The organism is Buttiauxella sp. A111 (assembly GCF_014189855.1).
In the GTDB taxonomy this organism is placed as follows: Bacteria; Pseudomonadota; Gammaproteobacteria; order Enterobacterales; family Enterobacteriaceae; genus Buttiauxella; species Buttiauxella selenatireducens.
The window spans coordinates 343,123-400,793 of the sequence record NZ_BJFN01000001.1 but is presented as its reverse complement, the minus strand read 5'-3'; the positions used below and the strand labels follow the sequence as shown (position 1 = coordinate 400,793).

47 protein-coding genes and 2 pseudogenes (2 of these 49 only partly in view) are annotated in these 57,671 nt (G+C 50.3%); 27 read left to right on the top strand and 22 right to left on the bottom strand.

What is annotated here, in order from left to right; translation table 11 throughout:
• Nucleotides 1-143 carry the 3' portion of an SGNH/GDSL hydrolase family protein gene (locus BSPA111_RS22565; RefSeq protein ID WP_255459204.1) on the top strand. The gene continues 805 nt to the left of window position 1, outside the view, so the window shows 143 of its 948 coding nt (coding positions 806-948); its start codon lies off the left edge, out of view; it ends in the stop codon at nucleotides 141-143.
• 43 nt (nucleotides 144-186) lie between these two features.
• On the opposite strand, the gene BSPA111_RS01795 is transcribed toward BSPA111_RS22565, so the two are convergent.
• Nucleotides 187-1,272, bottom strand: coding sequence for an acyltransferase (locus BSPA111_RS01795; protein ID WP_183269509.1), 1,086 nt, complete (start codon nucleotides 1,270-1,272; stop codon nucleotides 187-189).
• A 203-nt stretch (nucleotides 1,273-1,475) separates the two neighbouring features.
• On the opposite strand from BSPA111_RS01795, the gene BSPA111_RS22780 reads away from it, so the two are divergent.
• On the top strand, nucleotides 1,476-1,628 hold the full coding sequence (locus BSPA111_RS22780; RefSeq protein WP_183270260.1) for an IS1 family transposase: 153 nt from the start codon (nucleotides 1,476-1,478) through the stop codon (nucleotides 1,626-1,628).
• 204 nt (nucleotides 1,629-1,832) lie between these two features.
• Here BSPA111_RS22780 and BSPA111_RS01785 read toward each other — a convergent pair.
• Nucleotides 1,833-2,516 (bottom strand): annotated as a pseudogene (locus BSPA111_RS01785) (SOS response-associated peptidase family protein).
• A gap of 568 nt (nucleotides 2,517-3,084) precedes the next feature.
• On the opposite strand from BSPA111_RS01785, the gene BSPA111_RS01780 reads away from it, so the two are divergent.
• Entirely contained in the window at nucleotides 3,085-3,321 is a 237-nt protein-coding gene (locus BSPA111_RS01780; protein ID WP_183269508.1) for a DUF333 domain-containing protein, read from the top strand.
• Nucleotides 3,322-3,369: 48 nt separating this feature from the next.
• Here BSPA111_RS01780 and dsbB read toward each other — a convergent pair whose 3' ends face one another.
• Nucleotides 3,370-3,900: a disulfide bond formation protein DsbB gene (dsbB, locus tag BSPA111_RS01775; RefSeq protein ID WP_183269507.1), complete on the bottom strand. Its 531-nt coding sequence runs from the start codon at nucleotides 3,898-3,900 to the stop codon at nucleotides 3,370-3,372.
• 268 nt (nucleotides 3,901-4,168) lie between these two features.
• Nucleotides 4,169-5,734, bottom strand: a complete 1,566-nt coding sequence (gene nhaB, locus BSPA111_RS01770; RefSeq protein WP_183269506.1) for a Na(+)/H(+) antiporter NhaB — start codon at nucleotides 5,732-5,734, stop codon at nucleotides 4,169-4,171.
• A 295-nt stretch (nucleotides 5,735-6,029) separates the two neighbouring features.
• Here nhaB and fadR point away from each other — a divergent pair, with 295 nt between their 5' ends.
• Complete coding sequence (fadR, locus tag BSPA111_RS01765; RefSeq protein WP_183269505.1) at nucleotides 6,030-6,749, top strand: fatty acid metabolism transcriptional regulator FadR; 720 nt, start codon at nucleotides 6,030-6,032, stop codon at nucleotides 6,747-6,749.
• Nucleotides 6,750-6,827: 78 nt separating this feature from the next.
• Here fadR and BSPA111_RS01760 read toward each other — a convergent pair whose 3' ends face one another.
• Nucleotides 6,828-8,363, bottom strand: coding sequence for a SpoVR family protein (locus BSPA111_RS01760; protein ID WP_183270259.1), 1,536 nt, complete (start codon nucleotides 8,361-8,363; stop codon nucleotides 6,828-6,830).
• A gap of 326 nt (nucleotides 8,364-8,689) precedes the next feature.
• Between BSPA111_RS01760 and BSPA111_RS01755 the strand changes: the two genes are divergently transcribed.
• Both BSPA111_RS01755 and dadX read left to right on the top strand, forming a co-directional pair.
• The gene (locus tag BSPA111_RS01755) at nucleotides 8,690-9,988 is read left to right on the top strand and encodes a D-amino acid dehydrogenase (RefSeq protein ID WP_183269504.1); all 1,299 of its coding nucleotides are present in this window, start codon (nucleotides 8,690-8,692) and stop codon (nucleotides 9,986-9,988) included.
• Nucleotides 9,989-10,008: 20 nt separating this feature from the next.
• Nucleotides 10,009-11,082, top strand: a complete 1,074-nt coding sequence (gene dadX, locus BSPA111_RS01750; RefSeq protein ID WP_183269503.1) for a catabolic alanine racemase DadX — start codon at nucleotides 10,009-10,011, stop codon at nucleotides 11,080-11,082.
• A 38-nt stretch (nucleotides 11,083-11,120) separates the two neighbouring features.
• Here the strand turns inward: dadX and BSPA111_RS01745 are convergent, their stop codons facing one another.
• The gene (locus BSPA111_RS01745) at nucleotides 11,121-12,851 is read right to left on the bottom strand and encodes a potassium/proton antiporter (RefSeq protein WP_183269502.1); all 1,731 of its coding nucleotides are present in this window, start codon (nucleotides 12,849-12,851) and stop codon (nucleotides 11,121-11,123) included.
• A 70-nt stretch (nucleotides 12,852-12,921) separates the two neighbouring features.
• Nucleotides 12,922-13,860, bottom strand: a complete 939-nt coding sequence (gene ldcA, locus BSPA111_RS01740; RefSeq protein WP_183269501.1) for a muramoyltetrapeptide carboxypeptidase — start codon at nucleotides 13,858-13,860, stop codon at nucleotides 12,922-12,924.
• Nucleotides 13,861-13,973: 113 nt separating this feature from the next.
• Between ldcA and emtA the strand changes: the two genes are divergently transcribed.
• Complete coding sequence (gene emtA, locus BSPA111_RS01735; RefSeq protein WP_183269500.1) at nucleotides 13,974-14,582, top strand: membrane-bound lytic murein transglycosylase EmtA; 609 nt, start codon at nucleotides 13,974-13,976, stop codon at nucleotides 14,580-14,582.
• Here emtA and BSPA111_RS01730 read toward each other — a convergent pair whose 3' ends face one another.
• On the bottom strand, nucleotides 14,583-15,314 hold the full coding sequence (locus BSPA111_RS01730; RefSeq protein ID WP_183269499.1) for a flagellar brake protein: 732 nt from the start codon (nucleotides 15,312-15,314) through the stop codon (nucleotides 14,583-14,585).
• A gap of 229 nt (nucleotides 15,315-15,543) precedes the next feature.
• Between BSPA111_RS01730 and BSPA111_RS01725 the strand changes: the two genes are divergently transcribed.
• Entirely contained in the window at nucleotides 15,544-15,795 is a 252-nt protein-coding gene (locus BSPA111_RS01725; RefSeq protein ID WP_183269498.1) for a GlsB/YeaQ/YmgE family stress response membrane protein, read from the top strand.
• A 78-nt stretch (nucleotides 15,796-15,873) separates the two neighbouring features.
• Here BSPA111_RS01725 and ygjK read toward each other — a convergent pair whose 3' ends face one another.
• Together ygjK and ygjJ are read right to left on the bottom strand one after the other, a co-directional pair.
• The gene (gene ygjK / locus BSPA111_RS01720; protein ID WP_183269497.1) at nucleotides 15,874-18,246 is read right to left on the bottom strand and encodes an alpha-glucosidase; all 2,373 of its coding nucleotides are present in this window, start codon (nucleotides 18,244-18,246) and stop codon (nucleotides 15,874-15,876) included.
• A 9-nt stretch (nucleotides 18,247-18,255) separates the two neighbouring features.
• On the bottom strand, nucleotides 18,256-19,305 hold the full coding sequence (gene ygjJ, locus BSPA111_RS01715) for a protein YgjJ (protein WP_183270258.1): 1,050 nt from the start codon (nucleotides 19,303-19,305) through the stop codon (nucleotides 18,256-18,258).
• A 292-nt stretch (nucleotides 19,306-19,597) separates the two neighbouring features.
• Between ygjJ and ebgR the strand changes: the two genes are divergently transcribed.
• The 4 genes from ebgR to BSPA111_RS01695 all read left to right on the top strand — a co-directional run bounded on the left by ebgR (nucleotide 19,598) and on the right by BSPA111_RS01695 (nucleotide 25,868).
• A complete protein-coding gene (gene ebgR, locus BSPA111_RS01710) occupies nucleotides 19,598-20,584 on the top strand; it encodes a transcriptional regulator EbgR (RefSeq protein WP_183269496.1) in 987 nt (328 codons plus the stop codon).
• 181 nt (nucleotides 20,585-20,765) lie between these two features.
• Complete coding sequence (gene ebgA / locus BSPA111_RS01705; RefSeq protein ID WP_183269495.1) at nucleotides 20,766-23,837, top strand: beta-galactosidase subunit alpha; 3,072 nt, start codon at nucleotides 20,766-20,768, stop codon at nucleotides 23,835-23,837.
• Nucleotides 23,838-23,847: 10 nt separating this feature from the next.
• Nucleotides 23,848-24,300, top strand: coding sequence for a beta-galactosidase subunit beta (locus BSPA111_RS01700; protein ID WP_183269494.1), 453 nt, complete (start codon nucleotides 23,848-23,850; stop codon nucleotides 24,298-24,300).
• Nucleotides 24,301-24,371: 71 nt separating this feature from the next.
• A complete protein-coding gene (locus BSPA111_RS01695; RefSeq protein ID WP_183269493.1) occupies nucleotides 24,372-25,868 on the top strand; it encodes an amino acid permease in 1,497 nt (498 codons plus the stop codon).
• A gap of 82 nt (nucleotides 25,869-25,950) precedes the next feature.
• Here BSPA111_RS01695 and BSPA111_RS01690 read toward each other — a convergent pair whose 3' ends face one another.
• Nucleotides 25,951-26,388, bottom strand: coding sequence for a hypothetical protein (locus BSPA111_RS01690; protein ID WP_183269492.1), 438 nt, complete (start codon nucleotides 26,386-26,388; stop codon nucleotides 25,951-25,953).
• Nucleotides 26,389-26,987: 599 nt separating this feature from the next.
• Here BSPA111_RS01690 and BSPA111_RS01685 point away from each other — a divergent pair.
• Nucleotides 26,988-27,665: a hypothetical protein gene (locus tag BSPA111_RS01685; RefSeq protein ID WP_183269491.1), complete on the top strand. Its 678-nt coding sequence runs from the start codon at nucleotides 26,988-26,990 to the stop codon at nucleotides 27,663-27,665.
• A 192-nt stretch (nucleotides 27,666-27,857) separates the two neighbouring features.
• Nucleotides 27,858-28,085: pseudogene (locus tag BSPA111_RS22555) on the top strand (5-methylcytosine-specific restriction endonuclease system specificity protein McrC); the annotation flags it as partial.
• A gap of 24 nt (nucleotides 28,086-28,109) precedes the next feature.
• Here BSPA111_RS22555 and patD read toward each other — a convergent pair.
• Both patD and BSPA111_RS01675 read right to left on the bottom strand, forming a co-directional pair.
• The gene (gene patD / locus BSPA111_RS01680; protein ID WP_183269490.1) at nucleotides 28,110-29,537 is read right to left on the bottom strand and encodes an aminobutyraldehyde dehydrogenase; all 1,428 of its coding nucleotides are present in this window, start codon (nucleotides 29,535-29,537) and stop codon (nucleotides 28,110-28,112) included.
• Nucleotides 29,538-29,576: 39 nt separating this feature from the next.
• Complete coding sequence (locus tag BSPA111_RS01675; RefSeq protein WP_183269489.1) at nucleotides 29,577-31,058, bottom strand: APC family permease; 1,482 nt, start codon at nucleotides 31,056-31,058, stop codon at nucleotides 29,577-29,579.
• A 353-nt stretch (nucleotides 31,059-31,411) separates the two neighbouring features.
• Between BSPA111_RS01675 and glaH the strand changes: the two genes are divergently transcribed.
• The 7 genes from glaH (at nucleotide 31,412) to BSPA111_RS01640 (ending at nucleotide 38,310) form a co-directional block, all read left to right on the top strand.
• Nucleotides 31,412-32,389, top strand: coding sequence for a glutarate dioxygenase GlaH (gene glaH / locus BSPA111_RS01670; RefSeq protein ID WP_183269488.1), 978 nt, complete (start codon nucleotides 31,412-31,414; stop codon nucleotides 32,387-32,389).
• 27 nt (nucleotides 32,390-32,416) lie between these two features.
• Complete coding sequence (gene lhgO, locus BSPA111_RS01665) at nucleotides 32,417-33,685, top strand: L-2-hydroxyglutarate oxidase (protein ID WP_183269487.1); 1,269 nt, start codon at nucleotides 32,417-32,419, stop codon at nucleotides 33,683-33,685.
• A 23-nt stretch (nucleotides 33,686-33,708) separates the two neighbouring features.
• Nucleotides 33,709-35,157 carry an NADP-dependent succinate-semialdehyde dehydrogenase gene (gene gabD, locus BSPA111_RS01660; RefSeq protein ID WP_183269486.1) on the top strand — a complete coding sequence of 483 codons (1,449 nt, stop codon included), beginning with the start codon at nucleotides 33,709-33,711 and terminating at the stop codon, nucleotides 35,155-35,157.
• Between the two features lie 98 nt (nucleotides 35,158-35,255).
• Nucleotides 35,256-35,942, top strand: coding sequence for a DNA-binding transcriptional regulator CsiR (gene csiR, locus BSPA111_RS01655; protein ID WP_183269485.1), 687 nt, complete (start codon nucleotides 35,256-35,258; stop codon nucleotides 35,940-35,942).
• 169 nt (nucleotides 35,943-36,111) lie between these two features.
• Nucleotides 36,112-37,050: a L,D-transpeptidase gene (ldtA, locus tag BSPA111_RS01650; RefSeq protein WP_183269484.1), complete on the top strand. Its 939-nt coding sequence runs from the start codon at nucleotides 36,112-36,114 to the stop codon at nucleotides 37,048-37,050.
• Between the two features lie 151 nt (nucleotides 37,051-37,201).
• The gene (locus BSPA111_RS01645) at nucleotides 37,202-37,678 is read left to right on the top strand and encodes a glutathione peroxidase (RefSeq protein ID WP_183269483.1); all 477 of its coding nucleotides are present in this window, start codon (nucleotides 37,202-37,204) and stop codon (nucleotides 37,676-37,678) included.
• A gap of 227 nt (nucleotides 37,679-37,905) precedes the next feature.
• Nucleotides 37,906-38,310, top strand: coding sequence for a hypothetical protein (locus tag BSPA111_RS01640; RefSeq protein ID WP_183269482.1), 405 nt, complete (start codon nucleotides 37,906-37,908; stop codon nucleotides 38,308-38,310).
• 183 nt (nucleotides 38,311-38,493) lie between these two features.
• Here the strand turns inward: BSPA111_RS01640 and BSPA111_RS01635 are convergent, their stop codons facing one another.
• The 7 genes from BSPA111_RS01635 to BSPA111_RS01605 all read right to left on the bottom strand — a co-directional run bounded on the left by BSPA111_RS01635 (nucleotide 38,494) and on the right by BSPA111_RS01605 (nucleotide 48,861).
• On the bottom strand, nucleotides 38,494-39,402 hold the full coding sequence (locus tag BSPA111_RS01635) for an HNH endonuclease signature motif containing protein (protein ID WP_183269481.1): 909 nt from the start codon (nucleotides 39,400-39,402) through the stop codon (nucleotides 38,494-38,496).
• Between the two features lie 377 nt (nucleotides 39,403-39,779).
• Complete coding sequence (locus BSPA111_RS01630; protein ID WP_183269480.1) at nucleotides 39,780-41,957, bottom strand: TonB-dependent siderophore receptor; 2,178 nt, start codon at nucleotides 41,955-41,957, stop codon at nucleotides 39,780-39,782.
• Nucleotides 41,958-42,234: 277 nt separating this feature from the next.
• Nucleotides 42,235-43,941, bottom strand: coding sequence for an alpha,alpha-trehalase TreA (gene treA / locus BSPA111_RS01625; protein ID WP_183269479.1), 1,707 nt, complete (start codon nucleotides 43,939-43,941; stop codon nucleotides 42,235-42,237).
• Between the two features lie 145 nt (nucleotides 43,942-44,086).
• Complete coding sequence (locus BSPA111_RS01620) at nucleotides 44,087-45,472, bottom strand: protein kinase (protein WP_183269478.1); 1,386 nt, start codon at nucleotides 45,470-45,472, stop codon at nucleotides 44,087-44,089.
• Between the two features lie 33 nt (nucleotides 45,473-45,505).
• On the bottom strand, nucleotides 45,506-46,459 hold the full coding sequence (locus tag BSPA111_RS01615) for a hypothetical protein (RefSeq protein ID WP_183269477.1): 954 nt from the start codon (nucleotides 46,457-46,459) through the stop codon (nucleotides 45,506-45,508).
• Between the two features lie 59 nt (nucleotides 46,460-46,518).
• Nucleotides 46,519-47,013, bottom strand: a complete 495-nt coding sequence (locus BSPA111_RS01610) for an SH3 domain-containing protein (RefSeq protein WP_183269476.1) — start codon at nucleotides 47,011-47,013, stop codon at nucleotides 46,519-46,521.
• 375 nt (nucleotides 47,014-47,388) lie between these two features.
• Nucleotides 47,389-48,861, bottom strand: a complete 1,473-nt coding sequence (locus BSPA111_RS01605) for a PLP-dependent aminotransferase family protein (RefSeq protein ID WP_183269475.1) — start codon at nucleotides 48,859-48,861, stop codon at nucleotides 47,389-47,391.
• Nucleotides 48,862-48,971: 110 nt separating this feature from the next.
• On the opposite strand from BSPA111_RS01605, the gene puuE reads away from it, so the two are divergent.
• From puuE to BSPA111_RS01590, 3 genes are all read left to right on the top strand, one after another.
• Entirely contained in the window at nucleotides 48,972-50,237 is a 1,266-nt protein-coding gene (puuE, locus tag BSPA111_RS01600; protein ID WP_183269474.1) for a 4-aminobutyrate transaminase, read from the top strand.
• A gap of 11 nt (nucleotides 50,238-50,248) precedes the next feature.
• Complete coding sequence (locus tag BSPA111_RS01595) at nucleotides 50,249-51,697, top strand: NAD-dependent succinate-semialdehyde dehydrogenase (RefSeq protein ID WP_255459239.1); 1,449 nt, start codon at nucleotides 50,249-50,251, stop codon at nucleotides 51,695-51,697.
• Nucleotides 51,698-51,986: 289 nt separating this feature from the next.
• Nucleotides 51,987-53,465 carry an APC family permease gene (locus BSPA111_RS01590; protein WP_183269472.1) on the top strand — a complete coding sequence of 493 codons (1,479 nt, stop codon included), beginning with the start codon at nucleotides 51,987-51,989 and terminating at the stop codon, nucleotides 53,463-53,465.
• A gap of 59 nt (nucleotides 53,466-53,524) precedes the next feature.
• Here BSPA111_RS01590 and BSPA111_RS01585 read toward each other — a convergent pair whose 3' ends face one another.
• Together BSPA111_RS01585 and BSPA111_RS01580 are read right to left on the bottom strand one after the other, a co-directional pair.
• A complete protein-coding gene (locus tag BSPA111_RS01585) occupies nucleotides 53,525-54,220 on the bottom strand; it encodes a cache domain-containing protein (protein ID WP_183269471.1) in 696 nt (231 codons plus the stop codon).
• Nucleotides 54,221-54,257: 37 nt separating this feature from the next.
• On the bottom strand, nucleotides 54,258-54,992 hold the full coding sequence (locus tag BSPA111_RS01580; RefSeq protein ID WP_183269470.1) for a FadR/GntR family transcriptional regulator: 735 nt from the start codon (nucleotides 54,990-54,992) through the stop codon (nucleotides 54,258-54,260).
• Nucleotides 54,993-55,298: 306 nt separating this feature from the next.
• Between BSPA111_RS01580 and BSPA111_RS01575 the strand changes: the two genes are divergently transcribed.
• The 3 genes in view from BSPA111_RS01575 to BSPA111_RS01565 are tightly spaced (at most 46 nt apart) and all read left to right on the top strand, a layout consistent with a single transcriptional unit that may run on beyond the window.
• A complete protein-coding gene (locus BSPA111_RS01575) occupies nucleotides 55,299-56,726 on the top strand; it encodes a gamma-aminobutyraldehyde dehydrogenase (protein WP_183269469.1) in 1,428 nt (475 codons plus the stop codon).
• A 46-nt stretch (nucleotides 56,727-56,772) separates the two neighbouring features.
• Nucleotides 56,773-57,249: an ester cyclase gene (locus BSPA111_RS01570; RefSeq protein WP_183269468.1), complete on the top strand. Its 477-nt coding sequence runs from the start codon at nucleotides 56,773-56,775 to the stop codon at nucleotides 57,247-57,249.
• A gap of 8 nt (nucleotides 57,250-57,257) precedes the next feature.
• Nucleotides 57,258-57,671, top strand: the 5' end (the start) of a protein-coding gene (locus tag BSPA111_RS01565; RefSeq protein WP_183269467.1) for an FAD/NAD(P)-binding protein. It continues 1,479 nt past the right edge of the window; only the first 414 of its 1,893 coding nucleotides appear in the window; its start codon is at nucleotides 57,258-57,260; the stop codon falls past the right edge of the window.

Genomic DNA, 57,671 nt, shown 5'->3' with positions numbered 1-57,671 from the left:
GTAAAATGGCGTTTTCAGTAACGAAATTAGATGCGAGCGGAAACCCTATTGGTCAAGGGAATGTGGTCATTGACACTACAGGGACAATTAAGATTTACGGATTCTCGACAGGAAACGTGTCGCTAGATGGCGTTTTATATTAGCAATAAAGGGTGGGTTACCACCCTTTGCTTTATATTCTATATTTCAAATAAATCGCCTAATTGCTATTGCTAGCTTCTTTTCAATAAATGAGTGAACCAAACACCCAGAAGTAATACTAAATGATATATAGAATGCAAGGTAAACTGATACATTAGTGTGTTGATGCAATCCCAGTTTCTCCCACCAGTGCGCCAGTAATGCCGTAAATAGACCATGCATAAGGTATATACAGTACGAAGCATTGCCAAAATAAACCAATATACCAGGAGCTTTTACTTTACCTTCAAGGCTAATTGCAGCCCATACTATGTAAAAAGAAAACGCACCCCATATAAGAGGTCGATGCCATAAATCACCAACATGTGTGGTTATTAAATTCTTTTCAAGAATATAAAATAAAGGCAATGCACAAACCAATATAACAGTGGCGGTTTTTGCATTAAGGAATATTTTTGATATGTACAGTCTGTACATAAACATGCCTAGAGCAAACTCAATCATTACTGGTTGAGAAATAACCTCAATTGGAGGAAAGTATGATTTTACAATATTTGCACTAAAGTCATTACTAACTATAACATTGCAAATGATAACTATTGTCGCAAAAGCGATTTCTATCTTCTCGATTTTTGAAACGCCAATGGCAATGAAAATTGAAAAAATAGCATAAAAGAAAAACTCAAACTGAAGAGTCCATCCAACTCCTAGTATTGGCCCCTTATCCCAGTGAGTGAATGTTATGCTTCTGAAAAAATATATTAGATCTATTTTTTCAGAAGGGAACCAAAAAAGTAATGGCCTCGCAGGAGCAGTTATTTGATAAGAAACCAAATAAGCAACATAAACAGCACATACTGTAAGTAGAATATACAAAGGAAGTATTCTGGCCACCCTCCTTAAAAAGAATTTTGTGGCTGTGATATTAAACGGTCCATCTGCTTTTTTTCCTCCGTAGGCAATAAAAGGCATTATGAATCCGCTAATTATAAAAAATATATCAACACCCACGCCACCAAGGGTAGACATCCTTATGCCATACATCACAATTTCAGAATGCGCAATAACCACTATCAATGCAGCAAAGAAGCGCAATACTTGTATATTATAAATAGTTTGTTTGTTGTTCATTTTGTTTTATAAATGAGAATTATTAGTGAGTAAGATTCTAAAAAATTCCAGTTATTCACTGAATTCTCCGGATTTTAACAGTAATGACCGAGAGTTTACATAGTGAATGCGATTAAATATTTTCAAATTATAGTGATGACTTCAATAGTTTGAACATCGTGTAAGATGGTGGCTTTTGAGACTCAGCATTCTCCACGGACACTATCCTGATTCATTGCCATCGCTGCCAAGCAAATAATGTATATCGCTACGGAAAAACTCCAGCAGGCCATGCCCGCCATAGCTGCCCTGCAAGTCTTCACGTTTTCCAGATCACCTATATCTACCAAGGTCGCAACCCCGACATCAAAGGCTAGGGCGTTCAAATGGCCCTCATGGCTCCGGTGTTCGAGATACTTCCCGCGCGCTTGAAATTGGCATATACATCGGTTTACTCACCCTAAAAAATCACCCTAAAACAAGTAACCCCTGATCTGTCCGCGCTGGATGATGTGGTGGTTATCGGCAAGGTAACAAAGACGATTTTATCGATGCTGCAAGACGACAAGCCTGTCATCTAGCTATGCCGCTGGATTGCTTATCGGTTCAATCAGCTCCGGGCTCTGGTTCTTCACATTCCCAACAGCTCTCGTTACCGGGTGCCAGTTAAATTCATCGGCTGGCACCGCAGCATCATGAGCCAGTTCGCTGGCTTTTGCCCCTGTAGTTTCCGGATCCATTCATTCCAGTGCCGCAGTTGGTGAGAAAACTAAAGGCCTGCGGTCGTGAATATCGACCAGGCCGTGATCGGCTGCTGCCGTCACTATCAAAAATCCCTCTGCCTCATCTCCCACATCAAAAGGCTGTTTGCCGATTGCAGCAAAGAACAGAGGCTTCCGGTCCTTCCGGTAGATGTAGTACGGTTGCTTTTTATCGCCTTCCTTCTTCCACTCATACCAACCATCAGCAAACACAATCGCCCGACCATGACTCCACAGGGGTTTAAACATCCGGCTGGTAGCCGCTGTTTCAGCCCTGGCATTTATGAGCGATGCTTTGTCCCACCAACCAGGTGCGTATGACCAGATAACAGGATCGAGATGAAGGACATCATCCCGATTATTCAGTAAGAGAACTTTCGTTCCCGGCGCGACGTTGTAACGGCCAATCGGTTCTGGGTCGTAAGCGATATCGTTCTCTGCTTCTTCCAGGAGAAACGCGAGATAGTCATCCCGTGATTTAACTTGAGTGAACCGTCCGCACATAGTCGCCTCCGTTAGATATGGAAGTATAGGACGGAAGATGAAAGGAAAGGGGATATGAATGGGGCATATAAGGGGCAAAAAATTAGCGCAAAACAACTTAAAACCACTTAAGGCGTCGATTCGTCTTGCGCTAATACATTGCTTTGTGACTACTTCCATCTCACTTCATCGCACATCCGTTTTAAACGGGACCATATCCTGAACAAGCCGGAGTGGGCAGACTAAATCACTGGCGTCATCGAAGAACACCAAAATAAATCGTACAAAGTAAATTCTTTGTGATACGGTGTTCTTTCAATAACAAGTAAAAGTAGGTTTTTATCCAATATTTAACATTTAAGTGTCCGTCATGTGGCGGTTCACAGTATCGCACTTCCCCCTACGATGTCCGAGAAACAAATCCCCATGGCGCTGTTTGTATCTTCTGTAAATCAGGGATGCACCTCCTTCATCGTCCGATGAGTGCGATTCATCAACATAACGTGTCTGCTCGATAAGAGCGTGTGCCGCTGATTTTGCTTTCCCCAGTTCTGCACTGTTACCATTCAGCCTCCATAACGGAGGAATAATGAAAAAAATAACACTACTGCTCGGGGCTCTCTTACTCAGTGGCTGTTCATCGCCCGAACCTGTTTCCCCCAAACCGCCTCAGGTTATCGGCATGCCGAACCCGGCGTCAGTCTACTGCATAGAAAAAGGCGGTGAACTGAGAACGGTGAAAACCGATTTGGGTGAACGTGGTGATTGCTTATTGCCGAGTGGTGAACGCATCGACCAGTGGACGCTTTATCGTCGCGACCACTAATAATAAAAAACCCGCCGAGGCGGGTTTTTGTTTTCCTGGATTCTGAACTTAACGACCGAACAGATCTCGACGTTTTGGCTTGAAGGGCTGAGCGATCAACACCAGCACTGCAATTACCAGGAAGACGGCAAAAATGCCTACCAACCATTGAACCATATCCAGCGACAGGAATACCCACTGACGTTCGGCACAGTCACCTGTCGCGACAAAGACTTGCGGCAACCATTTATCCAGTGGCAGCCAACTTGGGAAACGAGCCGCAAAATCACAGGTCACAAATGGTGAAGGATGAAGTTGCAGCATTGTGTGTTCCCACGCCAACTGCAGACCTTTCCCGGCACTGTAGATCCACAGTGCAATTCCGGCATAACGTAACGGTGATTTCGGCGCAATTGCCCCGACAATGCCTGCACCCATCACGCCAAACAATGCGCAACGCTCATAAATACACATTACACATGGCTTCAGCATCATGACGTGCTGGAACCACAACGCCACCATTTCCAGAGCGAAAGCAGTGAATGCCAGAAGAAGCCAGGCACTTCGCCCGCGGGAGCATTGGTTTAAATATCGCAACATAATTAGTATCCCTGCAATACCCGTCGCCCTACAAGATGAAGGGGGGTTGGCTGCTCTCCTGCATCCGAATCACCTACTTGAGTAAGCCCATTGGGATTCATTCGATTGCCATTTGGCTGCATCCTGAAGCAACTTGGGTATATATGTAATGAGTCGGCAGTGTAAACGAATTCGATTTCCGCGCCAGTAGGCACATCAAAATAACACGCTAATTGGATGTTTATCAGACAAAAAAGTAAACGGGCAGCAGGCTGCCCGTAAATTTAGATTACTGTGGTAAACCGTTCATGATGGGTGAAGAAATCCATCCGGCTTGCATCATCCAATCTGTTGCTGGCACCAGAGTAAACTGTACGCACAACAATCCGACCACTGTCAGTACCAGCGTATACGGCAACGCCATCAGCACCATACGGCCATAAGAGAGACGGATCAGCGGCGCCAGCGCCGAGGTGAGCAGGAATAAAAACGCAGCCTGACCGTTTGGAGTGGCAACGGATGGCAAGTTTGTCCCGGTATTAATCGCCACCGCAAGTAACTCAAACTGTTTGAGATCGATAATGCCATGGGTCAGCGCGGTTTTCGCTTCGTTGATGTAAACGGTTCCAACAAACACGTTATCGGAAATGGATGACAAGATACCGTTGAACAAATAGAACAGCGCCAGTTGCGAATGCGGTTCGGCCTGCAATACAAATTGAATGACCGGCGTGAACAGTTGCTGGTCGATGATCACCGCGACGACGGCAAAAAACACCGTTAACAGAGCAGTGAAGGGCAGTGCTTCGGTGAAGGCTTTGCCTATCTGGTGTTCATCGGTCACACCGCACAGTGAGGTGGCGAAGATAATCACCGATAAACCGATTAGCCCCACTTCGGCCAAATGCAGCGCCAGCGCAATCACCAGCCATATGCCAATCAATGCCTGAACGATAAGTTTCATGCTGTCCTGGCGAGTTCGTTTTTGCGCACTCTTCGTATCGTAGTCCTGCAAAATGCCACGGACTTTCTCCGGTAACTTTTCACCGTAACCCAGGATTTTAGTGGACTCCAGTAGCACACAGGTGAACAACCCGCAGATGAGAACCGGTATGGTGACTGGCGCCATGCGCAGTAAGAAATCGCCAAAATGCCAACCGGCATTTTTCGCAATGATCAGGTTTTGCGGCTCACCAACCATCGTCATCACACCACCCAGCGCGGTGCCCACACCGGCATGCATCATCAGGCTGCGTAAAAACGCCCGAAATTGCTCAAGCGTGCTGCGATGATCAGCATCAAGAAGGGTGTCATCCTGAATATCATTCTCTAAATCGCCCGTAGACGCGACGCGGTGATAGATATCGTAGAAACCCACTGCCACACTGATTACAACGGCAACCACCGTCAGAGCGTCAAGGAAGGCCGACAAAAAAGCGGCCGCGATGCAAAAGGCGAGAGAAAGTAAAATCTTCGAGCGAATGCCAAGCAGTAATTTAGTAAATACCAACAGCAGAAGCTGTTTCATGAAGTATATGCCCGCCACCATAAACACCAGCAGCAACAACACTTCAAGGTTGGACGCGATTTCTTCGCGCACATGATCGGCGCTTGTCATGCCGATGAACACCGCTTCAAAAGCCAACAAACCACCAGGCAGCAACGGATAGCATTTCAGTGCCATTGCAAGGGTAAAGATAAACTCTGCAACTAATAGCCAGCCCGCAGCAAATGGACTAACAAACCAAAAAATCAAAGGGTTAGCGACTAAAAAAGTCAGTAAAGCCAGCTTATACCAATTCGGAGATTGACCTAAAAAGTTGCGATAAAGCGCACGACCAGTAGACATTTCCATCGTGAATTTTTCATGCTCCTGTTACCCGTCATACATCAAAGAACAGAAGAGGTGATTCACATACCTCTAACAATATTGAATATATCGGATAAATATAAAGTTGCGATTAAATAAGTGGTTTCAGGTTACTCGTGAGCAAGATATCAATCAAGGCATAGGAAAATGCTTAGGGAGTGTGATTGCGTGCAAAATTAAACCATGATTCCGCTTTTGGCGGTTGTCGCTGCTACCTGCGCCGCATGGCATCTGGTATGATGAGTCTCTTTAGCAAAACCTGTGTAATGGAAAGCATACTATGGTCATTAAGGCGCAGAGCCCAGCGGGTTTCGCGGAAGAATATATCATCGAAAGTATCTGGAATAACCGCTTCGCTCCGGGAACCATTCTTCCGGCTGAACGAGAGTTATCCGAGCTCATTGGCGTCACCCGTACCACATTGCGCGAGGTGCTTCAGCGTCTGGCGCGTGATGGCTGGTTAACGATTCAGCATGGCAAGCCGACCAAAGTGAATAACTTCTGGGAAACCTCAGGATTAAACATTCTGGAAACGCTGGCCCGTCTCGATCACGACAGCGTGCCGCAGTTGATTGATAACCTGTTATCCGTTCGAACCAATATCGCGACTATCTTTATCCGCACGGCTGTTCGTCAACATCCAGATAAAGCGCAAGAAGTATTGGCGACGGCGAACAGTGTTGAAGACCACGCTGATGCGTTTGCGAAGCTGGACTACAACATTTTCCGCGGACTTGCTTTCGCTTCCGGGAACCCGATTTACGGATTGATCCTCAATGGAATGAAAGGATTGTATACCCGTATCGGGCGTCACTATTTCTCAAGCCCTGAAGCGCGTAGCCTGGCGTTAGGTTTCTATCACCGTTTGGCAGAAATTTGCCAACAAGGATTGCACGATCAGGTCTTTGATACCGTTCGTACCTACGGGCGTGAAAGTGGTGAAATCTGGCATCGGATGCAGAAAAATTTACCGGGCGACCTGGCGATGCACAGCCGTTAATCTGGTATTTTTTTCATCCCCTGTAATACGAAAAACGCTTCCCGAAGGAAGCGTTTTTTTATGGCTGTTAAATGCCGGTTACAGGCTATTAAGCCGAGGAGGGCAACGTTCAAGCAACTCAACGCTACCATCTTCATTTTGTTGCTCTAACGTCACGTCAAAGCCCCACAAACGGTGCACATGTTTGAGAACTTCTCGACGCCCTTTATCCAGCGGTGCGCGGTTATGCGGGATGTAACGCAGCGTCAGCGAACGATCGCCACGTAAATCGACATTCCATACCTGAATATTTGGCTCAAGGTTGCTCAGATTGTACTGCGCCGACAGCTCAGCTCGGATCTTCCGGTAACCTTCTTCGTTGTGAATAGCGGCAATTTCCAGGTAATTATTACGATCGTCATCCAGCACGGTAAACAAACGGAAATCCCGCATCAGTTTCGGCGACAGGAACTGGCTGATAAAACTTTCATCTTTAAAATCACGCATCGCGAAATGTAGAGTATCCAACCAATCTTTACCTGCAATATCCGGGAACCAGTAGCGATCTTCTTCCGTCGGGGACTGGCAAATCCTTTTGATATCCTGGAACATGGCAAAGCCGAGTGCATACGGGTTGATCCCGTTGTACCACGGGCTGTTGTACGGCGGCTGGAACACCACATTGGTGTGGCTGTGCAAGAACTCAAGCATAAAGCGGTCTGTCACTTTTCCTTCATCATACAGATGGTTAAGAATGGTGTAGTGCCAGAACGTTGCCCAACCTTCGTTCATCACCTGGGTCTGTTTCTGCGGATAAAAATACTGGCTCACCTTACGCACGATGCGTAAAATTTCGCGCTGCCAGGACTCCAGTAACGGAGCATTCTTCTCCATAAAGTAGAGTAGATTTTCTTGTGGCTCAGAGGGGTAACGACGCGCTTCTGCAATCGTTTTTTCCTCTTCACGGCGCGGTAGTGTGCGCCACAGTGTATTTACCTGGCTTTGCAGATACTCTTCGCGGCTTTTCTGCCGGGCTTTCTCTTCCTGCAGCGAAATTTTCTGCGGACGTTTATAGCGGTCAACGCCGTAATTCATCAACGCGTGGCAAGAGTCGAGCAGGCGTTCAACTTCGTCCACGCCGTAGCGTTCTTCGCACTCGGTAATGTATTTACGCGCGAAAATCAGGTAATCGATAATCGAGCTGGCATCCGTCCAGCTACGGAACAAATAGTTATTTTTGAAGAAAGAGTTATGCCCGTAACAGGCGTGAGCGATAACCAGCGCTTGCATTGTGATGGTGTTTTCTTCCATCAAGTACGCAATGCACGGGTTCGAGTTAATCACGATTTCATAGGCAAGTCCTTGCTGCCCATGTTTATAAAGCCGTTCCGTTTCGATGAATTTCTTACCAAACGACCAGTGTGGGTAGTTAATCGGCATCCCGACGCTCGAATAAGCATCCATCATTTGCTCGGAGGTAATCACTTCGATTTGATGAGGATAGGTGTCCAGCCGATAGAGTTTGGCTACCCGGTCAATCTCGGCGAGATAGACATCAAGCAGCTCGAACGTCCAGTCAGGTCCATCACTTAGACGTTTAGAATCCTTTGTGGCGGAATCAGTAACAATAGCCATCAGCGCGCCCTCATTGTTGGCGGCTCTCTCTGGATGGAAAGCCTCACCTTCAAGAATAGACAACTCCTGAAACTTATCCGCTGCAAGCAAAATTTTTTCCTCACGATTTACTCATCTGAACACCCCGCTATTTGCAATTCACGCAGAGTAATATGCTGCGTAAAATATATTCGTTCGCAGGAGATTCTAATTATCACCACCCAGCTATATCAGCTTGGGATGTGAGGAAAGTCACTATAATAATGCCATATGTTGAATAACATTTTCATCTGGGTTATCAATTTGTAATCAGAAGATTATTCTTTTAGCTAAATGGTGGAATGGTTATGCATGTTGTGGTGCTGGGAAGTGGTGTTGTTGGTGTCAGCAGTGCCTGGTATTTGCGCCAGGCTGGGCATGATGTCACGGTTATCGACAGGGAAGCGGGGCCAGCTATGGAAACCAGCGCGGCAAATGCCGGGCAAATCTCACCGGGTTACGCTGCACCCTGGGCTGCACCGGGCGTGCCGCTTAAAGCCATTAAATGGATGTTCCAACGCCACGCACCGCTGGCCATCAGCCTTGATGGCACGCAATTTCAGCTGAAGTGGATGCTGCAAATGCTGCGTAATTGCGACATGCGTCATTACATGGAAAACAAAGGCCGTATGGTGCGCCTGGCGGAGTACAGCCGCGATTGCCTGAAAGAGCTGCGCCATAACACCAATATTCAATATGAAGGCCGGCAGGGGGGGACGTTGCAACTGTTCCGCACGGCGCAGCAGTTTGAAAACGCCGCGAAAGACATTGCGGTACTCGACGATGCCGGTGTGCCATATCAATTACTGGAAGCCAATCGTTTATCTGAGGTCGAACCTGCATTAGCTGATGTAGCCCATAAACTGACTGGCGGCTTGCGCTTACCTAATGACGAAACAGGCGACTGCCAACTGTTCACGCAGAATCTTGCACGCATGGCTGCCGAGGCGGGCGTCGTGTTCCGTTTCAATACGCCAGTCGATCGTCTGCTGTATGAAGGCCAAAATATTTATGGCGTGCAGTGCGGTAAAGAGGTGGTGAAAGCCGACGCTTATGTGGTCGCTTTCGGTTCATACTCCACCGGTTTATTGAAAAATATCGTTGATATTCCTGTCTATCCGCTCAAAGGATACTCTCTGACCATCCCCATTGCCGATGAGCAAGGCGCTCCGGTTTCGACTATTCTCGATGAGACATACAAAATTGCGATCACGCGCTTTGACCAACGGATTCGTGTCGGTGGAATGGCGGAAATTGTCGGGTTTAACACTGAATTGCTGAAACCTCGCCGTGAAACCCTGGAAATGGTGGTGCGCGATCTCTACCCGCGCGGTGGGCACGTTGAACAGGCGACGTTCTGGACGGGCTTACGTCCTATGACGCCAGACGGCACACCGATTGTCGGGCGTACACCGTTCAAGAATTTATGGCTCAACACCGGGCATGGAACACTGGGCTGGACGATGGCCTGCGGCTCGGGTCAGATGTTAAGTGATTTAATTTCTGGAAGAACACCGGCGATCCCGTTCGACGATCTCGCGGTTGCACGCTATTCCCCAGGATTCACTCCGACAGATTCACGGCGTCTGCATAACGCGCATAACTAATATCAATAAAGGAGTGGACAATGTCCCGTCCTATTGTTGCGACGCTGAAACTTAGCGCGCTGCGTAACAATTTACAGGTTGTTCGCCAGGCCGCCCCTCATTCGCGTGTCTGGTCGGTCGTCAAAGCAAATGCTTATGGTCATGGGCTGGAACGCATCTGGTCTTCATTGGGTGAAACCGATGGTTTCGCGATGCTCAATCTTGAAGAGGCTATTTTGCTCCGCGAACGCGGCTGGAAAGGGCCAATTCTGATGCTCGAAGGCTTTTTCCATGCTGATGAACTGCCGCTGTTTGACCAGTATCGCCTCACCACCAGTCTGCACAGTAATTGGCAGGTGAAGGCGCTGGCGAATGCCAAACTTAAGGCACCGCTGGATGTTTATCTGAAGATGAACAGTGGCATGAACCGCCTCGGGTTCAGTCCTGAGCGGGTGCACTCTATCTGGCAACAATTGCGGGCGATTGCCAACGTTGGACAGTTAACGTTGATGGCACATTTTGCCGATGCCGAGCAACCAGACGGCATCACAGAACCCATGAAACGCATAGAGCAGGCCGCTGAGGGCATAGATTGCCCTCGTTCACTTTCTAACTCTGCAGCAACGCTATGGCATCCTGAGGCGCATTTCGACTGGGTTCGCCCAGGGATTGTGTTGTACGGCGCATCGCCAACCGGCCAATGGTGCGATGTCGCAACCAGCGGTTTGCAACCGGTGATGAGCCTGCAAAGCGAAATCATTGGTGTCCAGAACTTAAAGCCAGGAGACACGGTGGGTTACGGTAGCCGCTATCGGGCTCAGGTCGAGCAGCGTATTGGGATCGTCGCCTGCGGTTATGCTGACGGTTATCCTCGCCATGCCCCTGACGGAACACCCGTGCGCGTCAACGGTGTGTTAACACACACGGTGGGAGCCATTTCGATGGATATGATGACGGTCGATCTCACACCGTGTCCGCAAGCCGGGATTGGTAGCCCGGTAGAACTGTGGGGTAACGAGGTCAAAATTGATGATGTCGCCCATGCAGCGGGGACGATAGGGTACGAACTGATGTGTGCGCTGGCACCTCGTGTGCCGGTTGTGACGCAGTCTTAGTGGTGAGCTAAAGGGCGGTCTCCCGCCCTTTATTGTGACTACTCGGTTTCGTTGCTTTCTACGCGTACACCGATTTTAAGCACCTGGTTATCTTCTTTCTCGGCAACAGTCCAAATCATGCCTGCAAACTCCACCTGGTCACCGACGACGGGTGCTGCGCCAAGCATACCCACCACAAACTCGCCCAGCGTTTGCTGCGTATTCACACTGTCATCCAAATCAAGCCCATAAATGGTCGCGACATCTGCAAACTGGGCGCTGGCTTCGAGAATGAAGTCACCAAAGAAGCGCTGATCGAGCGACACTGGCGGTGACTGGCTAAACATTTTACCCAGCGCGGGTAGGTCACGCTCACGGCCAATCACGCAGAGCACATCGCCGACTTGTAATCGCGTGCGGTCACCCGGATTCATCAGTACATTGTCACGGAACAAGGCTGCAATGCGCGTATCTTTCGGCATATTCAAGTCGCGCAGGGAGGCACCAATGCACCATTTATCTTCGCTAAGTTGGTAAACAAATTGTTCCCACGGGTTTTCCGGATGAATATCCAGACCCACGCGAGAAACCGGCCAACCCACGAGCGGTACAACCACCTTGGCTTTTTTAGCGGCCCATCCCAGTGATGTGCCCTGTAATAACAGCGATACCAACACCACGAAGAACGCCACATTGAAGAACAGGCGTGCGTTTTCAAGGCCCGCCATCATCGGGAATACTGCGAGAATAATCGGCACCGCGCCGCGTAATCCCACCCAACTGATAAACACCCGTTCCCGTAAATTAAAGCCACGGAACGGCAGCAGCCCGAGGAATACCGAGAGCGGACGGGCAAAGAAAATCATCCACAGAGACAGGAGCAGGGCAGGAATGGCAATTGGCAGCAAATCCGACGGATTGACCAACAGCCCCAGAACCAGGAACATGCCGATTTGCGCAAACCACGCCAGCCCATCAAAGTTTTGCAAAATACCAAAGCGGCTGCGAATCGGGCGGTTGCCCAGCAGGAAACCACAAAGATAGACCGCCAGTATCCCGCTGCCGTCGAGTGCCGTGGTAATGCCAAACACCATAATCCCACCGCTCAATGCCAGCAGTGGATACAGACCTTGCGGCAAGGTAATTCGGTTGATCATTTGCAGCAGCAGATAACCGCCGCCGAGGCCCAGTACAATTCCGAGGCCAAACTGCTGAATGATATCCATGAGGAACATCCAGCTCAGGCCGGTTTGCCCATGCTGGATCATCTCAATAAGCGTAATGGTCAGAAACACCGCCATCGGATCGTTGCTACCCGATTCAATCTCAAGCGTGGCTCCGACACGTTCGTTAAGTCCTTTCCCACCCAGTAATGAGAAAACGGCTGCCGCATCGGTTGAACCGACGATTGCGCCAATCAACAAACCTTCAATTAAGTTGAGATTAAACAACCACGCAGCGGCCATGCCGGTTAAGCCCGACGTCACCAACACGCCTACTGTGGCAAGTGATAGTGCTGGGCCAAGTGCGACTCGAAACGAACTGGCCTGGGTGCGCATGCCGCCATCCAGCAGGATCACCGCCAGCGCCAGGTTACTGATTAGATAAGCGAAAGGATAATTATCAAAGGGGATGCCGCCAATACCGTCGATCCCCGCCAACATGCCAATGGCGAGGAAAATAACCAGGATGGGGATACCAAGACGAGAGGAAAAAGAACTCAATAAGATGCTACAAGTTACCAGTACGGAACCTAAAATAAACAGACTGACTATCGCCCCTGCGTCCAAAATTATCTTTCTCCTTTTACCTGTGCCATTCGTTTCGAAATGTTACCACGGAAAGCATTGATTAATTGTGCTATCTGATGCCCACATGTGGCTTTTTTTGGCTGATAACGGGATGACCGCTGACGGTCAGGCTGGCCGTTTGCCCATCGTGATGCAGTTCTCCATACGCGCCCAGCGGCAGAGTGACGGTTTCGGGTTCATGCCCGAACGGTAAACCGCGCAGTACAGGGATCGACAAACGCTGCTGTAACATCTGGCACATTTCGTCGAAGTCATACCCACCGTCATAATCACTTAACGTGGCCCCATTAAAACTGCCGAGAATCAGCGCTTTTTGACGCGCTAAAATTCCCGCGTGATGAAGTTGCAGTAATAAGCGCTCAACACGGAATGGATGCTCATTAATGTCTTCAACCACTAAAATGCCGCCATCAATTACGGTGAGCCACGGCGAACCTATCATGGATACCAGCATCGCGAGATTTCCGCCCCACAGCGTACCGCTTGCCGTACAGGCTGGCGTGGCGCTCTGCCAGCTCACGGTAAATTTAGGTTCGGTTATCGCTTGCCAGAAATGCTGCCAGGTGAAGCGGTTTAACTCCTCTGCGCCAAAATTACCGGCGAGCATAGGTCCGCTGAACGTTATCGTCCCGGTTTGGGAAAGGAGCGCTAGCTGTATTGCAGTGAAATCGCTGTGGCCGCAAATTATCGGTGTCCGTTCAGCAAAAGCACGTCCAAGGCTTGAATAGTCGATATTCTCAAGCAGGCGAGTTGCCCCATAACCGCCACGAACCGCCAGTACAATGTCACATTCTGGTGGCAGGGCAGATAAATCCTGAATATCCGCCAGGCGTTGGTCGTCCGTTCCGGCAAAACGTTGGAAGCGCCGGGTCACCACCGATTGGTTCTCAACCCGGTGACCCGAGGCTTTCAAGCGCTCAATGCCGCGAGCGGCTGCAGCTTGATTAACACAGAATCCTGAAGGGGCAATCAATCGAAACGTGGACATGGCATTTCCTTGCGTAAAGTGAATTGGTTATCATGCCGCTTGAAACGGTGGTTGTCACCCGCCGGTAACGACGAATCGCGGTAATAACGGCTCAGTAATATAAGGATAGATGCGTGAATAAAAGATGGCTGATTGTATTGATTTTGTTATTAGCGGGCTGTTCAAGTCATACAACTAAACAACCTGAGTGGGACCCAACAAAACCGGTACAACGCGCATTAACCTGGATGCCGATAACCGAGCAAGCGGGGAAAGAGTGGGGTGTTAGCCCGCGCGTGGTGACGGCAATTATTGCGGTGGAGTCCGGTGGCAATCCGACATTGGTCAGTAAGTCTAATGCCGTGGGCCTGATGCAGATTAAAGCGTCAACGGCGGGCAAAGATGTATACCGCCATCTGGGTTGGGGCGGCCAGCCGTCAACCAGCGAACTGAAAGATCCCGCGCGTAATATCTCGATTGGTACCGCGTATTTGAGCATTCTCGAACACGGTATTCTTGCGGGTATAGAAGATCCAGAAACGATGCAGTATGCCTTGCTGGCTTCGTACGCTAACGGTGCGGGCGCATTGCTCAGAACGTTCTCATCCGATCGTAAAAAGGCCATTGATGAGATCAATGACCTGAGTCCAGACGAGTTTTACGAATACATCGCTAAGAATCACCCGGCACCGCAAGCACCGCGATATTTGTATAAAGTGTCTAAAGCGTTAAACGCAATGTAATTACTTAATCCGGCCTGCCTTTTCGCGGGCCGAACGTTCCAGCGAAAAAATAATACGCTGCAACTGGCGCTCCACGGCGGGGTTAACGTTAAGAAAACGGAAACTCAGCCGTGGGGTGCTGATAGTCTGGTTTTTACTGTCGATCACTTTACGTTCAGATAAGGTGATTAACTGCATATCAAAATGAAATTTTCCCCACTGCACTAAATCGAGTTCAACCTGAGAAAAACGCATACCGTCCTTCAGCCCTTCCGGGAGCGGCCCGTCTACCAATGCGCCCATCCCACCCAGTGACAAATCACAAAGTCTGAACTGGAAAGGAGAGCCATTCGGCAACGTGGTATTGCAGAGATAATAGGGTTGAAGGGGTGCCGTAATGCGGAAATATTCCCGGCGCTGCACGAACCACAAAGTCGGTGGGATAGGGGCGTGGAATGCCGGCAAATTCAGGTAATTCACCGGCTGTATTTTCGGCAAAGTAAATTCTACCTTCGCGCCTTCTGTTTCAGCGGTGAATTGAATATTCGCTGCTTTTTGCGCGGCCTGGTTTTCCTGCGACTGGCTGCCAAAATCCACAATCAAACCTGCTGCGGTAACCTCAAGGATTTTGGTAATAAATTGCCCTGATTGCCAACTGATTCTAATTGGCACTTGGTTTTTATGGAGATCACGTAACACGCCTAATACTGCCAGAGGACTTTGTTTCAGAAAATGCTCGTTATAGTTACTCAAGGCCAGGTCCATGTTGTGTTTTGAAAGCTGTAAGAAAATTTATCGGCAGAAAAATAAAAAACTTAAGATAAATCTCAAGGTTTTATGGTGATAAATTCAATAACTTAGTGATGTCGGTCACGTTTTTCTATGGCAGGTATATACTTAGCGTACCGACAGACAGAACCCGGTGGAAGATTACGTGGGTTTTGGCTTGTTACCACAAACAATAAAGAAGAGGACGTTCAACATGGGTATTCTGGCCTGGATCATTTTCGGTTTGATAGCTGGTGTCATCGCAAAACTTCTTATGCCTGGTAAAGACGGCGGCGGTTTTATCCTGACGTGTATTTTGGGGATTATCGGTGCTGTGGTTGGTGGTTGGATCGCAACATTTCTTCATATCGGAGGCAGTGTAACGGGCTTTAACCTACCCAGTTTCCTGGTAGCCGTTGCAGGTGCAATTATCGTGTTGATTATTTATCGAATGGTTAGACGCTAACACTCCCCGTCATACTTGAAGTCGTTCCAACGTTGGCTGCACTCACTCAACGGCCCCATTTCTGGGGCCGTTTTACGTTTACGGCTGTTGGGTAAAGAAATCGTTGTACAGCATATAAAGATGCGCGGCACTCCATGAGAAGTTTGGCGCACCTTGCTGTTCACCGGTTAACGGATTGTAGTTCTCGCGGATGGGACCGTCGGTAATCAACCCGTTAGCATGGGCAAAGAAGCGATTCGCCATTTCGACGGCATCGTCACGATAACCGTAACGCTCCATCCCTTTTAGACCGAAATAGAACTGATCGACCCAAACACGTCCGCGCCAGTAAATATCAGGCCCGAATGCCGGGTTGGTGAGAGCTGCGGTGCCCAATGGCACATAGGTGTTGAACTCTTTCGGGTCTTTCATCACCTTCACGACTGCATCGGCATGTTGCTGGGTCGCGGCACCATTAAATAACGGTGACCAGCCCTCTGGCCCTTTGCCACGTGCAACAATAGGTTTGCCCGCGCAGCCATTCGCCAGAGGTTTGTTCTCAATGCGGATGTCGTAGTAGAAGCCGGTCGCGTCGTCGAACATACAGGTGTTGATGTAATCGGCCAGTTTTTTGGCATGGCTACGGAATTTCTGCGCATCATCCTGTTTACCCAGAATATCTGCCATTTGTGCCAGATAAGTGCTGTCGCTATACATATAGCTTGCCTGATCTACCGACTCCTGTAGCAATGAATAGCCAAGCAAGGTGCCATCTGCGGCACGGTTTTCAGCAAACAGCACCTGCCAGTCTTCGCGTTTACCGCCTTTCTCGAGATAACGTTGCAACTGGTCTGGTTCGATAAAACCAAATACGGCCGCACCGTCACGCCCTGATTCCCAGGCTGCCGCAACCTGCGCCGGAATATCGATACTGTCATATTTTCCGCTGCGTAAAATGCGGTTGTAGTTCTCCAGACCGACCATCTTTTGTTCTTTGTTACCGCGCTTAACGGTAAAGATCATTTCACCTTTGGCGGTGTTATGCGCTTTATCACGCGTTGCGCCGTACTCTGGCACACCATTGCTATTGTGGTCGCGGTTGCGTAACCACCAGTCGTGATAAGCCACCAGATGCGGATACATCTCTTCGAGCCAGGCTTTCTCGCCCGTGGTTTTATACACTTCCATGACCGACCAGGCGGCGAGACTCGGTTTGGTGTTGCGCTCATTCCAGTTGCTGCCATCACCCCCACGCTCCGGGTTAGTGTTATAGGCGAGCAGGTCTGGCACAAACCCCGCATCCCACGGACGAACCGGATCATCGACCGGGATTTGCCACGCGAACACGGCACGGATGTTATCTTTTGCTACGTCAGGGTTAAAATGCGCCATCGCGTAAGCCTGTTTCCAGGTGTCCCACGGCCAGGTCTGGTTGCCAGAGAACCAGCGCCCGGTAACAGACGGCGTGACGGAATCAAACTTCATTGCCCCTGCGACACCGCGCCAGTTGCCGTTAAGCGTTTCAATCGATTTCACCGCGACGCGAGTCTGGGCCGCTGTGGCATCAGGATTGTTTAATCCTTTGTTCAGATAGCCCTCCCAGCGTTGTTCAGACGCCGTGAGGTACGGCTGTGGATGTTTGAGAATATCTGTGATTTTGGCTTGTTCTTTTTGCACTTCCGCTGCGTTCAGCAGATGTGAATAAGTGGTGTAGATCGTGGTAGAACTCGCAATGTTTGCCTTCGCAACAAAACGATGACCGTTGATTTGGGTGCTCATCGGCAGCGTTTTGTGGATTTGGTACTGCGACTCACCGGATGTCATCAGGTTCGAATCGGAGCGCACTTTACCAAAGTTCACGTTCAGGCCATCTTTTGTGGCGTGAAGGGTACGGGTGTAATCAGGGAATGCCTGATCAATCGTCTCGTTTGACTGCGGTTTTTGTTCCTGAAGATGGTATTTTTCCAGCAGTTCGCCGTCCCACACCAGCTCAAGCGGGGTATCGGTGGTAATTTCCGTGGCCAGCAGCGAGGTGCGGGAAGTCACAAAACGCAACGTCATTTTTACGGTGACCCCGGGTGCCGTCAGCGTTTGAATCAGTGCTCCAGGAATGCTGTAAGCCTGCAGGGTGAACGCCACTTTCTTACCGTCTTTATACACGCTCAGGCGATCAAAATTATTCGCCATAAAGTTGATGTACTCTTCGGTCAGCAGCGCGGGGCCAGGGAAACCGCCCATACCTTCACTGTTTGCTGGCAGCAAATGCCCATGCCACGCACCATCGTCAAATAGCGGGTTAAAACGCTGATGTTCATCAAAATCATAATCGAGCATCGCCTGTGGCGCGCCCGAGCGGTCAATAACATTGTGGAATTGATTAGCCTTTAAACCTGTGGTGTCAGCTTGTTTAGTGCTACAGCCTGCAACAATCAACAGTACGGCGAGTGGAGCAAGACGATGTAATCGTTTCATGACGTTTCCTTACCAGTAAAAATATTGCATCAGGAATACCGAGTTGCTGGCATCCGTTGTGTCGTTATGCAGATAAAAGCGGCTGTCGAGCGCGGTGGCGAATTTGCCATCGCAATACTCATACCAGACCCCGAATTGTGCGAAAGAGGTGGTCTGGTCCTCGGCGATATCCAGTAGATGTTTTGCGTAACTCCAGGCGGTGGATAAATAGAGCCCTTTGGTGGGTTCTACCATGCCGCTAACCATCATCCCTGTTTCGCTACCTGGGTTGTTCCCATCGCCTTTGCCAGTGTGATGCCAGACACGCCCGGCCAAATTTTTGCCCTGTAATCCCAGCAGATAAAGTTGCCCTGTGCCGTCAGTCACTTCCAGACCGTTCAGCAGCGTCAATCCTTCCTGAATGTCGTATTGGAGATAGCCATTGATCATTGCCCGATACGTGTATTTATCTGAGTAGCGATCGTATTTACCGAAGTGCAACAGCGCGGTGCTTTCGTCAACGCGGCTTTCAGGTGCTGCGGTAATGCTGTAACGGAAATCCCCCGTCAGGTTTTGCACTTTGGCGGCGTAAGTCAGATCGCGCGTGTTGGGAATGACATAACCGTATTCGGGTGTGAAATCTCCCCACCACTGCAAATCATCCAGAGAGGAGTCATTCCGTGCACTGAGAATAAACTCTGTCCCTTTATCGGTACGATACCCGCCGTAAAAACGGTTTATCCCACCTTCGAAGCCACCCCAACCGTGATCCGGCACCCAGGCGTTGCCCTGGCTATCGGCTTGCACCGTCCAGCCTTCGCCGTACAGCAACCCAAACCAGTTGCCATGTTTGATTTCCAGGCCGCCTTCAATATAAGTGCCATCGCTATATTTATGTTTATCATCACCGTTCAGGTACACGCTCCCGCCAAGGCCCATCTCGCCGTAGAAGCGAAATGCTGTTTCGGAGGATTTCGCCGTAAGAGCAGGGGGCTCGGGAGTCTGATGCTCGGCAGGAACAACAGCTTCCGCCGCCAGTAATGTCCCTGTAGGGGCAAGCAGAAATACTAAAGATGCCATAGATAACGTTTTGTTCACTCAATACAATCCTTGTTATTTTTATGATTTTTCTGGCGACACTCATTCCGTCACGCCAGTTTAACGGAAAGTAGTTTAGTTAAGTGTTTACTAAAAAATACACTTAAAATAAACTTAAGTGACGAAATCGATAAGCAGATCACATCGCTGAAGGGGTGTCAGAGAGGGGTATACACGTGTCAGATATGACATTAAGCTGTTACCCGTCAGGCACTGCGCCGCAGGGACGCAGGTTTAGGATTAATGGTGTTCATCAGATGATTATTGGGATGTTATGGCTACATTGAAGGAAATTGCCCAGGCCGCCCAGGTCTCTGTGGCGACAGTTTCACGGGTGCTTAATGACGATCCGACGTTAAGCGTCAAAACGCAGACACGTCAAAAAATCCTCGAAGCGGCAGAAAGACTGGAATATAAAGTCCCCAGCGCTAAACGGCAGGTCGGTCAACGGCTGACGTTTGCCGCACTGTATACCCACGGGCAAGAACTGGAAATCAACGATCCCTATTATCTGGCGATGCGCTATGGCATTGAAACACAATGTGAAAAGCTTGGTGTTACGCTAATTTCCTGTTACGACTTTAAAAGTGAACGTCCGGTTGTTGCCGCCGCCGACGGTTTACTGATTATCGGTAAACCCCAGCCATCGGCGCAGGCATGGCTTGAGCAACAAGAGCTGCCGCTGGTGTTCCTCGATGGTGTGACGGACGATCCTCGTTTTGACTGCGTCAACGTGGATTTGTACAAAATCAGCCGTAAAGTTATCGATTACTTCATCTCTCGCGGCTATATGCGGATTGGTTTTATTGGTGGGCGAGATGACCCAGCATATGCTGATCAACGTGAAGAGGCGTTCGTTGAGTACGGGCGCAGTAAGAATGTTGTCGACGCGCAGGATGTTTATTACGGTGACTTTAGCAGCCAGTCTGGTTATCAATGTGCGCTGAAAATGCTCAGCACATCAGGGGATTACCCGCCAGCTTTGTTCGTTGCGACCGACTCCATTGCCATTGGCGTGCTGCGTGCATTGCATGAACACGGCATCAAAGTGCCTGATCAGATGGCACTGATTAGCGTGAATGATATTCCTACCGCACGCTTTGTCTTCCCCGCGTTATCTACTGTGCGTATCCATTCTGAAACCATGGGTGCCCAGGCGGTCAATCTCTTAATGGAACGACTGCGTGATGATCGCACCATTCCACTCTCGGTTTATGTCCCCAGCTCACTGCAACTGCGCGACACAACGACCGCTGAATAATCAGTCACTCACGCAGTTTTAAGGGCGGATATCCGCCCTGCAACGCCTAAAAATCCTCTGTCATCCCGCATGTCGCAACGTTGATTTATTGTGATCCCTTTAGCATTTAGTAAAACCTGAGTTTTAATTTTAGTAAATGTTTACTATTGTTATCCCCTACACACGTAATGAGGATGTTGGCGTGAATAACTGGGAAAACATAGACAAACAATCTGAGAATCGGCTGCCACCACGCGCCTGGTTTCATGGCTACGCTAGCGAAGCGCAGGCAAGAACCCTTAATCGGGATGAAAGCCTGGGCTTTATGCTGCTCAGCGGCAAATGGGCGTTTAGCTATTTTGACCATCCTGAAAAGGTTCCTGCTGAGTTTTACCGCGAAGCGATGCCTGAGTGGGGTGAGATCACCGTTCCAGGCATGTGGCAAATGGAAGGCCACGGCAATTTGCAGTACACCGATGAAGGATTTCCTTTCCCGATTGATGTCCCTTATGTTCCCACCAACAACCCAACCGGTGCCTATCAGCGCCAGTTTTCACTCACCGCTGAATGGCTACAACGTCAGATTATTATCAAGTTTGACGGTGTAGAAACCTACTTCGAAGTGTACGTTAATGGCCACTACGTTGGGTTTAGCAAAGGCAGCCGCCTGAGCGCTGAGTTTGACATCAGCCCATACGTGCAAGCCGGTGAGAACTTACTCTCAGTGCGTGTGATGCAATGGGCTGACTCAACCTATATCGAAGACCAGGATATGTGGTGGATGGCGGGGATCTTCCGCGATGTTTACCTGACGGGTCAGCCTGATGTGCATCTTCATGATTTCACGGTCGTCACTGAATTTGATGAAAACTACGGTGATGCCGAGCTTCAGCTTTCCTGCGACTTACGCAACATTGCGGCGACACCTGCCGAAGGTTATCAACTACTGGCGCAACTTTTTGACGGCGAGAAATGCGTCGCGCAACAGCAACACGATGCGCTGTCTGTTCACAGCGACTCGCGCTGCCAGTTCGCCATACCGGTTAAAACCCCTAAACAGTGGAACGCAGAACATCCCAATCTCTATCTGTTGCTGCTGACGCTGCGCGATAACCGTGGCGAAATCGTCGAAGTGGTGCCGCAGCAGGTGGGATTCCGCGATATTAAAGTGCGCGACGGCTTGTTTTACGTGAATGGTCGCTACCTGAAACTGCATGGCGTAAACCGCCACGATCATGACCATCAAAAAGGTCGTGCCATCGATATGGCGCGTGCCGAACGCGACATCATTCTGATGAAGCAGCACAACATTAACTCAGTACGTACTGCCCATTATCCTAACGATCCGCGTTTTTACGCACTTTGCGACCAGTACGGTTTGTTTGTGATGGCCGAAACCGACCTGGAAAGCCACGGTTTTGCCAACGTCGGTGATATCAGCCGTATTACGGATGATTCTGCCTGGGAACAGGCTTATGTCGAGCGGATTGAACGCCATGTGCTGGCCCAGAAAAACCATCCTTCGATAATTATTTGGTCGCTGGGCAATGAATCCGGTTACGGGTGCAACATCCGCGCAATGACGGCGCGTTGTAAGCAGCTCGACCCAACACGTCTTGTGCATTACGAAGAAGATCGCGATGCGGAAGTGGTGGACGTTATCAGCACCATGTATTCACGCGTCTCAATGATGAATGCTTTTGGTGAATATCCGCACCCGAAACCCCGCATCCTGTGCGAGTACGCTCATGCGATGGGCAACGGGCCTGGCGGGCTGGCGCAGTATCAAGCGGTAATCAATCAACATAAAAGCCTGCAAGGACATTATGTCTGGGAGTGGTGCGACCATGGCTTGTTAGTGCATGACGAGCAGGGCCGTGAGCGTTACCAGTACGGTGGCGATTATGGCGATTATCCAAACAACTATAACTTCTGTATGGATGGGCTGATTTACCCTGACCAGCGTCCAGGTCCTGGGCTTCGCGAGTATAAGCAAGTTCTGTGTCCGGTTGCTGTTTATCCCACAGAGAAGAACGATGTCTTGCTGGTGGAGAACCGTTACTGGTTTAGTGCGCTGAACGATATCGAACTACACGTCACTTATCAGGTTGAAGGCGAAATCATCGCGCAGCACACGCTGGCTGCACCGTGTTTACAACCGGGTGAAAAAGAAGAACTCCACCTGAATGCACCATCGCTGCCCGTGGGTGAAGTGTTTATTAATGTTGAAGTCTACAAACGTCACGCCACGGCTTACAGCGAAGCGATGCACCCGCTTGGGCAGTATCAAATTCTGCGTCAGACGGCGGCTGCACGCGAAGCGCTGCCCGTGAAACAATTCAGTGCGCTACTAAGCGAAACGCGCGGGCATCAGCAAGTCGTCAGTGGCACCGATTTTTCCCTGACTTTCTGCCGACTGAGTGGCGAGCTTCTCTCCTGGCGGGTACAGGGAGAAGAGATCGTCGGTCGTGCACCCCATCTCACGTTCTTCAAGCCGACGATTGATAACCATAAGCAGGAGTTTGAAGGACTGTGGCAGCCGTATCATGTGCATCTGATGCAACATCATTTCCGTGCAATGCGACATTCCGCACAAGGTGACGATGTCATCATTGAAGTGGATACCGTGATTGCGCCTCCTGTTTTCGATTTTGGCATGCGTTGTACTTATCAGTGGCGAATTACCCCTGCGGGCCATGTGTCGCTTGAACTGTCGGGAATTCCTTACGGAAATTATCAGGCAATTATTCCAAAAATCGGCCTCGATTTCGGCATCAGCAAGCGTTTCAGTCAGGTTGAATATTATGGCCGTGGGCCGGGTGAGAACTACGCCGATAGCTGCGAGAGCAACCTGATTGGGCGTTATCGCCAGTCTGTTGACAGCCTCTTTGAGAATTACCCGTTCCCACAAGATAACGGTAATCGGCAGCAGGTGCGGTGGCTCACCGTTGAGGATGAAAAGGGTAACGGTCTTTTCATTCAGCCGCGCAAACCCATTAACTTCAGTCTGTGGCCGTATAGCGCTGAAATGCTGCAACAGGCGCAACACATCAACGAGCTTGAGAAAAGTGACTACCTGACGCTCAATCTTGATGATCAAATCCTGGGCTTAGGTTCCAACTCCTGGGGTTCAGAAGTGTTGGATTCGTTCCGGGTTTATCTCAAACCGTTTAGCTACGGTTTCACGATGGTGCCGTTACGTCCGGGGCAAAGCGCTGCATCTCTTGCTGCCTATGATTTCCAGCCGCATTCAGAATGCGCACATTCTTGTTGAGGTACAGGTAATGATTATTTTAAACACCTTAGAAGATTTTAAGCGCATTTATCATGCGGGAAAGAAATGGCAACGCTGCATGGAAGCGATTAATAACCTGAAGAATATCGAACCTGATGTTTGTTATTCCATTGGCGATTCGTTGGTTTATCGCCTGGCGGAAGGGTCTAGCGAAAACACGGAATTATTCGAAGGGCATCGCCGTTATTTTGATGTGCATTATTACCTGACCGGTGAAGAACAGGTTGAAATTGCTGCCAAAAACACCTTAACCCCAGAAATTGCTTATCGCGATGAAAGCGACCGGGAGTTTTTGCGCGGGCAGGGGGCAACGCAGACGCTGGTGGCAGGTAATGTCGCCATTTTTGAAAATCACGAAGCGTACCGATTTTCCACCGGAGAGGGCGTACGGAAAGTCATTTTGAAAGTCACCGTTGAGGAAACCTATTTCCTGAATAAGTAACTTTCGCCACCCGTCCAGAACGTCTGGGCGGGTAAATACAATAAAAATACCCTACACAATGTGGAGTTTCTATGGCTTCGACTAGTAGAAATACAATTGGCAAGTTTGGATTACTGGCGATGACATTTGCGGCGGTGTTTAGCTTCAATAACGTCATTAATAATAACGTCCAGCTTGGCATCGCATCGGCACCGGTTTTCCTGGTGGCCACGCTTATTTACTTTATACCGTTCTGTTTAATCATCGCAGAATTCGTTTCGCTAAACCGTAATTCCGAAGCCGGGGTTTACGCCTGGGTGAAAAGCGCACTAGGGGGCCGTTGGGCATTTATTACCGCGTACACCTATTGGTTTGTGAATCTGTTTTTCTTCACCTCGTTATTGCCAAGGGTTATTGCCTACGCCTCGTATGCTTTCCTCGGCTATGACTATATTTTCACGCCATTAACCACGGCAATTATCAGTATCATCCTGTTCGCTTTCTCCACCTGGATTTCAAACCACGGGGCGAAATTGCTTGGGCCAATGACGTCAGTGACCTCCACGCTGATGTTATTACTCACTTTCTCCTACATCATTCTGGCAGGCGCTGCGGTGGTGGGGGGAGTTGAACCCGCCGACCCGATTAACGTGCAGGCGATTACTCCGCAGTTCAGCTGGGCATTTCTCGGTATTATTGCCTGGATTTTCCAGGCTGCGGGTGGCGCTGAGTCCGTGGCGGTGTACGTCAACGACGTCAAAGGCGGCAGCAAAGCGTTTGTTAAAGTCATCATACTTTCGGGTCTGTTTATCGGCGTTCTGTATACCGTGTCATCGCTGCTGATTAACGTCTTTGTTCACCAGTCTGATTTGCACTACACCGGCGGTACGGTTCAGGTCTTTGGTGGGCTGGCGCAACACTTTGGCCTGTCGACCGTGCTGATGAATCGCTTTGTTGGCATTGTTTCTTTCACCGCCATGTTTGGTTCATTGCTGATGTGGACGGCGGCACCGGTCAAAATCTTCTTTACCGAGATCCCGAAAGGTATCTTTGGTGAGAAGACCGTGAGCCTTAACCAGCATGGTGTACCGACTCGCGCGGCCTGGATTCAATTCCTGATTGTGATTCCATTGATGCTTATCCCAACCGTGGGTTCGGGTAGCGTGCAGGAATTAATGAACACGTTGATTAACATGACTGCCGCGGCGTCAATGTTGCCACCGCTGTTTATCATGCTTGCCTACCTGAATCTGCGCTTGAAATACGACGCCGTAAACCGCGACTTCCGCATGGGTTCACGGATGCAGGGCATCGCGATTGTGAGCGTGCTGATTGTGATTTTCACCATCGGGTTTATTGCGTCAACCTTCCCGACCGGGGCCAGCATTATGACCATCGTGTTTTATAACGTCGGCGGTCTGGTTATTTTCCTTGGCTACGCCTGGTGGAAATACAACAAGTACGAGAAAACCCTGGATGCGAAAGAGCGTTATGAAGCGGATACGCCGCTGGCACAAATCGTTCTTGAACAGCAGCAGGGAAAGCAGGCTGTACCGCAGGCAGGTAATGTCGCGGTAACACGGCAATAATAAAAATGCGGCCCTGAAATGGGGCCGCGTTTTTGCTTTGTAGGATAATTAGGTACCAGAAACATCCATCCTAATAAAACGGCTAAACAGTTTGTTCCCGCAAAAATCTAGGTGTTTTCAAGTCATCGACTAATGTATTCACCAGTCTCATTAGTAACCCCGTAAGAGTGTGCGCCGTTTTTAGTGGTAATGAGTGGCACAACAACATTTGGGTTACCACCTGGCAGTAATCACATAAATCATCAGAATCAGCTAGCCAATGTGATTCAGGAAAATCTGACGGACTATTAACGGAAAGCTGCTCAATACGGCCAGGAGAGAGTGGTTTTTCCAGGTTTTCTTTTAGTGCATCCAAATGGGCATTCAAGTGATGGCATAACGCCGCGCATTCGGCTGGATTATTGCAGTCTATTAATACGTCGGTAAGGAGTTCACAGCGTTCGGCAAGATCAATAACATCGAGTGCTGACGTGTTTACGCTAACGGGTTGGGAAGGGTAAAAATTAATATTACCAGCCATTTTGGCAGTCTCCATGGTAAGCATTAGTTAATGTCCATGGTAATTGCAGGACGCCAATCCTGGCACCTCATACGGAGGTGCGTGATGACTATAAAAGTATTGCTGTATGGATGAAAGCGCGTGTTTTATGACCTGGAAGGCGCTTCGCAAAGTATTTCGGGGAGTTGCATGTAATGAAAATTTCGCTATTTAGCCTTATGTGTACCAGTGTGACTATTACTTGGATGAATCATTTTTAGCTTATATGGTTCGCTCCTGACAGTCAGTTCAGTGCCAGGACCGGACTTTTTGTAGTTCTAGAAATCGCTCATACCGAAGCCTAATTTTTGGGGGCCACTAAAATGATGCGATGGAGATCTCTGAGTCGATTGAAGTCTAAGATTGTTAGGGCTGCAATATAACCCGGTGCCAGAAGGGGACGTATAATAACGCAGTTAAGATTAGAAATAAAAGTACTTGAGGCTCAACGATACATCATTTATAACATGTTGTATTATAATAAAAACTTTAGTAATCTTCCTGTCCTAACAAGGTACGTTAACATTAAAAGGAAACTTTTAAATAAAATGGTAAGGAAAAAAGGTAAAAGGCAACAGAGAATGCCAAAAGACAGCAAAACAAAAATAAAAACCAGATGGAACTCCTTGAGGAATATAAATAAAACCATCCTGTGGTTGGCAACGATAGGTATCTTACCTGTAGTTAGTAGCTACATCTTTGACTTCTTCACGGGAGATGTTCAGGTCAAATACGTTCGTTCTCTGGAACGTGGATATGAGTTTAAGCTCATAAATAATAGTTCTACAGATCAAGTTGTTGAACAATTCCGAATTTCTCCAGAATTTGGCCAGGAAATATTATTCAAAATTAACAAGCACGTTTATGGGACTATTTCTGAAAATAGCGTCACTTTACCGGGGGGGAATTCTACCTATATGCCTGCCTTTGAATACAAGGAAATGAATGGCAATGTATTGGGTGCAAAATCCGAAGTTAGCTTTCGCATACCTCCTCTCACAGCAAGAGATTATATGACCCCAGAGGCTTTAATTGTATATGCTGATTATAGAACCAGTTCAAAAAACAAAGCTATGAATATTATTGAACGAGCTTTGGATTTTCTTAAAATTAGAGACGCCAATACAAGGCAAAAATATCTGGTTGTTGATAATTACTGGACTCCTCTTGCCCAAGGCAATGAAGTTAATGCAATCAAAAATGCCTGTCGAGATGATGACATTTTCTCAAAGTCATCTATATGCAGAGAGCAATTTTAAGAATAATTCGCACCGTTATCTATATCTATATCTATATCTATATCTATATTTATTTTTATTAAAATTATTGATAACGTATTAATTAATGATGATTTTAGGTAGGATCGAATAAGCTATTTAATAACTATTTAGTCCTCAAAGTTGTCTTAGCATCAAAATGTATTCACTCCTTTGAACTTCCGCTCCTCGCTCAAAGCAGACCCACTTTCACTCAAAGCCGCTGGCCTTCTGCTTCATCCTGCCGTTGGCTATATGCTCGATGAGTATGTTGTCACTCAGGGACATAAGATCCATTTTGCTACGGTAGATAGGGCGGTAGATGCCAAAACAATTAAAAGACAATGACGGGAATTAGCCTGGTATTGCGCGGGAGTCGCGGCTGATAGCTTGCCAGTTCATAAAGCAGTGGCTGCAATATAATTTACTATTGCAGCCACGTAGCTGTTATCCGTGCTTAATCATCACATGACGCACCACGGTGTAATCTTCCAGCCCATACATTGACATATCCTTGCCGTACCCGGAGAGTTTCTGCCCGCCGTGTGGCATTTCGCTGACCAGCATAAAGTGGGTATTTACCCAGGTGCAACCATACTGCAGGCGGGCGCTGAGGCGATGTGCGCGGCCCACGTCCCGAGTCCAGACCGATGACGCCAGGCCATACTGGGAGTCGTTTGCCCACGCCAGCACCTGTTCTTCGTCGTCGAATTCTGTGACGCTGACCACCGGGCCGAAGACCTCGCGCTGGATGATTTCATCCCCTTGCTTCGCCCCGGCCAGTAGGGTTGGCTGGAAGTAATAACCTTTGCCGTCGGCTTTGTTACCGCCGGTCACTACCCGAATGTGCGGCAGGGCTTTGGCGCGTTCCACCGCCTCGCTGACGCGTGTCAGATGGGCGGCGGAGCTGACCGGGCCCAGCTCGGTGGTTTCATCGTCCGGGGCGCCCATTTTCAGGCTGGCCACGGCGACACCCAGTTTTTCGACCAGAGTGTTATAGACCTCTTTTTGCGCATAGATCCGGCAGGCCGCCGTGCAGTCCTGCCCGGCATTGTAGAAGCCAAAGGTGCGCACGCCCTCAACCACGGCATCGATATCCGCATCGTTAAAGACGATCACTGGCGCTTTACCCCCCAGCTCCATATGAGTGCGCTTAATCGACGACGCGGTGTGCGCAATAATATGCTCGCCAGTAGCGATAGAGCCGGTCAGCGACACCATGCGCACTTTTTCATGGCCCGTCAGCGGGTCACCCACGGTTTTACCGCGCCCAAACAGCACGTTCACCACCCCGGCAGGGAAGATATCTTTTGCCAGTTCGGCCAGTTTCAGCGCCGTGAGTGGCGTGATTTCCGAGGGTTTGAGAACCACGCAGTTACCCGCAGCCAGCGCCGGGCCCAGCTTCCAGGCGGCCATCATCAACGGGTAGTTCCACGGGGCGATCGACGCCACCACGCCCACCGGATCGCGGCGGATCATTGAGGTGTGACCTTCCATGTACTCTCCTGCGGCAAGCCCGTTCAGACAACGGGTAGCACCGGCGAAAAAGCGGAACACATCGGCGATGGCCGGGATTTCATCGTTAAGCACGCAGTGCAGCGGTTTGCCGCAGTTTTGCGATTCCAGCCGGGCAAAGGTTTCGGCATTCTGTTCAATCACCTCCGCCAGCTTCAGCAGGTACTCAGAACGCGCTTTTGGCGTAGTCTGCCCCCACTGCTGGAACGCGCGATCGGCAGCCTGTACAGCCGCATCGACCTGGGCAGGTGTGGCTTCGGCAATCTGCACCAGCACCTCGCCAGTTGCCGGGTTATAGACGGGCTGCAGCTCACCTTCGCCCGCCACCAGTTCGCCATTAATCAATAAGTTGTGTTGCATAGCCGACTCCATTGATGATCGTTGTTATGTCTGAGTAAGTTACAGAGATTGTTCCGCCTTCAGGCGTTTGGCATGTTCGATGGCATCGTTTTCCGGGGCGTTTGACCGCCCGAACGGCCGTGACAGCGTCATGTACACCAGCCCGGATATCACCACCACCGCCAGCCCAACCAGCACCGTCCAGCGGTCGATAAAACTGCTGCTCTCGGCAGGTTGCGCCAGCAGCCAGATCCCACACAGGCCATAGGCCAGCGCCAGCACGTTAACCAGCATTCCCCAGCCGCCCACGGTCCACTCCCCGGCAGGTTTCCAGCCTTTCAGGCGCTGGCGCAGGGCAGCCAGTACCACCATCTGGAAGGAGATGTAGATCCCGATAACCGCAAAGGCGGTGATGCGCGCCAGGTTATCCGGCTGGACATAAACCCACACGCAGATGGTCACCGGCAGCAGGCAACTGACGATCATCGCGTTGTCCGGCACGCTGTTTTTCGACAGCTTCGACATCCAGGTGCTACCCGGTAGCATCTGGTCGCGGGAGAAAGAGAAAATCAGGCGACTTAACGCAGCCTGCAGCGACAGAATGCATGACAACATGGCAATCACCGCGATGATGATAAACACCATGGCGCCGGTTTCACCGAGGGCTTCGTTGAGGATAGCCGGGATCGGATCGGTGATTTTGCCGTTGACGATATTCATCAGATTGGGTGATGCCAGCAGGTAGCCGAGGATAGATACCATCGCAGAAAGCGCACCAAACACGATGCTGAGGATCATCGCAATTGGGATTTTTTTGCTCGGGTTTTTCACCTCTTCCGCCACGTTGCCGCAGGCTTCAAAACCGAAGAACATGAACAGGCCGATCAGCGCCGCCGCCATAAACGCGGGCTGGTAGCTGCCGTCTTTCGCCAGCACGCCCATGGAGTCAAACACCACCGAGAACGGCTGCGCGCGATGGAACAACAGTAGATAAATCCCCAGTGCAATGACGCTGACGATTTCACACCAGAAGCCAATACGGGCGACCCGGGCGAGGTTTTTGGTGCCGGACATGTTCACCGCCATCATCAGCAGTAACAGCACCACCGAGGTGATCAGCATGTTACCTGCCGAGATCCCATAACCGAACAGCGAGCCGACGAAGGTGGCGGTGTATTCCGCCACCGAGGTGATGGTGACCACCAGCGCCCACAGGTAAATCCAGGCGGCGATCCACGCATATTTTTTGCCCCACAGGCGGCGCGCCCAGGGGTATAACCCGCCGGTAATCGGGTACTGGGAAGCCACTTCGCCAAACACCAGCGCCACCAGTAGCTGCCCGCAGGCCACAATAGGGATCCACCAGATCGCCGGTGGCCCCGCCAGCGTCACGGCCAGTGCAAACAGGGAATAGACAGCCGTCAGCGGAGAGAGGTAGGTGAACCCGAGTGAAAAGTTAGAGATGAGTCCGATGGAGCGGTTAAATTGCGGTTTATTATCGCTATGAATTGCTTCACTTTTCTTGCCAGAAGTCTGTTCCATACGTTTTTCTCTGTGTTGTTGATGTGTCGCAGGTAACACGGATCAAGGTATAGAGGAGCGCCAGGAGGCCGTACAGTCTCGCCGTCGCAATTTGTTAAGATTTGTGTGGATATGTCACGTTTTTGTTGCTGTTTTTCTGCTTTTTCCGTGAGGCTTATCACGCTATCGCCTTTGAATCGACAGAAAACCGCGTTTTTTGCTCCCTTTTCATGCTCGTTTTTTACACCTGCGTCACAAAATTTAAACAATTTGAGCGATATATGCCCATTTCTCAAAAATGTAGATATTTTTAATTTATGGCTACGAAATGCACTGCCCTGTCTCCTGAAGACTTTCTGAGAGGATTGATTCTGATGAATGCACTTACTGCCGTAAAACAGCCTGACGATGCGTTATCCCGTACTATCACTGGTTTCAGTATCGCGCCATCCGTGCAGTCTCCGCGTCTGCTGGAACTCACGTTCTCCGCAGAGGTCACCCAGCAGTTCCTGCGGGAGGTAGAGCAGTGGCCCGTGCAGGCGCTGGAATACAAATCCTTTCTGCGTTTCAAAATCGCGAAGATCCTCGACGACATGTGCTGCAACCAGCTCCAGCCGCTGCTGCTGAACACGCTGCTCAGCCGTGACGAAGGCGCCTTGCTGATTAACGCGGTGGGAATCGATAACGTCGCTCAGGCAGATGAGATGGTGAAGATTGCCACCGCCGTGGCGCACCTCATCGGGCGCTCCAATTACGACGCCATGAGCGGCCAGTATTACGCCCGCTTTGTGGTGAAAAACGTTGATAACTCAGACAGCTACCTGCGCCAGCCCCATCGCGTGCTGGAGCTGCACAACGACGGTACCTTCGTGGAGGAGGTGACCGACTACGTGCTGATGATGAAAATCGACGAGCAGAACATGCAGGGCGGCAACTCCTTGCTGTTGCACCTCGACGACTGGGAGGGTCTGGATCAGTTCTTCAGCCACCCGCTGGCCCGCCGCCCGCTGCGCTGGACCGCGCCGCCGAGTAAAAACGTCACCGCGGATGTGTTCCACCCGGTGTTTGACGTCGATCAGCAGGGGCGGCCGGTGATGCGCTATATCGACCAGTTCGCCCAGCCGAAAGATTTTGCCGAGGGCGTCTGGCTCAGCGAACTGTCTGACGCGCTGGAAGGCAGCAAAAACATCCTCTCCATTCCGGTGCCAGTGGGGAAATTCCTGCTGATTAATAATCTGTTCTGGCTGCACGGTCGCGATCGCTTTACCCCACACCCAGATCTGCGCCGCGAACTGATGCGTCAGCGCGGCTATATCAGCTACGCCACCCAGCACTACCAGACGCATCAGTAAGGGTTCACTGGCAAAGGAATTGAGCGGATGTATGATTTTGTGATTATCGGCGGCGGCATTATCGGCATGTCGACCGCCATGCAGTTGATTGAAGTTTACCCGGATGCCCGCATTGCCCTGCTTGAAAAGGAGGCAGGCCCGGCCTGCCACCAGACCGGGCACAACAGCGGCGTGATCCATGCAGGGGTCTATTACACCCCCGGCAGCCTGAAGGCGCAGTTCTGCCTCGCCGGTAATCGGGCTACCAAAGCTTTTTGCGATCAACACGGCATTGCCTATGACAACTGCGGCAAACTGCTGGTGGCCACCTCCGAACAGGAGATGGCGCGGATGCAGGCGCTGTGGGAACGCACCGCCGCAAACGGGCTGGAACGCACCTGGCTAAGCGCCGCGGAACTGCGCGAGCGCGAGCCCAATATCACTGGGCTGGGGGGGATTTTTGTCCCCTCCAGCGGGATTGTCAGCTATCGCGAGGTGGCCGCGGCAATGGCCCAACGCTTCCTGGTGAAAGGTGGCGAGGTGATTTACGGCGCGGAGGTCAGCGCCCTGAAGGAGCACGCCAGCGGCGTGGTCATCCACACCCGCCAGGGCCAGGAGTACGAAGCGGCCACGCTGATCGGCTGCTCCGGGCTGATGGCCGACCGGCTGGTGAGCATGCTGGGCATCGACCCCGGCTTTATTATCTGCCCGTTCCGCGGGGAGTATTTCCGCCTTGCCCCCGAACATAATCAGATTGTGAACCACCTTATCTACCCGATCCCCGATCCGGCAATGCCGTTTTTGGGCGTGCATCTGACGCGGATGATCGATGGCAGCGTCACCGTCGGCCCCAACGCCGTGCTGGCTTTTAAGCGCGAAGGCTATCGCAAGGGCGATTTTTCGTTATCCGATACGCTGGAGATGCTGGGCTCGCCCGGCATTCGTCGCGTGTTGCAGCGCAACCTGCGCTCGGGGCTGGGGGAGATGAAAAACTCATTGTGCAAAAGCGGCTATCTGCGGCTGGTGCAAAAATACTGCCCGAGCCTGACCCTGAAGGATCTGCACCCCTGGCCTGCGGGTGTGCGGGCGCAGGCGGTCTCGCCCGACGGCAAATTAATCGACGATTTTTTGTTTGTCACCACGCCGCGCACTCTGCACACCTGCAATGCTCCCTCACCGGCAGCCACCTCGGCGATCCCGATTGGCGCCCATATTGTGAGCAAGGTTCAAACCTTGCTGGCCAGTCAGCATAACCCCGGGCGTTCTTTGCAGGCAGCCTGTAGTGTGGAAACTGTCTATGCCGCGTTTACCCGTTAATCATTCAGAGACAGGAAACCATCATGCAACTCAACGATCTCAGCTTATTCCGCCAACAAGCCTATATAGAAGGAGAGTGGCGCGACGCACACGGTGGTGAAACAATCACCGTCACCAACCCGGCGAACGGCCAGCCTCTGGGCAGCGTGCCGAAAATGGGCGCCGAGGAAACCCGCGCGGCCATTGAGGCCGCCAACCGCGCTCTGCCAGCCTGGCGCGCGCTCACCGCCAAAGAGCGCGCTACTCTTCTGCGCCGCTGGTTCGATTTGATGATGGCCCACCAGGACGACCTGGCCCGGCTAATGACCCTGGAGCAGGGCAAACCGCTGGCAGAAGCCAAAGGTGAGATCGCCTATGCCGCTTCCTTTATAGAGTGGTTCGCCGAAGAGGGTAAACGGATTTACGGCGACACCATTCCAGGCCATCAGGCCGATAAACGCCTGCTGGTGATCAAACAGCCAATTGGCGTGACGGCGGCGATCACCCCGTGGAACTTCCCGTCGGCGATGATCACCCGCAAGGCCGGCCCGGCGCTGGCGGCAGGCTGCACCATGGTGCTCAAACCCGCCAGTCAAACACCGTTCTCGGCGCTGGCGCTGGCGGAACTGGCGAGCCGCGCCGGGATCCCAGCCGGGGTATTTAACGTGGTGACCGGTTCCGCTGCTGCTGTGGGCAACGAGCTGACCAGCAATCCGCTGGTACGCAAGCTATCCTTTACGGGTTCTACCGAGGTTGGCCGCCAGTTAATGGCCCAGTGCGCGAAGGACATCAAAAAAGTGTCGCTGGAACTGGGCGGCAACGCACCTTTTATTGTCTTTGACGATGCGGATCTGGATAAGGCCGTAGAAGGGGCGCTGGCCTCGAAATTCCGTAACGCCGGGCAGACCTGCGTGTGCGCCAACCGCCTGTATGTTCAGGAAGGCGTCTATGCCAGCTTTGCCGAAAAACTCCAGCAGGCGGTCGACAAACTGCAGCTCGGCGACGGCCTGACCCCAGGCGTGACCACCGGGCCGCTGATCGACAGCAAGGCGGTCGCCAAAGTGCAGGAGCACATTGCCGATGCGGTTGAAAAAGGCGCGCGTATTATTACCGGCGGCAATACTCATTCGCTGGGCGGCAACTTCTTCCAACCCACAATTCTGGTAGATGTGCCTGCCAGCGCCAAAGTGGCAAAAGAGGAGACCTTCGGCCCGCTGGCGCCGCTGTTTCGCTTTAAAGATGAAGCCGACGTTATCGCCATGGCCAACGATACTGAATTTGGGCTGGCGGCCTATTTTTATGCCCGCGATATGAGCCGCGTGTTCCGCGTGGGCGAAGCGCTGGAGTACGGCATTGTCGGCATCAACACCGGCATTATCTCTACCGAAGTCGCCCCGTTTGGCGGCGTTAAAGCCTCTGGCCTTGGCCGCGAGGGCTCAAAATACGGCATCGAAGACTACTTAGAAATCAAATATATGTGCATCGGCCTTTAATTCTCTGATTCTGGTGCCGCTGACCGTAGAAGACGCGCTAAGCTGTCTGCCCCGACATGCAGGTCGGGGCTGTATTGTGAATTTTCAGGAGTATGACCATGACCACTATTTCCCAGGCGACGGCCATCGATGGCTACCGCTGGCTGAAGAACGACATTATCCGCGGCGTTTATCAGCCGGATGAAAAGCTGCGCATGAGCTTGCTGACATCCCGTTATGAACTGGGCGTCGGCCCGCTGCGCGAAGCTCTGTCGCAGCTGGTTGCCGAAGGGCTGGTCACGGTCATTAACCAGAAAGGCTACCGGGTCGCGCCGATGTCCGAACAGGAGCTGCTCGATATTTTTGACGCCCGCGCCAATATGGAGGCCATGCTGGTGCGCCTCGCCATCGAACGCGGTGGCGAAGAGTGGGAAGCGGATCTGCTTGCCCGGATGCATCTGCTGAACAAACTGGAATCACGCCATGCCAGCGAAACCATGCTGGATGAGTGGGATCAACGGCATCAGGCATTTCATACCGCGATTGTCGCGGGGTGTGGATCGCAGTATCTGTTACAGATGCGGGAGCGACTATTCGACCTGGCGGCAAGGTATCGCTATATGTGGCTGCGCAAAACGGTGCTGTCGGTGGAGATGCTGGATGATAAGCACGAGCAGCATCAGATGTTGATGGACGCGATTCTGGCGCGCGATGCGGTGAAGGCAGGTGAGCTGATGTATCAGCATTTGCTGACGCCGATTCCGATTATCAGAGGGGCGATGGGAGTGGGGATAATAGAGAGGTGAATGTCAGGGCGGCAACAGCTGCCTTGTGCCAGTAGCGGACGTAGCTAATCGACTTCTACGCGAATGCTCCCACAGCGGGCACTTCCCCCCAAATTCTTAGACTTTCCTCATAAAATTCGCTCCGGCGGGTTATATTTAATGTATCTCAATCATGTTCGAGAACAGGGAAATGATGATTCGTTTAACCTCGCTGGCCTTCGTGCTTGCCGCCGTGACTCACAGCGCATTGGCGGTTACCTATCCTCTGCCACCGGAAGGGAGTCGCCTGGTCGGTAAATCGTTTGTTATCACCGTACCGGAAGGGAACACCCAACCTCTGGAGTATTTTGCTGCACAGTACGATCAGGGGTTCAGCAATATGACCGAGGCCAACCCCGGCGTGGATCTGTTCCTGCCGCGTGCCGGAACGCAACTGACCATTCCTCAGCAGCTGATTTTGCCGGATACCGCTCGTCAGGGCATTGTGATAAACGTCGCGGAGATGCGCTTGTACTACTACCCGGAAGGGAGCAACACGGTGCAGGTTCTGCCGATTGGTATCGGTCAGGCGGGGCGGGAAACGCCGCGTAACTGGGTGACCCACGTGGAGCGTAAGCAGGAGGCCCCGGCCTGGACGCCAACGGCGAACACCCGAAAAGAGTATGCCCGCGAGGGTAAAACCCTGCCTGCGTTCGTGCCGCCGGGGGAAGATAACCCGATGGGGCTGTATGCCATTTACATCGGCAAGCTGTACGCCATTCACGGTACCAACGCCAACTTTGGCATCGGCCTGCGGGTGAGTCAGGGCTGTATCCGCCTGAGGAAAGACGATATCAAATATCTGTTCGATAACGTGCCGGTCGGCACGCGCGTGCAGTTTATCGATCAGCCGGTGAAAACCACCCTCGAGCCAGACGGGCAGCGCTGGCTTGAAGTACACGAGCCGCTGTCGCGTAACCGCGCCGAGTTTGAATCTGACCGGAAAGTCCCGCTGCCAATGACCACGCAGCTGCGTAATGCCACCGAAGGGGCGGGCGTGGATGCAAGCGTAGTAAGCGCTACGCTGACGCGTCGTTCCGGTATGCCGGTGTCGATTAACACGGGGTCGATAAAAGCAGGACAGTTCTAAAACTAGCGGGAGCGAGAACGGTGCAGGAGTTTGAAGTCAAGATTAAGGACCTGCCACGCAATCAGGGGCCGGGTTTACTCACCAAGACATCACGCCAGCAATGTGCTTCATGGCAATGTCGTCGTACTGGCTCTGCTCTGAGGATTCTGACATGACCACCTTTCATCAACTGACTGCTATCAGCCTGCGTGGCCAGCTCATCTCAATGGCCGACTACGCGGGTAAACTGGTTCTGGTGGTTAATACCGCCAGCCATTGTGGCTTCACGCCGCAATACACAGGCCTTGAAGCGCTCTATAAGAAGTACGCCGCCCAGGGGCTGGTGGTGCTTGGTTTCCCCTGCAACCAATTCGGTAAGCAGGAACCTGGCGGCGCCGACGAAATCGCTCAGACCTGTCACATCAACTACGGTGTGAGCTTCCCGATGTTCGAGAAAGTAGAGGTCAACGGCGCCGCTACGCACCCGGTGTTTCGTTACCTGAAAGAAGAATTGCCCGGCGTGCTGGGTGGGCGGATCAAGTGGAACTTCACTAAGTTCCTGATCGGACGCGACGGCAAACCGATCAAGCGTTTTGCACCGTTCACTACGCCAGAGAAAATGGAAGCCGCAATCCTTGCTGCACTTTAAATCTGAGTGTTCCAGTCTTTCGAACCATTCCCTTTTAGAGAGCTCCCGACAAACCGATGATATCCGTGCGAGGTTAATGTCAGCTCCTCGCTTATAGCGGTCAGAGGTGTTTCGAGCGGCTGCAGCGTGCCAGGAGCGGACATTATTAACATCTATTATCTGCATCAATATCCAATGCGTCTAAAGAAGAAAGATTTAAACATGCCAAACCTGAGTTATATGAAAAATTGGATACCAATGAATTTAGACATTTCATCCCTATTATTGCTAATGAGTTTAAAGATTCATTTGGGGCGACAAAGAAATTTGTAGATTTTTGCCTCCATTTCCTTCCAGATGAACCACATGTGAGACCAAAATCAGGAAGAATTGATTGGGAAATAGAACCGTTGTCAGCGATTTTTAAAAAAATATATAGCTACCGTTCTAAGGCATTACATGGAGGGCAGCCATTTCCTGAGCCGATGTGCTCCCACCCTGAAGTATGGGATGGGTATGCTGAGCGGGCGAGAGCATGTTCAACCTTAGGTGGAACATGGTTGAATGAGGATGTTCCTATTAATTTAAACACATTCAACTTTATGACCCATTCCATTTTGAATAAGTGGTGGCAATCTTTATTACCAAGTTAACACTGTAAGTATCAATTAAAACAGCACAATTTACTTTTAGATATGTACCTGCCTTATCTTAGAGGACAATGTCCATTTTCCGCTCACAGCGGACCTAACAACTTTGCTTTAGGTCTGCCCCGTGCCAAGAGCTAACATAATCAATTCGTATGAAACCGATAGGAAATCACGTTCAAAATTAAATTAGATGTCAAGTGAGTCAGGCAATGAACCTTTTTGTTCTTTAGTATAGACATGTAATTTAGCCTTAAAACCTAGAATATCACCCTCCATTGTTAAGAATCGCCCTTTCTCAGCAAAAAACATAGGATTAATATCTCTACGAACAACATCAGCAAACCAATTAGCTGATTTTGTGGATTCCACTAACCAATCATGGCACTCCTGAATCCATTTCTTATATTTTTTAACATCCTCTTCATAATTATTATTCCAGCCACCAGTTTTATAAAATTTATCTGGGTAGTAATTGTCTTCATAAAGATTAGAATGTCTCATGAAAACTTGAGCGGCTATGTTAAGTGTTATGGAAAATGTTTCAGTGGCTCTCCGCAACTCATCAAACTCCTCAGGCCATATTGAAGAAATGACTTTTTGTCTGAATTCAAATATATCATCGGGTAAATTTTTAGGCCATGTCGGATCTGGTGATAATGCAAAGCTAGTCCAATTCTGCCAATTCTCTAAATGACTATATTTCACTGCAGCATCAATTATTGAAGTTACTGAAACTTGCTTGGCTAAAACATATTGGTCTTCAACTTTACCAAGAGTCTCTGAAACCCATAATTCATGTGCCGACTTAACATTATAAAGTTTTTCGATTGGCCAATCTTCTACATTTCTATCAATTTCCGTATGATGGTTTGGGCAAAGAAGAATAAGATTGTGATAACTATTTCTTTCATCCAGAGTTAAATTCGATTTTCCTCTAGCCGCCTCTTCTTTCTCTCCGATAATATGGGCCTGCTCTCCCAATGTAAATGCAGATTTAACGGAGTTCTTATCCTGTGTCAACTCAGCCTTACAGAGGGCACATCGATTTCCGGAGCGACCCCACAACAGTTTGATGTCCTTTTGATTTATTGCCATGTTAAATCGTTCCTTGGGGTGAGTAGGCTCCAATATTATAGTTTTCATATAAACAAAAAAATAGGGGGTGGCCCCAAATTGTCATAAAAACAGATGCCTACAATCCATTTTCATCAAGTAATCAGAAAGACCAAAGGTTGACATTTTGCCCCTGGTGTTTTGTCAGGGCTAACCACTGCCATTCAATAGTCACTCTTTTTGCGTCCCGACCTCCAACCATTTGACCGATACAAAGGGGTCGTTAAAACCCATCAGAGACAAAAACAAATGCGAACTTCCGCTTTTCGCTCTTAGCCGACAGTCATATCTAACTGCGACTAATACAACTATTCCCTTAAAACGGCCCCATTTACTGGGGCCGTTTTGCACAACAATCCTTAGAAATCATACCCCACAGTGGCAATCACAGAACGCTCCGCGCCCCAGTAGCAGTAACCCGTACCGTAACAGCCCGCAACGTAATCACGGCCGGTCAGGTTCGTGGCGTTAACTTGCACAAAAGCACCTTTCAGCGAAGGTGTCCACGCGCCCATATCTGCACGCACCATGGCATCGAGCAGTGTTACCGACGGCACGCGCAGGGTATTTTCATTATCCGCCCATTGCTTGCCGATATAACGGATACCCGAACCCAGGCTGATGCCGAAGTCGGCCTGGAACATGCCCCACAGGCTTGCCATCTGATCTGGCGTGACGTATGGCGTGTTGCCATCGTTACCGTCAATGGCATCTTTAAAGCGCACTTTGTTGTAAGTGTACCCGGCGATGGTTGAGAAACGTGGGTTCCACTGAGAACGCGCTTCAAGCTCCACACCCTGAGAATGCACTTTACCGGCGGGTTCATAGTAGCTGCCTTGAACCACGCGGTTACCCACGTCTTTCTGCGTCAGGTCATACAGCGCAACGGTATACATATCCGCCGTACCGACAGGCTGATATTTTACGCCCGCTTCATACTGCTCAGCGGTAGTGGGTTTCAGCAGTTTGCCTTCGGCATCAGGCAACACCTGCGGCGTAATGGCCTGGCTGTAACTGATGTACGGAGAAAACCCGTTTGTGAAGGCGTACAGCAAAGATGCACGACCACTGAAGTGGTCATCGGTGCGGTTATCGGTGACTTCGCTATCAATCGCATCAGCCACGATATGGCTCTTGGTCACGATGTGGTCATAACGGCCAGAGAGTGTCATATGCCATTGATCCCACTGCATATCATCTTGCAAATAGACACCGGCCTGTTCGTACTGGCGTTTACCGGCTTTGGTCAGCAGACCCTGGTTGATGGTGGAGTAAGTTGGGTCACGCGGATCGTAATAGTAGAAGCCGCCAGGGCCACCAGACTCGCCGGTCCACGGGTTCAGGTTCGTGGTGTAGGCGGAGTCATCGGACAAATTGTTGGTGAATTTGTGGAATTCACCCCCGAGCACTACTTTGTGATCCAGTTCGCCGGTCGCAAAATCAGCTTCAAGTTGGTTATCGATGGCGTACGCGTCCAGCGATGAAGTTTCGCCGCTGTAGTAACGCATCAGTTCGTCATGGGCCACGTCCGCCCAGCCAATCTGATAAGCCTGTTTCAGGCCAACGTTCGAGTGTGTGTAACTGGCATTTGAGCGGAACGCCCAGACGTCGTTAAAGCTGTGCGCAAACTCGTAGCTGTATATCTGCTCGTGGCGTTTGAATTCGTCATTGCCCGGCTCAACGTCAGAGAAATCGGTGCTGATTTTGCGCCCGGTAGAAGAATAGATACTGCCATCCGCCGGAACAGAGCCATGGAATCCACCTGAAGGATCTTTTTCCAGATAAGCGCGCAGTACCAGCGAGGTATTCTCACCCGGCTGCCATAGAAGGGACGGGGAAATCGCGTAACGTTCGTCGCGCGTTTTCTCATACTGGGTGTCGCTATTTTTGGTTAAACCGATAATGCGATACGCCCATTCGTCGTTAATCGCATTGGTGTAATCAAATGCGGTACCGTTGGTCTTGTTATTACCGACCATCGCACGCACGTGGCCTTCTTCGATAAATTGCGGTCGCTTTGATGTTTCCATAACAAGGCCGCCAGGAATGGTCTGGCCGTAAAGTGCCGAAGAGGGCCCTTTAATCACATCAATTCGCTCCAGGAACCATGGGTCAACCTGAATCACGTTGTAGCTGCCGCCATCGCTCATCAGGCGCAGGCCATCAAGGAAGGTGTTGTTGACGTCGCCGCCATGGAAGCCGCGCAGTGCCACGGTGTCATAACGTGTTGCGCCGCCCGCAAAGCCAGTAAACACGCCCGGAGTGTAATTCAGCGCACTGTTTACCGTTAATGCGCCCTGGTCTTCGATTTGCTGGCGGGTAATGACCGAAATAGATTGGCCGGTGGTGATCAGTGGCTCATCGGTTTTGGTCGCGCCACGGCTGACTGTCGCGCTATAACCTTCAGTTTGGCTGGTGGAGGTTTGTGCCGGAGTGGCGGTGACGATGACGGTATCTTCAGCCAGCGCGTAAGCGGGTGCCGCAAGTGCAAGCGCGCAGAGTAAAGCAGAACGCTTTACTGTAAATGCCAGTTTCATTTGATGTTTTCCCAAGAAGGTCTTGTTTTATGCCGATCTGCGTCAGCGATAGTGGTGTGAATTCAGGTGATACCACTGCGTTTATAGGAATGCGAATTATTATCGTTATTATTTGATGATTCAAGTGCAAATATTGGCAGGGGGTCGATGAAAACCCATGAAAATATTATTGTTTTTAGCAGCGGTGGGGCGGGTTCTTCAGATGAGGGATATTCTTTAACGGCAGAAATACGGTGTTCCCAGCCTCTCCCGTTTCAGGAGAGGAGGGTAAAAGGAATTACTGAGTCACAGTTTTTGCAGAAGTATCTTTAACCGGCCCCGGCGTTGCAGACGGCAATTTGTCCGGAGCTGAATCGCACGGTTTCTCTTTAGCGCATAGCATATCGAGCATTTTCAATGTGACGCCGTTAGTCCAGCCGAATCCATCCTGCAACGGATATTCACCGCCGCCACCGCCTGTGCCGGTGGTGGAAACGTCATATTTCTCCACCAGTTTTTGCTCGCGGTTATAGGTCTGTTGCACGTTAGTCAGGAAACGCCAGGAGACTTCCATCGCCAGATCGTTATGCCCGTAATTTTGCAGACCTTCAGTAGCCACCCACTGAAGCGGTGCCCAGCCATTTGGGGCATCCCACTGCTGGCCCGTTTTCAGATTGGTCGTGGCAAGTCCCCCGGTTTTCAGCAGTTGAGAGCGGGTGAGGGCAGCCATTTTATCCGCGCGATCTTTCGACGCGACATGCACGTAAAGCGGGAACAGCGCTGCAGCCGTGAGTTGCGAACGCGCGGCATGAGTTTTGAGATCGTAATCAGCATAGAAGCCTTGTTTATCGTTCCAAAGATGCTTTTCCATGGCTTTTTGGCGCGCATCTGCCGATTGCTGATATTGCGTGGCACCCGTGCTGTCTTTCGCCACAATGCTGGCGTGGGCCAGGGTTTTTTCCATCTGGAAGAGCAGTGCGTTTAAATCTACCGGCACGATAGAGGTGGTACGGATTGAGCCCAATTGTTCGGGTTTATCCATCCAGCGAGAGCTAAAATCCCAGCCTGAAGCGGCTGCCGCGCGCAGATCACGATAAATTTCTGTCGCCGGTCGATTGGGATTGTTCTTCGCTGTGGTCACATCATCCAGATACGATTCGGTGCGCGGCGTGTCGCGATCATCCCAGTAACGGTTTAACACCGAACCATCTTTGAGTTTCACCACCCGAAGATTTTCAGTACCGGGTTCCAGCGTTTCACTGCCTTGCATCCAGTAGCCGTACTCTTTTTTCAGCTGCGGCAAATAGGTGGTGTAGGTTTCGTCGCCATTATGGCTGGCGAGCAGTTTAACCATGAAGGCAAAGAAGGGTGGCTGTGAGCGGCTCAGATAATAACTGCGGTTGCCGTTAGGAATATGTCCCCAGGTGTCGATTTCATGGGCAAAGTTATCGACCATGTCCTGCACTTTGTCCCAGTGCCCGCTTTCTGCAAGCCCAAGCATGGTGAAATAGCTGTCCCAATAATAGACCTCGCGGAAACGCCCCCCCGGCACCACATACGGTTTCGGCAACGGTAACAGCGAATCCCATTCATCTACGCTGTCTGTGGTGCGCGTCAGCACTGGCCACAAACTGTTGATGTGTTCGCGTAACGTCTGCCCTTCAGGCGGGACATACTTTTTACCTTCTTTGGGCAAAATAAAGTTAACGTTAACGAAATGGCGCAAGTCGAAACCTGATTGATTGCGCTGCATGCGGTAATCCGCAAGGATCATCAACGGATCATTCCTGGGAACGGCATCAGCAAATGTTTTCTGATCGGGGAATAATTTTGCTGTTTGTACATCGGTAAACAGTGGGCCAAGAAGGACATCAGGCGGCTGGGGCAGCGCTTGTAGATCGCCTGCGGCCGACGAGGGCAAAGCGAAAGTCACGAACGTACAACCGATAGCGATTTGAATCGCAAATAATAACGTGCGAGGACGGCGCAAAACAGGATTTATCATTAATTGTTCTCCTTTACAGGCTACTACGGCGAAAGTTTTCCGCGATCAACCCTATGAAAACCTTAGACGAATTTCCGGCCAGTGAAAGGGAAGATGTCTCATAATCTGATAAAGCAGATAAATTACCGCCTTGCTAACCGTCAACTTATCCTTGCGGATTAACCAACCACGTTCCCTCTTTTTCAACTGATAACGTCATGCTTCGTGACTGATTATTAGCCCGCAACGTTAGCTCATATTTGCCCGCAGGCAATTGCAGGAAACCATAACCATTGGCTCCAGGCGTGACATTTTCGGTCTTGCCGTTGACATCCAGTTGTTCGCCGTCGTTCATCCGAACATAAATGCGCGCTATCGCACCATCAACCACGGGCAGAGCCGCTTTAGGCTCGATGGCTTGCTCTTTTTCCACCGCTGTTTTTTCGGCTTTGGCAGTCTGGGTCGAAGGAACAGAAGGAGAAGAATGACTAAAAATCAAACCGCCAATCGCCACGCCCACCAGCAAACTGGCGGCAATCTGCGCAGGGAGTTTGTAGCGTTTATTGAAGGGCAAAAGTGGCGATATTTCGGCATCTTCCACTGCTACCAGCATGGTGCCGGGCTGCTTCGACGGTGCCAGACCATTGACGCCACTCAACGGGATTTCAGCCAACGCCGCAAATTCTGCGATAGATTGCGGGCGGTCTTCAGGTTTTAACGCCAACGCGCTATCGACGGCCTGCAACAGACTATGGGAATAACCTTCCGGGCGGTTTTTCGCGAGTTTTACGCAAGGGTCATGAATGGTGCGCGTGACGCTGGCCGGCGGGCAGGTGCCGGTAATCAGCGTGTAGAGGACGGCGCCAAGTGCGTAAATATCCGTCCACGGCCCAAGCTGACCTTCGAGGTCTTCAGCGTATTGTTCAAGTGGCGCAAAACCTGGGTTCAGCGGCGTTTTAATCTCATCGCCATTTTCCGCCTGCCCAGGACGTGGGGCGCCAGCATTAAGCAGCAATGGTGCGCCATTCTCCTGAATATGAATACTTCTTAACGACAGGTCACGATGGATAAATCCTTCATCATGTAAGGTTGCCAGCGCGCCGCACAACATGGGCAGCATACGGCGGATCCAGGTTTCATTAATGATTTCGGATTGATGCTGATGCAGTTCAGCCAGCGTGACATCGTTGGAATAACGCGTCGCCGCATAAGCGGTTTCGTTTTGCGTCCAGAAGCTGAAAACTTGCAGCAAATTCGGATGATTAAATTGCGCAAGTTGGCGGGTCGACTGCACAAAACGGCTCATGCCGACATTAAACGCCTGGCTGTCTTGTTTACTGCGTAACACCAGCTGCATGTTATCGCTGCGCACCGTCAGTGCGCGCGGCATAAATTCGCGGATAGTGACCGGGCGTTCCAACTGGTGGTCCCAGGCTTTATAGACCACGTTGGTATTTGTCGATTCAGTCACTTGCTGAATTTCAAACTCGTCGAAACGGAAACCAGGCGGCAGAGCGTCAGGAGTTTCTGTGTTGTAATCTTTATCAGTCATGATGGCCTTTCTCTGCTCGACGAAACTTAAGGGTTACTTCTGTGCACGCCATGCGCCAACCGCAGGGTCACGCAATTGCGGACGCAGGGAGTCAATCAACAACAGTGTGATAGGCGTCTCAGGCGCAAGCCACGCCGCCCAAACTTTTCGCACGACGTTTAAACGTTTCTGAATAGCGACTTCATCCACTGCCATTTCTCGTGGTACTTCAACGGCAACAATCCCGGTCGCTCGCCAGCCATTCAGCTCCGGGTGATACGGCAAAATCATCCAACTTTGCGGGGCGTGTTCATTACTGACCACCATTCTCTCGTTGTTGAGACTGGTAATCAGCAGGCTGTCAGAGCTTGCCTCAGAGCTTAATCCGCTGACCGGGAAACCATGCACAAAGGTCATCACATTGCGCGTTTCACCGCTAACACCACTTTGAATGATTTCGCTGCGACCGTTTAACCAGCCGCCTTTTTCACATTTGCCGTTAGGAATAAACAGGGCGGCGGCATTGGCATCACCTTGCCAGAAAGTACGCAGATGGCAGCCGTCCTGAAGCGTAAATTCCTGCCAGGGCGTGCGGTCAGCTAACGGTGAGTTTTCTTCGCGCGCAGGTTGGGCGTTGGGTTCACTGGAAACCACAGGCGCAATAATCACCGCCCAGTCACTACTTTTGTTCGCAGTACCGACTGCGAGTGTGTGACCTTGTGGATCTTCCATTCGCCAACTGACTAATTGCACGGTGCTACATTGGTTTTCCAGCAGCGACCCAAGACGTGGCATAAAAACATTGAGCAACGCCGGGTTTTTATCGCCATTGGCGACAATACGCAGCGGAAGTTCTGGCGCACACCAACTTTGCGGCGTGTTGTTTTGCACATCGTCAATCCAGACATCCAGCTTTTGCGAAGGAGACTGGACGATACGATAGTTCCCAGCAGCCCACGCCGTGGTCGATGCCAGCAGTAGCGCCAGACCCGAAAGCCAGAGTTTCATAGAAATCCTTGTTAGACGAACAAACTTAAACAAAAAAAGCGTGACGTAAACGTCGACAATTAATCAATGATCCAGGTACCACTGTTTGCGTTCTGACAGGCCTTGCTGCCGCCATCAACTGCAACACAGGTGGTTTTTTTAGCCGCACGGCGTGGACGTGGGCGGTCTTTTTTCAGCGTCTGCGCATACAGTTCACTTTTCACCAGGGCGCGTGTCGGGACATAACCCAACATTTCCTGTTTATCCTGCTCCGCAATGGCGAGCCAATTATTCTCAACTTGCCCCAAAACGGTATAACTTTGCCCATTCTCAAGGGTGCTGACCACTTTCCCGCCAAAGTCCGGTTTGGTCATGATTGACCCCGGATACAGCGCCCGATAACTGGCGTTAACAGGGGTGAACTCGTGAGGCGCGGCTACCGCGTAGCGGTGTGTCAGCGTGACACCGTTGATCTCACTGGTCACGAGAGTATCGTCCGTCATTTTTGGCGGTGGCGCTTTACAACCAACAACAGTGGCAACAACGGCAAGGATCAACAGATTGCGCAATTTCATCGTAACGTTCCCTGAAAAAAAGATTCAAACCTGGTCGCCGAGAAGGAGGTGAAGTGGCGAAGAAGAAATCCAGGAATCTGAAGAATGATTCACACTAGCAATACATATTAACGTTAATTTTACATCGCTTGATTAACAATTCAATACGGATGTAACTGATTGACATTATTAAGTGTTAATCAGGTCATGAACGACGCTCAGAGTGATAATTCACAGGGTGAATGATTTGAGTTTACAGGTTGACCTTAAAATTAATTATGAAATCGAATTTCAGTTTTGGGCATGATGCGCCGAGGGAAACTTCATTGCCCCGGCGCAATGGCTGATTGAGGCGCTGAATGCAGATAAACCCACTGTCGGATGACGACTTTTGCGTCAGAGGTTTTGCTTAATGATCCCCGCCAGGCGCTCAAAAGAAGGCTCCATATCGCAGTCTTTGATATTGGCGAAACCGACTAACAATCCTTTTGATTTCTGACTATTAAAGTAATAACGCGATAGCGGCCTGACCAAAATACCTTCAGCATTAGCACGCTTAGAAATGCCGATATCGTCTGCATCAGCCGGAAGTTGAATAATCAGATGCAAACCGGCGTTGCTATTGAAATAACCGAGAAATTCTTCGCCTAAATGCTGCTTAATTAATTCGACCAGCACAGTACGGCGTTTGTTATACAACTGGCGCATTTTACGAATATGCGCGGCGTAATAGCCTTCTCGGATAAATTCGGCCAACGCGGCCTGAATAATCTGATGACCGCTGCGATAAAGCTCGTTATGCACCTTTTTCAGCGGGGCGGCTAACGGCTTGGGTAAAACGACATAACCCAGGCGGAGCGCGGGATACAGCGTTTTACTAAACGTACCGATGTAAATCACCGGGCTGTCATCTTCCAGTCCTTGCAACGAAGGAATTGGCTGGCCGGAGAAACGAAATTCGCTATCGTAGTCATCTTCGACAATCCAGCTTTGATATTCCCGAGCCATTGAAAGTAATAACTGGCGACGGGGAAGACTCATGACCGAACCGAGGGGATATTGATGGGAAGGGGTGACGAACATTAATGTTGGCCGCACGGCGGATGAGGGGTCGGGAACCAATCCCTGATCGTCAACATCGCACGCCGTTATATTTACAGCATTCATGCGTAAAATATTCTTAATTCCCCAATAGCCGGGTTCTTCAATCCACGCGTGATCGCCTGGATTACACAATGTGCGGGTGACTAAATCCAGCGCCTGATGAATCCCTTCGGTAATTAATATCTGGTCGGTCGAGCACTTAACCCCGCGCGCGGTGCGCAAATAATCGGACAGCGCAGACTTCAAAACCTCGAGCCCGCCGTCAGCGTCGTAGGTCAAAAACTCAGGGTTAGGGCGCCTGGCAATTCGGTCATAAATCTTCTTAAAGGTACGGTGCGGGAAGCTGTTGACGTCGGGCACGCCCGGAATAAAGTCACCCCATTGCGCGGGACTGGCACTGGCGTTTTCCAGCAAGTCGAGGCAGCGCTTTGACAGGCTTGCAGGCGGGAATGGCTGGGCGGTTTGTGCGGTTCTGGTGACCTGCGTATTGAGATTATCCAGCACACTTTCGGTGACAAACGTCCCGCTGCTGGTGCGTGTCGAAATATAGCCTTCTGCCTGCAATTGCTCATACACCCGCAGCACTGTATTGCGTGATACCGCCAGCTCATTTGCCAAATCCCGAGTCGGTGGCATACGCGCCGCAGGCCGTAAACTTCCCTCAAGAATGCAGCCGCAAACCGCGAGATAAAGTTTCTTATGAAGTTTCTCGCCTGGTGTCTGGTTAAATGCTTGCTTGATCACATCTACGGCAAGTGAACGCATTTGGATCCTATTATTAAAACGATTTGGCTCTCGATTAAGGTACCAGATTCTGTCTAAATGAATACGGTAATACAACCTATCTATTTGATAAATGTGTGAGGGATAAAAAAATGAGTAATAACGAACTCCATCAACGTCGTCTGGCTGCTACTCCACGTGGTGTAGGTGTGATGTGTAATTTCTTTGCGCAAAGCGCGCAAAACAGCACCATCACCGATGTTGAAGGCAAGCAATATATTGATTTTGCCGCTGGGATTGCCGTGCTCAATACCGGCCATCGCCATCCTCGCCTGGTAGAAGCGGTAGAGCAGCAACTTCATGCGTTTACTCACACGGCTTATCAGATTGTCCCTTACGAAAACTACGTTACGTTGGCGGAAAAAATTAACGCCGTCGCGCCTATTGTTGGGCCGAAGAAAACTTCATTCTTTACGACTGGCGCTGAAGCTGTAGAAAACGCGGTGAAAATTGCCCGCGCTCATACGGGTCGCCCAGGGGTGATTGCCTTTAGCGGTGGGTTCCATGGCCGCACCTATATGACCATGGCGTTAACCGGCAAAGTTGCGCCTTACAAAATTGGCTTTGGCCCATTCCCGGGGTCAGTGTTCCACGCGCCATACCCGTCAGCGCTCAACGGCATTACCACCGAAGAAGCGGTGAAATCCATTGAACGCCTGTTTAAGTCTGATATTGAAGCCACTCAGGTGGCGGCGATTATTTTCGAACCTGTGCAGGGCGAAGGCGGCTTTAATGTCGCACCTCCGGCGTTTGTCGCAGCGATTCGCCAGATTTGTGATACCCATGGCATCGTGATGATTGCCGACGAAGTGCAAAGTGGTTTTGCGCGTACCGGCAAAATGTTCGCCATGAACCATTACACGCATCAACCTGATTTGATGACCATGGCAAAAAGCCTGGCGGGTGGGATGCCGTTGTCCGGCGTGGTGGGTAAAGCTGATATTATGGATGCGCCAGCACCGGGCGGATTGGGCGGCACTTACGCCGGTAATCCGCTTTCTGTCGCCGCAGCACTTGCAGTACTGGACATTATTGAAGACGAAAAACTGTGTCAGCGTGCCGAAGCGTTAGGTGAGCGACTGAGATCAGCACTGCACGATGTTAAACAGCATTGTCCGGCATTAGCTGAAGTACGTGGATTGGGTTCGATGGTCGCCGCTGAGTTTTACGACACCACGACGGGTGAACCTTCTGCGGCAATCGCCCAACAGGTTCAGAAACGCGCTTTGGAGCAAGGTTTGCTGCTGCTCACCTGCGGTCAAAACGGCAACGTTATTCGTTTCCTCTACCCGCTGACCATTCCGGATGCTCAGTTCGACAAAGCCCTGGATATCATTAAATCTGCAACACAAATGTGAGACTCGAGATGATCAATTTACACAATGCTGGCTTGCTGCTCGATAGTTGTCCGGTTGATGGCGAATGGAGCCACGCACTGTCGGGTAAGACAATGACCGTTGTGAATGCCGCGACGGGGCAGAAAATCTCTGACGTGCCTTTTATGGGGCAGGCCGAAACGCAGCGGGCAATCGCTGCGGCTGAAATTGCGCAGAAAGAGTGGAAGACGCAAACCGCAGCCTGGCGGGCGAAAATCCTCCATAGCTGGGTGAGTCTTATCAATGAAAATAGCGAAGACCTGGCACGGCTGATTACTCTCGAAGGTGGGAAACCGCTGGCTGAGGCGCGTGGGGAAGTGAACTATGCCGCCTCATTTATTACCTGGTTTGCTGAAGAAGCGAAAAGAGTCGATGGCGTGTTGCTACAACCGACCAGCCCTGACCAGCGCTTTATCGTGTCGAAGCAACCGGTAGGTGTTTGCGCGGCTATCACACCGTGGAATTTCCCGGCGGCCATGATCACCCGCAAAGTGGCACCTGCGTTGGCCGCAGGCTGCGCGATTATCGTTAAACCGGCGGAGCAAACGCCGTTGACCGCACTGGCGTTAGCCAAGCTTGCAGAACTGGCGGGCCTGCCAAAATCACTGTTGCAGGTGATTACCGGTGATGCGAAGGAGATCGGAGACGAGCTGTGCCGGAATGCCACGGTGCGCAAACTCAGCTTCACCGGTTCCACCCAGGTCGGGCGTTTATTGATGGCTCAGTGTGCGCCGACGATTAAAAAGCTGTCACTGGAATTGGGAGGAAATGCTCCGGTGATCGTCTTTGATGATGCCGATCTTGAGCAGGCGGTAAAAGGGATTATGGTGTCGAAATTCCGCAATAGCGGGCAGACCTGCGTGTGCGCGAACCGCATCTACGTGCAGAGCGGTATTTATCAAAAGCTGTGCGATGAACTGGTGAAAGCGGTCGAAACCTTGAAAGTCGGTAATGGTCAGGATGACGGTGTCACACAGGGGCCGCTGATTAATGCCAAAGCGATTGAGAAAGTGGAACTCCACATTAACGATGCGCTGTCAAAAGGGGCTGCGGTGTTAACCGGCGGACACAAACATGCGCTGGGTGGGAACTTCTTTGCACCGACTGTGGTGGCGAACGTCACGCAAGAAATGCGCTTTGCCCGAGAAGAAACCTTTGGGCCAGTAGCAGCGCTGTTTAAATTTGAGTCCGATGAAGAAGTCGTCAATTACGCCAACGATACCGAGTTTGGCCTCGCCGCGTATATTTTCACCCAGGATGCGAAACGCCAATGGCAAATCCCCGAGGCGCTGGAATATGGCATGGTTGGGGTGAATACCGGGCTTATTTCCAACGAAATTGCGCCATTTGGCGGAATCAAACAATCAGGGCTTGGCCGTGAAGGTTCGCGTTTTGGAATTGATGAGTATCTGGAGATGAAGTACGTCTGCGTGAAGCTCTGATAAACCCGTCATACTTCGAGTTACAGGGTCGTTGGCTGCATTATTCGGCTCATTTGCCGCCAACCTGTAACTCGATTTGCTTAGTTTTTACCCTCACTCATTCTGCCTGCGCCATCTATTTTCCTTTTGGTTTTCCTTCCCCCCAATGCCTGCCTGATGTGAATTTTAAAATGTTGCGATTGCGATCTTGTTCTTAACAATTATGTGACATCGAGTCTATACATATAACATATTATGTTTTATAAAATACTCACACTGCCTGCCCTTATGCCACATAAAGAGAAAAGATATGGAACAGACGACAGACAAAGAAAACCATCAACATCAGCCAGTTGAAGGCGAACAATTCAATCGTTCGATAGGGCTGATGTCTAACTTCGCATTGGGATTTACCTATCTTTCGCCACTGACAGCGGTGTACTCGCTGTTTGCGCTGGCCATCACTCTCGCCGGGCCTCCAGCCATTTGGTGGATACTGATTGTGGCGTGTGGGCAATTACTCGTGGCGTTAGTTTTCGGTGAAGTAGCATCGCAATATCCGATTACCGGTGGCCTATATCCGTGGGCGAGAAGGCTGTGGGGTAAAAAATATGCATGGATTGCTGCCTGGATTTATCTTTGGGCGTTAGTGGTGACCATTACGTCGATTGCGGAATACACCGCTACATTCGTGGCCTCTTTATTCCACTACGCCACCAGTGCCGGCAACATGATGGTGACGTCGGTTGTCTTGTTGCTGATTATGATGGTGGTGAACATGTCGGGTACCAAAAACCTGGCACGGGTGGCGCGAATTGGTTTCTGGTGTGAAATCATCAGCGTCATTGCGCTGGGCATTTATCTGCTGATATTCCATCGCTCACAACCTTTCTCCGTGGTATTCGATTCGATGGGCGTGCTGGCAAAAGACGGTAATTACACCACCGCATTTATGTCTGCATCACTCATGGGGCTGTTTATGTTCTTCGGTTTTGAAGCCTGCGGTAATGTGGCAGAAGAAGTAAAAAATCCCGGTAAGAAAATTCCCGTGGCGATGATTTTAAGTATCGTATTTGGTGCCATCTCAGCCGTTATTTCGATTATGGGCTATCTGTTATCGTCCCCGGATCTCATTAATATTGTAAACGGTAAAATTTCTGACCCCATCCCTGCAATCCTTAACGAAGCGTTGGGGCCAACCGGAGCCACCGTGTTTATCGTTGTCGCCGTCATCGCGATGCTGTCTTGTATTCTTTCGCTGCAGGCTGCATTAAGTCGCCTGATATTCTCCTTCTCCCGCGATAACATGCTGCCTGGCAGCCAATGGATGTCGAAGATCTCCAGACACAGCGTGCCGGATAACGCCATGATGGTGAGCTGTTTGTTACCGGTGATTATCTGCGTGTGGGTCTACTTCCAGCCTGATAGCCTGGCGCGTATTACCGCGTTTGCGGTCATCGGTATCTATATTTCCTTCCAGATGGTGGTATTAGCCGCATTGCGCCAACGTTTAAAAGGGTGGAAACCGGCGGGCGAATGGACGGTGGGATCATGGGGGATTATCGTCAATATTCTGGCGTTAGCTTACGGGTTGTGCGGTATTTGGTTGTTGGCCCAACCGGCTGAAAGTGAAAACTTTATGGATCGCTGGACGGTACTGGTAGGGCTGGCGATTGTTATTGGTTCTGGGCTGATTTATATGCTGATCAGCAAACCGTTTGGCCGCTCAAACGCACCAGAAAATGATGCGATTGAGTACGCCCGCAAATTGAATGTTGAGCAGAGCTAATGTAAAGACGTTAAAGGGTGGATAACACTTATCCACCCTTTATGATGACTCAGAATAAACTATGCAGACTGATATAAATTAAAGTAATCATTCTCAAATACAACGGCGGCGTATTGTGGATTAAGTAAATCACCGACGCGACATCTTGGATGGGTAGAGAAAATAATTCTTCGATCTTTATTGGTCAGAATAACTCTGTCATTCACCGCGTAGGGTAATAATTCATCTTCAACCCGACTGACCAATAAATCTATTGCTGCAACCCCTAAAAAGCGATCCTGAAAATGTACCGGCACCGCAGCGGTGAGGGTGTACGAGGTATTGCAAATATAGTCGACGTAGGGGCCATGTAAAAAAGCGTTATCAACCGACGGAGCTTGTTTAAACCATTCAAAGGTTCTGAAATCAAGACGCTGTTGGGTGGCCTGGTCTAAATCAAGATGGACCTGTTTTACACCATCAGCTTTCTTATACCACCACTCCAGAAGCCAGAATTCCTTATTACTCTCGCTGCTTTCAATGTGGCTGGCAAAACCGGCACCGGAACAGTAAACATTGCTGCTCAGGGTCTTTTTAATAAGATCCTGAATGGTATTTTTCACAGACGGTTCAAGAAGATGCGCCAGATTAACATCTTTAATTTCAGCCAGGGCAGCTTCAATTTCCCTGGCAAGTAAACTGGTTGACGTAATGGTAGAGTTAATGATGCTATCAATTTTATCGCTAAGGTTACGGAGTGATGTTGTTTGTAGCATATTTATGCCTATTTTTATTTATATGCACGCCGGATATCTACGGAGTGCTGTTTGCATTGTGCTTCAATTTATTTTCTATCAGATAGAAAGTAAACGTGTCGATTAAATTTTTAGCCATGTTTACTGACTCAACTTCATTATGTGATGCAAGCACGTCAATTAACGAGGTATACAGATCAACAATCTCACGATGTATATTTTCTGAACGGAACAGAATCGCCACCAGTGACGACCATTCAGACTGTAAAATCAGCTCCTGATTGGCCAGCCGTGCTGACTGGGAACACGCGGCAATGGCTAATAAACAGCGCATGTCCGCCTGAGTGCGCGCTTCAGGTGTGGTGGAAGCGCTAAGCACCTCAACAAAATCGCGTAAGCGAGTAATATCCGCGTTCGTCATTCGGCGGGAAGCAAGTCTTGCACTGTGGCTGATAATGGCACAATGCATTTCACCCAAATCAGACAAATAATCAGTGCTTAACGTCTTAAATGGATTAAGAATATTGTTGAATTCCCAGGTTTGCTCGCAGACAAAACTCCCACCATTACGCCCACGCACCGTGTGGATTAAATTATTGGCGCGCAGCGTATTTAATGCTTCCCGAATCGTGATGTGCGAAACACCCATCATTTTTGCAAGATCGGCTTCGTTAGGTAACTGCTCATTTGCCTCAAGCAGCCCGGTAATAATGGCATTAGAAAGTCGCTGAACTATCTGATCGGAACGGCTGGCCTGACCGATTGGCGCGAATATCACCGCATGCGTAATCATAATATTCCCTGGTAAGATAATCCTTTATACCCGCAACTCGAATAATGCGGGGTATAGATGTGCCATTGAACATAGCATACAACCCCTTGTTAATGAAGGAAGGCTAACGTATCCGGGCCCGTTTGCTTCCTTGTTTCTCAGTTGCCTTTGCCGGTTCACAACGCGTGATTCTCGCAAGCCAATTGCAGCGTAAAAATTCACTTCAAAATGGGATGCATATCATGTTGTTAGCATAATGTTATTGAATTTAACCTTCGATAAACATATTACATAATATAATATATGTTTAAACGATCGGAGAGCGTGATGAAAATTCTTAAGCATTTTATTAATGGGCAATATGTATCGGGTTCGGAGAAGAACCTCTTTGAGCTGATAAGTCCTGTGAATGGAGAAACTTACGCCCTGTCGCCATGTGCGGGTCGTGATGAGGTCGAGCAGGCCTATAGCGCGGCTAAAAGTGCATTTACCGTATGGAAGCGTTCCACGCCGTCGCAAAGGCAGCGTGCGCTGTTAAAACTGGCGGATGAAATTGAACGTAATGTTGAACGCCTGACGCAAGCGCAAAGCGAAGAGACTGGTCAATTGCGGCATTTCATTGAAAAAGAAGAGATTGCGGCATCTTGTGATGCACTACGATTTTTCGCCGGTGCGGCGCGTTGCCTGGAAGGTAAAGCATCATACGAATATGCTGAGGGCTTAACCTCCACCATTCGTCGCGAGCCGTTAGGGATTGTCGGCCAGGTTACCCCCTGGAACTATCCTTTCATGATGGCCGTGTGGAAAATTGCCCCGGCGCTGGCTGCCGGGAACACGGTGGTGTTAAAACCCAGCGATACCACGCCTGTCAGCACCTTAATTTTGGCCGAACTGGCGGCGCCGATTTTCCCGCAGGGAGCCTTTAATGTGGTGCTCGGTAAAGCGGAAACGGGCTCGCTGGTGGTTTCCAGCACCGAAGCCTCGCTGGTATCCATAACCGGTTCGGTGCGTGCAGGATTGCAAGTTGCCGCATCTGCTGCGGCGAACCTGACCAAAGCACACCTTGAGCTGGGTGGCAAAGCACCGGTTATCGTTTTTGCCGATGCAGACATTGAAAAAGCAGTCGATGTCATCACCACGGCGGGTTTCTTCAATGCCGGACAAGACTGCACCTCGGCGACACGAATTTTGATTGAAGCCTCCATTTATGAGCCATTCGTCGAGAAACTGGTCAACAAAACCCGCCAAATCAAATTTGGCGCCCCTGAAGATAAAAACGCGTTGTACGGTGCGTTAAACAGCCGCAATCAACTTGAACAAGTTAAAGGTTTTATCAGTCGTTTACCGTCACATGCCGTCATTGAAACTGGCGGGAAAGCGGGAGACGGTCCAGGCTTCTATTTTGAACCCACAATAATCTCAGGGCTTGAACAGCGTGACGAGGCAATCCAGCACGAAGTGTTTGGCCCGGTCATGACTGTACAGTCATTTTCCTCGGAGGAGGAGGCGCTGGACAAGGCCAATGATGTGGAATACGGCCTGGCGTCGAGTATCTGGACGAGCAACCATAGCCGCGCCCAGCGCTTGAGCATTCAGCTGGATTTCGGCACTGTCTGGATTAATAACCACATCCCGCTGTGTGCAGAGATGCCGCACGGTGGCTTCAAGAAGTCTGGCTACGGTAAGGATTTGTCATCCTATTCTCTGGATGAATATACGCGGGTGAAGCACATTATGTGTGACATCTCTGAATAGTAAGAACGGTATGAACGCCTCTCTGATTATATTTTAAGGTGATGAAATGAAAGCAATGAAAGTCGCTGTTTTATCCTTTGCGTTATTCTCAAATTTGGCATTGGCGGATGTGTCTCCCTTAACGGTCGTCAAAGATTATATGTCGGCGTGGAACGCGCATGACTCGGCGAAGGCGGCACAATTTTTGGCTAACGATGTGGTGTATTACGATGCAGCCAGTGGTACGCCAGTCAAAGGGAAAAGTAATGCCGAAAAAGAGGTGATTGGCGCGTTTATTAAAGCCGTACCGGATTTGACGTGGAAAATGACCAGCAAGCCGGTGTACGACCACGACACCATCGCTTTTCGCTGGGAATTTAGCGGAAAAAATAGCGGCGAATGGGCGGGCAGTCCAGCCACCAATAACCCGATAAAATTTGAAGGTGTCAGTTATATCACCGTTAATAACGGGAAAATTACCTGGCAGGGTGATTATTATGACTCTAAGAAACTGGATGAAGAGTTAAAGCCACAGACTAAATAAGGACTTTTATGTCGATTACCAGACGTGATTTTCTCAACGGAGTTGCCATTACTATTGCCGCAGGGGTGACACCATTAGACCTTGCAAAAGCGGCCGGTAAAGCCAGTGCGATGATGGGTGAGGACTATTATCCTCCTCAGCTCACAGGGCTGCGTGGGAATCATCCCGGTTCATTTGAAATGGCTCATGCGATTGGTCGTGACCATGAAAAATTCAGTACCGATCATCTGCCCATCGAAGAAGAATATGATCTGGTGGTTGTCGGTGGTGGGCTAAGTGGATTATCTGCCGCCAGCTTCTGGCACGACCTGGCGGGGAATAATAGCAAAGTTCTGGTACTCGATAATCACGATGACTTTGGTGGTCACGCGAAGCGAAATGAATTTAACGCGGGCGGTAAAAAGATAATCGGCTACGGTGGC

Excerpts from the sequence above, each read along its gene's own strand:
- ebgR (WP_183269496.1), top strand. The coding sequence starts at position 19,598 with ATGGCTACATTGAAGGAAATTGCCCAGGCCGCCCAGGTCTCTGTGGCG.
- BSPA111_RS01695 (WP_183269493.1), top strand. The coding sequence starts at position 24,372 with ATGGCTTCGACTAGTAGAAATACAATTGGCAAGTTTGGATTACTGGCG.
- ygjK (WP_183269497.1), bottom strand. The coding sequence starts at position 18,246 with ATGAAACGATTACATCGTCTTGCTCCACTCGCCGTACTGTTGATTGTT.
- csiR (WP_183269485.1), top strand. The coding sequence starts at position 35,256 with ATGACCACTATTTCCCAGGCGACGGCCATCGATGGCTACCGCTGGCTG.
- ldcA (WP_183269501.1), bottom strand. The coding sequence starts at position 13,860 with ATGTCCACGTTTCGATTGATTGCCCCTTCAGGATTCTGTGTTAATCAA.
- BSPA111_RS01780 (WP_183269508.1), top strand. The coding sequence starts at position 3,085 with ATGAAAAAAATAACACTACTGCTCGGGGCTCTCTTACTCAGTGGCTGT.
- BSPA111_RS01760 (WP_183270259.1), bottom strand. The coding sequence starts at position 8,363 with ATGGCTATTGTTACTGATTCCGCCACAAAGGATTCTAAACGTCTAAGT.
- gabD (WP_183269486.1), top strand. The coding sequence starts at position 33,709 with ATGCAACTCAACGATCTCAGCTTATTCCGCCAACAAGCCTATATAGAA.
- BSPA111_RS01690 (WP_183269492.1), bottom strand. The coding sequence starts at position 26,388 with ATGGCTGGTAATATTAATTTTTACCCTTCCCAACCCGTTAGCGTAAAC.
- BSPA111_RS01675 (WP_183269489.1), bottom strand. The coding sequence starts at position 31,058 with ATGGAACAGACTTCTGGCAAGAAAAGTGAAGCAATTCATAGCGATAAT.
- BSPA111_RS01620 (WP_183269478.1), bottom strand. The coding sequence starts at position 45,472 with ATGACTGATAAAGATTACAACACAGAAACTCCTGACGCTCTGCCGCCT.
- BSPA111_RS01590 (WP_183269472.1), top strand. The coding sequence starts at position 51,987 with ATGGAACAGACGACAGACAAAGAAAACCATCAACATCAGCCAGTTGAA.
- ldtA (WP_183269484.1), top strand. The coding sequence starts at position 36,112 with ATGATGATTCGTTTAACCTCGCTGGCCTTCGTGCTTGCCGCCGTGACT.
- BSPA111_RS01570 (WP_183269468.1), top strand. The coding sequence starts at position 56,773 with ATGAAAGCAATGAAAGTCGCTGTTTTATCCTTTGCGTTATTCTCAAAT.
- fadR (WP_183269505.1), top strand. The coding sequence starts at position 6,030 with ATGGTCATTAAGGCGCAGAGCCCAGCGGGTTTCGCGGAAGAATATATC.
- treA (WP_183269479.1), bottom strand. The coding sequence starts at position 43,941 with ATGATAAATCCTGTTTTGCGCCGTCCTCGCACGTTATTATTTGCGATT.
- BSPA111_RS01610 (WP_183269476.1), bottom strand. The coding sequence starts at position 47,013 with ATGAAATTGCGCAATCTGTTGATCCTTGCCGTTGTTGCCACTGTTGTT.
- BSPA111_RS01575 (WP_183269469.1), top strand. The coding sequence starts at position 55,299 with ATGAAAATTCTTAAGCATTTTATTAATGGGCAATATGTATCGGGTTCG.
- ygjJ (WP_183270258.1), bottom strand. The coding sequence starts at position 19,305 with ATGGCATCTTTAGTATTTCTGCTTGCCCCTACAGGGACATTACTGGCG.
- BSPA111_RS01605 (WP_183269475.1), bottom strand. The coding sequence starts at position 48,861 with ATGCGTTCACTTGCCGTAGATGTGATCAAGCAAGCATTTAACCAGACA.
- BSPA111_RS01755 (WP_183269504.1), top strand. The coding sequence starts at position 8,690 with ATGCATGTTGTGGTGCTGGGAAGTGGTGTTGTTGGTGTCAGCAGTGCC.
- BSPA111_RS01725 (WP_183269498.1), top strand. The coding sequence starts at position 15,544 with ATGGGTATTCTGGCCTGGATCATTTTCGGTTTGATAGCTGGTGTCATC.
- BSPA111_RS01615 (WP_183269477.1), bottom strand. The coding sequence starts at position 46,459 with ATGAAACTCTGGCTTTCGGGTCTGGCGCTACTGCTGGCATCGACCACG.
- dadX (WP_183269503.1), top strand. The coding sequence starts at position 10,009 with ATGTCCCGTCCTATTGTTGCGACGCTGAAACTTAGCGCGCTGCGTAAC.
- BSPA111_RS01580 (WP_183269470.1), bottom strand. The coding sequence starts at position 54,992 with ATGATTACGCATGCGGTGATATTCGCGCCAATCGGTCAGGCCAGCCGT.
- BSPA111_RS01795 (WP_183269509.1), bottom strand. The coding sequence starts at position 1,272 with ATGAACAACAAACAAACTATTTATAATATACAAGTATTGCGCTTCTTT.
- BSPA111_RS01700 (WP_183269494.1), top strand. The coding sequence starts at position 23,848 with ATGATTATTTTAAACACCTTAGAAGATTTTAAGCGCATTTATCATGCG.
- puuE (WP_183269474.1), top strand. The coding sequence starts at position 48,972 with ATGAGTAATAACGAACTCCATCAACGTCGTCTGGCTGCTACTCCACGT.
- dsbB (WP_183269507.1), bottom strand. The coding sequence starts at position 3,900 with ATGTTGCGATATTTAAACCAATGCTCCCGCGGGCGAAGTGCCTGGCTT.
- lhgO (WP_183269487.1), top strand. The coding sequence starts at position 32,417 with ATGTATGATTTTGTGATTATCGGCGGCGGCATTATCGGCATGTCGACC.
- BSPA111_RS01585 (WP_183269471.1), bottom strand. The coding sequence starts at position 54,220 with ATGCTACAAACAACATCACTCCGTAACCTTAGCGATAAAATTGATAGC.
- glaH (WP_183269488.1), top strand. The coding sequence starts at position 31,412 with ATGAATGCACTTACTGCCGTAAAACAGCCTGACGATGCGTTATCCCGT.
- patD (WP_183269490.1), bottom strand. The coding sequence starts at position 29,537 with ATGCAACACAACTTATTGATTAATGGCGAACTGGTGGCGGGCGAAGGT.
- BSPA111_RS01645 (WP_183269483.1), top strand. The coding sequence starts at position 37,202 with ATGACCACCTTTCATCAACTGACTGCTATCAGCCTGCGTGGCCAGCTC.
- nhaB (WP_183269506.1), bottom strand. The coding sequence starts at position 5,734 with ATGGAAATGTCTACTGGTCGTGCGCTTTATCGCAACTTTTTAGGTCAA.
- BSPA111_RS01630 (WP_183269480.1), bottom strand. The coding sequence starts at position 41,957 with ATGAAACTGGCATTTACAGTAAAGCGTTCTGCTTTACTCTGCGCGCTT.
- BSPA111_RS01685 (WP_183269491.1), top strand. The coding sequence starts at position 26,988 with ATGCCAAAAGACAGCAAAACAAAAATAAAAACCAGATGGAACTCCTTG.
- BSPA111_RS01635 (WP_183269481.1), bottom strand. The coding sequence starts at position 39,402 with ATGGCAATAAATCAAAAGGACATCAAACTGTTGTGGGGTCGCTCCGGA.